The 43,494-nt window shown below is 44.9% G+C and carries 38 protein-coding genes; 31 read left to right on the forward strand and 7 right to left on the reverse strand.

Annotated elements, in window-relative coordinates; all coding sequences use genetic code 11:
- The first annotated feature begins 201 nt into the window (after nucleotides 1-201).
- From QZ918_RS09245 to QZ918_RS09270, 6 genes are all read left to right on the forward strand, one after another.
- The gene (locus tag QZ918_RS09245; protein ID WP_293143851.1) at nucleotides 202-801 is read left to right on the forward strand and encodes an REP-associated tyrosine transposase; all 600 of its coding nucleotides are present in this window, start codon (nucleotides 202-204) and stop codon (nucleotides 799-801) included.
- A gap of 160 nt (nucleotides 802-961) precedes the next feature.
- A complete protein-coding gene (locus QZ918_RS09250) occupies nucleotides 962-1,678 on the forward strand; it encodes an OmpA family protein (RefSeq protein WP_293333829.1) in 717 nt (238 codons plus the stop codon).
- Between the two features lie 125 nt (nucleotides 1,679-1,803).
- Entirely contained in the window at nucleotides 1,804-2,679 is an 876-nt protein-coding gene (locus QZ918_RS09255) for an ABC transporter permease (RefSeq protein WP_293333832.1), read from the forward strand.
- 110 nt (nucleotides 2,680-2,789) lie between these two features.
- Complete coding sequence (locus QZ918_RS09260) at nucleotides 2,790-3,647, forward strand: ABC transporter permease (protein ID WP_293333835.1); 858 nt, start codon at nucleotides 2,790-2,792, stop codon at nucleotides 3,645-3,647.
- 51 nt (nucleotides 3,648-3,698) lie between these two features.
- Nucleotides 3,699-4,757 (forward strand): ABC transporter substrate-binding protein, encoded by a 1,059-nt coding sequence (locus QZ918_RS09265; protein ID WP_293333838.1) that lies wholly within the window; start codon nucleotides 3,699-3,701, stop codon nucleotides 4,755-4,757.
- Between the two features lie 514 nt (nucleotides 4,758-5,271).
- On the forward strand, nucleotides 5,272-6,360 hold the full coding sequence (locus tag QZ918_RS09270; protein WP_293333841.1) for an ABC transporter ATP-binding protein: 1,089 nt from the start codon (nucleotides 5,272-5,274) through the stop codon (nucleotides 6,358-6,360).
- A gap of 273 nt (nucleotides 6,361-6,633) precedes the next feature.
- Here QZ918_RS09270 and QZ918_RS09275 read toward each other — a convergent pair whose 3' ends face one another.
- Nucleotides 6,634-8,790, reverse strand: a complete 2,157-nt coding sequence (locus tag QZ918_RS09275) for a protein phosphatase 2C domain-containing protein (protein ID WP_293333844.1) — start codon at nucleotides 8,788-8,790, stop codon at nucleotides 6,634-6,636.
- A gap of 357 nt (nucleotides 8,791-9,147) precedes the next feature.
- On the opposite strand from QZ918_RS09275, the gene QZ918_RS09280 reads away from it, so the two are divergent.
- The gene (locus QZ918_RS09280) at nucleotides 9,148-9,579 is read left to right on the forward strand and encodes an NfeD family protein (protein ID WP_293333847.1); all 432 of its coding nucleotides are present in this window, start codon (nucleotides 9,148-9,150) and stop codon (nucleotides 9,577-9,579) included.
- Nucleotides 9,580-9,997: 418 nt separating this feature from the next.
- On the forward strand, nucleotides 9,998-10,966 hold the full coding sequence (locus tag QZ918_RS09285) for an SPFH domain-containing protein (protein ID WP_293143875.1): 969 nt from the start codon (nucleotides 9,998-10,000) through the stop codon (nucleotides 10,964-10,966).
- A 286-nt stretch (nucleotides 10,967-11,252) separates the two neighbouring features.
- Here QZ918_RS09285 and QZ918_RS09290 read toward each other — a convergent pair whose 3' ends face one another.
- Nucleotides 11,253-11,645 (reverse strand): Fur family transcriptional regulator, encoded by a 393-nt coding sequence (locus tag QZ918_RS09290; protein WP_293143880.1) that lies wholly within the window; start codon nucleotides 11,643-11,645, stop codon nucleotides 11,253-11,255.
- Between the two features lie 140 nt (nucleotides 11,646-11,785).
- Here QZ918_RS09290 and purS point away from each other — a divergent pair, with 140 nt between their 5' ends.
- The 7 genes from purS to QZ918_RS09325 all read left to right on the forward strand — a co-directional run bounded on the left by purS (nucleotide 11,786) and on the right by QZ918_RS09325 (nucleotide 20,865).
- Entirely contained in the window at nucleotides 11,786-12,067 is a 282-nt protein-coding gene (gene purS, locus QZ918_RS09295; protein ID WP_293143882.1) for a phosphoribosylformylglycinamidine synthase subunit PurS, read from the forward strand.
- A gap of 306 nt (nucleotides 12,068-12,373) precedes the next feature.
- On the forward strand, nucleotides 12,374-13,075 hold the full coding sequence (gene purQ / locus QZ918_RS09300; protein WP_293333850.1) for a phosphoribosylformylglycinamidine synthase subunit PurQ: 702 nt from the start codon (nucleotides 12,374-12,376) through the stop codon (nucleotides 13,073-13,075).
- 383 nt (nucleotides 13,076-13,458) lie between these two features.
- A complete protein-coding gene (locus QZ918_RS09305; protein ID WP_293333853.1) occupies nucleotides 13,459-14,250 on the forward strand; it encodes a DUF4058 family protein in 792 nt (263 codons plus the stop codon).
- A 645-nt stretch (nucleotides 14,251-14,895) separates the two neighbouring features.
- Nucleotides 14,896-16,947 (forward strand): P-loop domain-containing protein, encoded by a 2,052-nt coding sequence (locus tag QZ918_RS09310; RefSeq protein WP_293333856.1) that lies wholly within the window; start codon nucleotides 14,896-14,898, stop codon nucleotides 16,945-16,947.
- Nucleotides 16,944-19,856 (forward strand): tetratricopeptide repeat protein, encoded by a 2,913-nt coding sequence (locus QZ918_RS09315; RefSeq protein ID WP_293333859.1) that lies wholly within the window; start codon nucleotides 16,944-16,946, stop codon nucleotides 19,854-19,856. The genes QZ918_RS09310 and QZ918_RS09315 overlap by 4 nt, the downstream gene beginning before the upstream one ends.
- A 269-nt stretch (nucleotides 19,857-20,125) precedes the next feature.
- Entirely contained in the window at nucleotides 20,126-20,548 is a 423-nt protein-coding gene (locus QZ918_RS09320) for an element excision factor XisH family protein (RefSeq protein WP_293333862.1), read from the forward strand.
- Nucleotides 20,536-20,865, forward strand: a complete 330-nt coding sequence (locus tag QZ918_RS09325; protein WP_293333865.1) for a XisI protein — start codon at nucleotides 20,536-20,538, stop codon at nucleotides 20,863-20,865. Before QZ918_RS09320 ends, QZ918_RS09325 begins: the two co-directional genes overlap by 13 nt.
- 245 nt (nucleotides 20,866-21,110) lie before the next feature.
- Here QZ918_RS09325 and QZ918_RS09330 read toward each other — a convergent pair whose 3' ends face one another.
- Entirely contained in the window at nucleotides 21,111-23,672 is a 2,562-nt protein-coding gene (locus tag QZ918_RS09330) for an alkaline phosphatase D family protein (RefSeq protein ID WP_293333868.1), read from the reverse strand.
- A 251-nt stretch (nucleotides 23,673-23,923) separates the two neighbouring features.
- On the opposite strand from QZ918_RS09330, the gene QZ918_RS09335 reads away from it, so the two are divergent.
- Entirely contained in the window at nucleotides 23,924-26,092 is a 2,169-nt protein-coding gene (locus QZ918_RS09335) for a CBS domain-containing protein (protein ID WP_293333871.1), read from the forward strand.
- Here QZ918_RS09335 and QZ918_RS09340 read toward each other — a convergent pair.
- On the reverse strand, nucleotides 25,979-26,404 hold the full coding sequence (locus QZ918_RS09340; RefSeq protein WP_293333874.1) for a hypothetical protein: 426 nt from the start codon (nucleotides 26,402-26,404) through the stop codon (nucleotides 25,979-25,981). The genes QZ918_RS09335 and QZ918_RS09340 overlap by 114 nt on opposite strands.
- A 790-nt stretch (nucleotides 26,405-27,194) precedes the next feature.
- Here QZ918_RS09340 and bchL point away from each other — a divergent pair.
- The 11 genes from bchL (at nucleotide 27,195) to QZ918_RS09395 (ending at nucleotide 35,412) form a co-directional block, all read left to right on the forward strand.
- Nucleotides 27,195-28,061, forward strand: a complete 867-nt coding sequence (gene bchL / locus QZ918_RS09345; protein ID WP_293249824.1) for a ferredoxin:protochlorophyllide reductase (ATP-dependent) iron-sulfur ATP-binding protein — start codon at nucleotides 27,195-27,197, stop codon at nucleotides 28,059-28,061.
- 34 nt (nucleotides 28,062-28,095) lie between these two features.
- Nucleotides 28,096-29,526 (forward strand): DUF5331 domain-containing protein, encoded by a 1,431-nt coding sequence (locus QZ918_RS09350; protein WP_293333877.1) that lies wholly within the window; start codon nucleotides 28,096-28,098, stop codon nucleotides 29,524-29,526.
- 557 nt (nucleotides 29,527-30,083) lie between these two features.
- Nucleotides 30,084-30,245, forward strand: coding sequence for a hypothetical protein (locus QZ918_RS09355; protein WP_293333880.1), 162 nt, complete (start codon nucleotides 30,084-30,086; stop codon nucleotides 30,243-30,245).
- A gap of 18 nt (nucleotides 30,246-30,263) precedes the next feature.
- A complete protein-coding gene (locus QZ918_RS09360; RefSeq protein ID WP_293333883.1) occupies nucleotides 30,264-31,673 on the forward strand; it encodes a ferredoxin:protochlorophyllide reductase (ATP-dependent) subunit N in 1,410 nt (469 codons plus the stop codon).
- An 84-nt stretch (nucleotides 31,674-31,757) separates the two neighbouring features.
- Nucleotides 31,758-32,090: a DUF6972 family protein gene (locus QZ918_RS09365; RefSeq protein WP_293333887.1), complete on the forward strand. Its 333-nt coding sequence runs from the start codon at nucleotides 31,758-31,760 to the stop codon at nucleotides 32,088-32,090.
- Nucleotides 32,059-32,307, forward strand: coding sequence for a hypothetical protein (locus QZ918_RS09370; RefSeq protein WP_293333890.1), 249 nt, complete (start codon nucleotides 32,059-32,061; stop codon nucleotides 32,305-32,307). The genes QZ918_RS09365 and QZ918_RS09370 overlap by 32 nt, the downstream gene beginning before the upstream one ends.
- A 3-nt stretch (nucleotides 32,308-32,310) precedes the next feature.
- Entirely contained in the window at nucleotides 32,311-32,667 is a 357-nt protein-coding gene (locus QZ918_RS09375; protein WP_293333893.1) for a type II toxin-antitoxin system HicB family antitoxin, read from the forward strand.
- 185 nt (nucleotides 32,668-32,852) lie between these two features.
- On the forward strand, nucleotides 32,853-33,134 hold the full coding sequence (locus tag QZ918_RS09380) for a DUF5678 domain-containing protein (protein ID WP_293333896.1): 282 nt from the start codon (nucleotides 32,853-32,855) through the stop codon (nucleotides 33,132-33,134).
- Between the two features lie 35 nt (nucleotides 33,135-33,169).
- Entirely contained in the window at nucleotides 33,170-33,469 is a 300-nt protein-coding gene (locus QZ918_RS09385; RefSeq protein WP_293333899.1) for a retropepsin-like aspartic protease, read from the forward strand.
- Between the two features lie 166 nt (nucleotides 33,470-33,635).
- Complete coding sequence (locus QZ918_RS09390; protein WP_293333902.1) at nucleotides 33,636-34,694, forward strand: hypothetical protein; 1,059 nt, start codon at nucleotides 33,636-33,638, stop codon at nucleotides 34,692-34,694.
- Nucleotides 34,695-34,749: 55 nt separating this feature from the next.
- Entirely contained in the window at nucleotides 34,750-35,412 is a 663-nt protein-coding gene (locus tag QZ918_RS09395; protein ID WP_293333905.1) for a retropepsin-like domain-containing protein, read from the forward strand.
- 182 nt (nucleotides 35,413-35,594) lie between these two features.
- On the opposite strand, the gene QZ918_RS09400 is transcribed toward QZ918_RS09395, so the two are convergent.
- Nucleotides 35,595-37,082: a DUF5009 domain-containing protein gene (locus QZ918_RS09400; protein ID WP_293333908.1), complete on the reverse strand. Its 1,488-nt coding sequence runs from the start codon at nucleotides 37,080-37,082 to the stop codon at nucleotides 35,595-35,597.
- A gap of 142 nt (nucleotides 37,083-37,224) precedes the next feature.
- Nucleotides 37,225-38,106 (reverse strand): polysaccharide deacetylase family protein, encoded by an 882-nt coding sequence (locus QZ918_RS09405; protein ID WP_293333911.1) that lies wholly within the window; start codon nucleotides 38,104-38,106, stop codon nucleotides 37,225-37,227.
- Nucleotides 38,107-38,595: 489 nt separating this feature from the next.
- Between QZ918_RS09405 and QZ918_RS09410 the strand changes: the two genes are divergently transcribed.
- From QZ918_RS09410 to QZ918_RS09420, 3 genes are read left to right on the forward strand one after another with little or no spacing between them, the layout of a single operon-like run.
- The gene (locus QZ918_RS09410) at nucleotides 38,596-39,324 is read left to right on the forward strand and encodes a glycosyltransferase (protein ID WP_293333914.1); all 729 of its coding nucleotides are present in this window, start codon (nucleotides 38,596-38,598) and stop codon (nucleotides 39,322-39,324) included.
- Nucleotides 39,317-40,114 carry a polysaccharide deacetylase family protein gene (locus QZ918_RS09415; protein WP_293333917.1) on the forward strand — a complete coding sequence of 266 codons (798 nt, stop codon included), beginning with the start codon at nucleotides 39,317-39,319 and terminating at the stop codon, nucleotides 40,112-40,114. Before QZ918_RS09410 ends, QZ918_RS09415 begins: the two co-directional genes overlap by 8 nt.
- Before the next feature lie 5 nt (nucleotides 40,115-40,119).
- The gene (locus QZ918_RS09420) at nucleotides 40,120-41,748 is read left to right on the forward strand and encodes a DUF2079 domain-containing protein (RefSeq protein WP_293333920.1); all 1,629 of its coding nucleotides are present in this window, start codon (nucleotides 40,120-40,122) and stop codon (nucleotides 41,746-41,748) included.
- Here the strand turns inward: QZ918_RS09420 and QZ918_RS09425 are convergent.
- The gene (locus tag QZ918_RS09425; RefSeq protein ID WP_293333922.1) at nucleotides 41,730-41,870 is read right to left on the reverse strand and encodes a hypothetical protein; all 141 of its coding nucleotides are present in this window, start codon (nucleotides 41,868-41,870) and stop codon (nucleotides 41,730-41,732) included. The genes QZ918_RS09420 and QZ918_RS09425 overlap by 19 nt on opposite strands.
- A gap of 62 nt (nucleotides 41,871-41,932) precedes the next feature.
- Between QZ918_RS09425 and QZ918_RS09430 the strand changes: the two genes are divergently transcribed.
- Nucleotides 41,933-42,601 carry a DUF3318 domain-containing protein gene (locus QZ918_RS09430; RefSeq protein ID WP_293143955.1) on the forward strand — a complete coding sequence of 223 codons (669 nt, stop codon included), beginning with the start codon at nucleotides 41,933-41,935 and terminating at the stop codon, nucleotides 42,599-42,601.
- Nucleotides 42,602-43,494: the final 893 nt, after the last annotated feature.

Here is a 43,494-nt window from a genome sequence, read left to right on the forward strand (position 1 = left end):
AACCAGGAAGTGAGGTTTGTAGTGAGGACTTTAGTCCGCAAAAAGAAGGACTGAAGTCCTGACTACGAACCTCAGATTAAGGTTTGTAGTGAGGACTTTAGTCCGCAAGAAGAAGGACTGAAGTCCTCACTACGAACCTGGGAAAGTTATATTTATAATGAGGACTCAAGTCCTTACTACAAAATTTAAAATCAAAATATCATGTACGAGTACCGGACGCTGACACCAGAACAACGTGCTGAATTAGTTCGACAACGCTTAGCCAAAGGCTATCCACCCCACAGACCACCACATTTAATACGCGATCGCACTTTTTACCTGCTGACAGCCACTTGTTACGAACATAAGTATTACATGGTAGATACATCCCGCCGCCAGCAACTCCTAGATCGGCTATTTGAGGCATTTGTAACTAAAGGTATGGAAATACTAGCATGGGTTGTATTACCCAATCACTATCATCTTTTGGTGCAGGTTACGAACTTTAACGACTTAAGTAAATTATTTCATTCGGTTCATGGCGCAACCTCTCGTCAATGGAATCTTGAAGATGGAGCTACAGGTGGTCGAACAGTTTGGTATAGTTACAGTGATAGAGCTATTCGTTCGGAACGCCATTACTATACAACGCTGAATTATATCCACAACAATCCTGTCAAACACCTATGGGTAAAGTCTCCTTATGATTACGAGCAAAGTAGTATTCACTGGTATTTAAAATATTATGGACGGGAATGGCTGCGTCATTTGTGGACTCAATATCCTGTTAGAGACTATGGTCACGCTTGGGATAATATTTAGAAATATATAGGTTGAGGACTTTAGTCCTCACTACAAACGTTCGTAGTAAGGAATGCGAGTCTTTTTAATGCGAGAGGACTCGCATTCCTCACTACAAACTAATTAACTTTAATGCGAGAGGACTCGCATTCCTCACTACAAACTAATTAACAGTGCAAAAATGAGAAATATATCAGATTTAGACAATGTACCCGAAATAGAAGAAGAGGAAGATTCCAGCGTACTGCTGTCGATCGGCGATTTAATGTCCGGCTTGTTGATGTTATTCGCGCTCCTGTTCATCACCGTCCAAATTCAACTCAGCGCCAAGGCGAAAATGCTCGATGATAAAATCCTTCAGGTGGAAAAACTGCGACAGGAATTGCAGCAATATCAAAAGGCTTTTGAAGGACTGCCACAAATTATTGTCAATGCTTTAGAGGGAAAAGTTGGAGGCAAAGATATTTTTACTGTTGACCCCGGAACCGGAGATGTCAGCATTCGCGATCGCATTTTGTTTGATAATAACAGTTCCGTCCTCAAACTCGAAGGAAAAAAGTTTTTGCAAGCCTTCATTCCCATTTACAGCCAAGTGCTTTTTGCTAACAAACAGTTTGAAAAACAAATTGCTCGCGTTGTCATCGAAGGACATACAAGTTCCGCAGGTTCCGATTCAAAAAATCTGGAACTGAGTTTGCGAAGGGCTTTAGCTGTTTCTAATTATATGTTTTCCAATGAGGTTACTTTTCCTAAAAAAGCTCAACTGGAGCAAAAAGTATTAGTTTCGGGACGGGGAGAATTAGACGCGAATCAGACTCAAAATGCCGCGGGCGATCGCAAAGTCGTTTTCCGCTTCCAATTCCGCCGCGAAAACTTAAATGTTGACCTAAACCGCTAATTACCCTCCCCCGAAGGCAAAAGCCCGAATTCTACCCCTAGATAAATGCTGCGGCTTGACCTGCGGATTTGATATAAAATGTGTGGGATTATTAGTCCTATACGCACGGGTAGCCAGACACCCTTATGAAATCGCTCTTTCCCAATCGAACATCGAACATCGAACATAGAAAACTGTATAACCTGTTGCTGCTATTATTTCCCGCAAGTGCATGGCTAATCGTTTTCTTCATTCTGCCGGTGCTAATTGTACTGTTGTACAGTTTCTTAGAGCGCGGTACTTACGGCGGGATTACTTGGGTATTTACTCTCAGTAACTACCAGCGTTTGTTTAGCTGGGTTTTTTTAGGGGTAATTGGGCGATCGCTCTTTTTGGCTTTTTTGACAACCGCGGCTTGTTTGTTAGTCGGCTATCCCCTAGCATTTTTCATCGCCACCCGTCCTCCCCGCTGGCGAAATGCCTTGCTTTTGCTGATAATGATTCCATTTTGGACTAACTTTTTAGTGAGAACCTACGCCTGGATCATTCTGCTGCGGAGCGAAGGAGTAGTCAACACAGCCCTGCAAAACCTGCAAATAATTACCGAACCGTTAAACTTGCTGTTTACGCCTTTCGCTGTGGCGATCGGTCTGATTTACGGCTATTTACCTTTCATGGTTCTGCCTTTATATTCTAGCATAGAACGCTTTAATTTCTCATTGGTTGAAGCAGCTCAAGATTTAGGAGCAAATGATATTCGCACTTTTTGGCGCGTATTTTTGCCATTGACAACTCGCGGCATTGTGGCGGGTTCTATCCTCGTGTTTGTTCCCGCAGTCGGCGCTTTCATTACACCCGATATATTGGGCGGAGCTAAAACAATTATGGTGGGAAATTTGATTCAAAATCAGTTTATGAAATCTCGCGATTGGCCTTTTGGTTCGGCGCTTTCTATGCTATTGACTGTAATAATATTAGTTCCTGTTTTAATTTATTTTCGCGTTTCCGATGAAACCGAATAAGTGGTGTGTACTGCGCGCCTTACATTTAGGTTAAGATGAGCTAATGACCAATGACTATTGACTACTAAGAGGGCGGGCACGCACCATCCACCGCCCCTACCTAATGACTGATGACTAAAATAAAACTAGATTTATTTGTTCGGGCGATCGCCAAAAAGTGGCTTTGGGTACAAGCTTCCCTAGCATTTGCCTTTCTCTACTTGCCAATTCTGATCTTAATTATTTACTCCTTCAACGCTTCCAAATTTAACGCAGTTTGGCGCGGCTTTACCCTCGATTGGTACGGCAGCTTGTTTAGCAGTGCTGGCGCGACTATTGCTACCAGCACCAGTACCGGAATTTTGCCAGCACTGAGCAATAGCTTGCTAATTGCAGCTATTTCGACGGCTTTAGCGACTGTTTTCGGTACCATGCTCGCCCTAGCGCTGGAACGCTTTCATTTTCCGGGACGCAAAGCAGTAGAAGCTTTGCTGTTTTTGCCGATTATTATGCCCGAAATTACGATCGGCATTTCGCTGCTAGTTTTCTTTACCCTAGCATTTCGGATCGTAGAAAATCTCACGGGAATCCGCCTCAATCTCGGCTTACCTACAGTAATTATCGGTCACGTTGTCTTTAATATTTCATTCGTAACGATTACCGTCAGGGCGCGTTTGGCAGAACTCGATCCTCAATTAGAACAAGCCGCCTTTGACTTGGGTGCTAACGAATGGCGGACTTTTTGGCGGATTACTCTCCCTCTAATTTTGCCCGCTATTTTCAGCGCAGCACTGCTGGCTTTTACTTTGTCGCTGGACGATTTTGTCGTGACATTCTTTACCACCGGTGTCGGTTCGATGACCCTGCCGCTATTGGTTTACGGCATGATAAAATTTGCAGTGACGCCAGCAATTAATGCCATCTCAACTTTGATGTTGCTAGCTTCTTTATTGCTGGTTGTATCGTCGCTAAGAGTTAAAAGAAGTTGAAAAACTTGCTTTGTATGTCATAATTAATTTTGCCTACAACTAACAAAGCCTATGAAACGCCTGCTGACTTTCTTACTTTTGTTTGTGATGAGTGCAACTGTTGTTTTCGGATGCAGCCGCACAGGTAGCAACCAGCAAGTCCTCAGCATTTACAATTATGCAACTTATATCGCTCCAGAAGCGATCGCCCAATTCGAGAAAGAGAACAATGTTAAAATTCAATACGACACTTTCGAGAACAGCGACGCACTCTACGCCAAACTCAAACAGGGAAATCCCGGTTACGATGTCATATTTCCCGCCGACTACATGGTCAGAATCATGGCAGCCGAGAATATACTTGAACCCTTAGATGCTGCAAAAATTATTAACAAAAATAATCTCGATTCAAAATGGCTAAACCAAACATTTGACCCTGGCAATAAATATTCATTGCCCTATCAGTGGGGAACCATGGGAATTGGCTACAACATCAAAGCAACCAAGGACGAGATTAATAGTTGGGGGGCGATGTTCGATCCTAAATATACTGGAAAAATAGCATGGCAAGATGATGCCCGATACACTTTTGCAGTGGTTTTAATGTATTTAGGATTTGACCCAAATACAACTAATCCCGAAGAAATTAACAAAGCCCGCGACTTGCTGATTAAAAATAAAAATATGATAGCCGCTTTTGTCCCCGACACGGGTCAAACTCTGCTCGATCAAGGAGAAGTAAACCTGACAATGGAATGGAGCGGCGATATTTTTCAGGTAATGAAAGAGAATCCAAATCTCCGCTACGCTATTCCCAAAGAAGGCACAATTGTCTTTTCTGACAACATGGCAATTCCCAAAGGTGCACCGCACAAAGAGTTAGCTGAGAAATTTATTAACTTTATTTTGCAGCCAGAAGTAGGTGCGACAATTTCTAATTTTACCCACTATGGCTCGCCGAATAAAGCAGCAATAGACAAAGGTTTAATTGACCCGAAAGATTTGAAAAATCCCCAAATTTATCCACCGGCTGAAATTTTTGGTAAGATGAAATTCTTGCAGGATGTCGGGAAAGCAACCGCATTGTACGATCGAGCTTCGACGGAAGTTAAAGCAGGAGCAGGAAAGTAAGCATTCGTCGTGCCAACAACCAGGTCAAACTTAACTGGTTCCAAGGAAGAGCATGGTAACGAGTAGAAAGCGAGTAACTAACGAAATGTAGGGTGCGGAGCGGGGGAAAATTATTGAGTATCTCGTCAAAATATTCAGCGCTGACGCACCCTATAATAACTGGGCCAAGGTACGTAGTTGCGATGAAAGCGCTCTTTCCTGATATAAGCGTATAGCGCTCAAGCGCAACTACATACCTAATTTGTGTGACGACAATAAAACCGCTCTGCCTTGTTAAGGGCGATCGGATTCTATGCAAAATGCAAATTCATATAACATTGGTATCAGGGGGAAAATTATTGAGTATCTCGTCAAAACATTCAGCCCGCTCCGCACCCTACAATAACTAAAAATTAAATTATACACAATAGCGAGTAACTAACTGTAGGGTGCGGAGCGGGGGAAAATTATTGAGTATATCGTCAAAATATTCAGCCCGCTCCGCACCCTACAATAACTACTAGGATAGATCAGAATGCACGCCGTCGAAATTATAGACATTTCCAAAGTATTTAAAAGTGCCCGCAGTCAAGATTTCTTGGCTGTAGACAATATCAACCTGCAAATTAAAGATCGCGAATTCTTTTCTTTGCTCGGCCCTTCCGGCTGCGGCAAAACTACAACTTTGCGAATGATTGCGGGTTTTGAAATGCCCACAGCGGGCGAAATTTACATTCACGGCCAACCGATGCGACATCGCCCGCCATTTCACCGCCCAGTGAATACGGTATTTCAAAATTATGCTTTATTTCCGCACATGACGGTAGCACAAAATGCTGCATTTGGCTTGGAAATGGAGAATTTGCCTCCCCAAACAATTCGCGATCGCGTCGTGGCAGCTTTAGCATTAGTACAGTTAACGGATGTAGAAAAACGCTATCCCCGCCAACTGTCGGGAGGGCAGCAGCAGCGAGTAGCGTTGGCGAGGGCGTTGGTTAAAGAGCCTTCTGTTTTGCTGTTGGATGAACCCTTAGGAGCCCTGGATTTGAAGTTGCGAAAAGAGATGCAATTAGAATTAAAAAAGATGCAGAGACTGTTGGGAATTACGTTTATTTATGTAACTCACGACCAAGAAGAAGCGCTCGCGATGTCGGACAGAATTGCTGTGATGGAGGGAGGAAAACTGCAACAAGTCGGGACGCCTGTTGAGATTTATGAATATCCTAAAACGCGGTTTGTGGCTGATTTTATTGGGGACAGCAATTTTTTGACCGGGCGAGTAGTGGAAAAGCAACATGGTAAAATAACGGCGTTGGTTGACCAGCAGTTGCCCGTGTTAGTTGCGACAGCAGAAGATTTGCCGGCTGGGAAAGTTGTTACTCTGGTGTTGCGGCCGGAAAAAGCCACTATTTATCCGGCTAATTATGATGCTGAGCATAGCTGGCCGGGAGTAGTTGAAGAGGCGATTTATATTGGCACTGACACGCGCTATACGGTGCGCCTGACTGCTAAAAGCTCGATCGCCCTTCGCCGACAAAACTTGCACAGAGATGACTTGCAGCGGCACAAAATTGGCGACAGCGTTCGAGTCTCCGTGCCACCGGAAAGTATCTGTATTTTATAGCGACAGGAAGAAGGAAGACACGACAGTCGATTACCATAATAAAAACCGTTCGTAGTGTGGACTTTAGTCCGCAGAAATTGATGCGGACTAAAGTCCACACTACGAACCTTACTTATTAATGGAACTTCTCTCTATGGGGAAGTTCCGATTAACAAGAGTCAAAAAATCATCCATCGAAGATGTCGATCAAGAGGGCCCAAGCCCAACAACGTCCGCGAATCTTTCTCAGAACCGCTATAGTTGTGCACAAAAAATTCCCAAACTAGCCAACTTTTAAGGTGCGGGAATTTCCGGCGAGGGGGAAGGCGTGGGAATTTCCGGAGGAGTTGTTGATTCTGGCGACGGCGCGGGAATCTCCGCAGGACTCGATTCTGGCGAGGGCGAGGGACTCTCGGCACCGGGCGAGGGACTCTCGGCACCGGGCGAGGGAATATCCGCAGGAGTTGGGGCGGTATTTTCCGGCGGTGGCGGCAGTTGTTCGGGATCCGGGTTCTGGTTTTGGAGGCTCCGCACCCACAAACCTAAACCCGCGAAGACTAGCATCAGCACCAACAGTCCCAGCAGCGGCCCCAAACGCTTCGGCTTCTGTTTTTCAACTGGTTCCGAGGCGGAGGCAGTTTCGGGGTACAGCAACTGTTTCGACGATTCAGAAAGTTGAGATTCTGGCATCCTCCCCGTTTTTTGGAGGGATACCGAGCCTGACACCGAGGGTGACATGGGTAGCGACACGGAGGGTGACATGGGTAGCGATATCGACGGCGACGCCGACGGTGCGGAAGCCGTATCGAACAGTACGACTCTCTCCGGTGACATCCGACAGTAAGTCACCACTACAGAGGTGTTGTCGTAACCATTTTTCTCGTTGGCGAGGCGAACCCAAGACTGAGCAGCGGCTTCCAAGGACATTTTGCTCTCAAGTACCTCTGGGCCGTAATTCTGCCAAGATTGCTCTACCCAGTCGTTATCGCTCAAACCGTCGGAGCACAGCAGCAGCAAGCCTTCCTCTTCGACAATAAATCGTTGAATCGTCGGGCGCAGAAAATCGCCGTCCCGCGTCCCCAAAGCTTGAGTCAGGGCTCCGGCATCCGATCGCAATTGAGTCTCCCAGTATAAACTGTGTCCTAGGTGGACTTCCCTAGACGCTACATCGTCGTCCACAGTTAGCCGCTGACAGTAATTGTTGCCAATCCAATAGGCGCGGCTGTCTCCAACATTGACCAAATAAAGTTCGTGACTGTTATTCGCCGGTACATCCTGGGAAACTTTCACTTTTTGAGGCAACTGGAGGGCCATCACCAAAGTGGTTCCCATGCGCTCCCGCAACTCTTTTCCTTGCTCGTTATTTTGAGCGGAAATCACATTATTCACAACTTTCACTATTTCTTCGAGTTGTTTGATGACCATTGCTGGCGCCATCAACTCTTCTTGTTCGGCGATTTCGGCGAGCAAATTTTGGATTAAAGCTTTCAGCGATTGCACGGCTAACTGACTGGCAACTTCTCCTCCTTCGTGGCCTCCAACCCCGTCGCAAACCATTGTCAAGTAAGGAATTAGTTTGTCATTTCCGGCACTTTTTATCGATTGAAAATCAGCAGCAGTCGGATAGCAACTATCTTCATTTTGGGAGCGCTGCGGCCCGGTATCGGTGATGCCGAATACTTCTAAATGCAGGGGCAATTTAGCAGCTTGTTCTAATAGTAAATCGTTAAGTTCCAGGGCGATCGCATCTAAATTCATGCTGCTGCGGCGCATAAACAGACAAATCTCTCCGAGTTTCGACTGTATCTCAGGTTGTGCCGATTCCACCAAACCAGACCACACATCTCCCAAATCCTTGAGAGTCGGTACAAAATTACCTCGATGCAGTTCCAGCAGACGCACCCGCCAACCTTCCACGCGCAAATTTTCCGGTACCAGCAAACTCGCAGCGACTCCTTGTTCCGACAGTGGCGTCCACAGTTGGAGCATTTGCCACAGCCAGTAAACTTGGCGCGTGGCACTTGTCTGAGCCCAAGCTTGTAGAATAGAAGGATACAGGCTACCGAAATTATTGATCGGCACATTTTCCAACAACAGCACCTCTGTGGCTTCGGCTGCTTCCCCGAGGGAACAAAAGCCGTATACTTCGGGCGAATGGAGCCGCTGGGGATACAAATGCAGGTAAGGCATGATGTGCACCGGCAGTTGTTCGGGGACGCTAGGAGGAATAGACGGACGGCTGTCGAGCCAGATTTGGGGTGCAATGACAAAATATCGATCGGCGATTACCTTACCCGCGGGCACTTCCTCGACTGTGGGGCCCACCGCCCACAAATAGCGATAAATTAAATCGGTTTCGCAAGCTGCACACTTTTGGCTGCCAAAGCTATTGCCGGGATCGGAACAGCTCAGATTCGGGCAATAAATCGGTTCGGAGAAACTACTGATCATATCGAAATAGTTTGTGTAAAAACATTCTGAAGATATATGATTGCCACGCTCAAATTCAGGAACTTGAGAATAAACTGATTTTAGCCCCTATCAATTTTTTAACTGCCTTTGGGGCACGAGAAATTGTAGTTGCTGCCAGTGTCCACCGGCTAAAATTGTAATTTAAGCTACTCAAACTCAGAGTTTGAGTGCGATCGAACTTGCAGCCCGGTGGTTGCAGGCTCAACCTGTTACTGCGACGCGATTTTTCGCTCTCCAAGGGCTAGCAACTCGCAAACCCTTGCAAACTCAGTTGTTCGCAATTGTTACATCTCAAATTTCAAATCTAAGATATTTCATAGTATCACCAATTCTTTTATGTTCTGGACTCCCACGCTCCTTTGGTTGCTCGTTGGGGCTTTGCTCTGTTTGGCAGAGCTATTTCTCCCCACTGCTTTTGTTGCTTTTATCCTGGGACTGAGTGCCTTCGCCGTCGCTGGATGCTCTCTGGTTTTACCTTACGTTAATTTACAAATATTCCTGTGGATGGTATTTTCGACAGTTTTTGTGCTGCTGTCCCGGCGATTGATACCAAAAGGCAAGGCATGGGCGATCGCAGATTCTGACGAAGCTAAAACTTTAACAGAAATTCCCCCAGGAGAATCGGGGCGAGTGATTTATGAGGGGAATTCTTGGCAAGCTCGCTGCGAAGACGCTTCTACCGCCATCCCCCCCAACCAAAACGTGATAGTCGTCGGCAGGAAAGGCACTACTCTGATAGTTTTGCCAGAACATTTGCTGCATTCCTAAAAAAATGCGAAATTAGTAGTTAGTAGTTAGTAGTTAGTAGTTAGTAGTTAGTAGTTAGTAGTTAGTAGTTAGTAGTTAGTAGTCATACCAATTCTGTAGGTCGCTGCACAGAATGGTCAGCCTGAAATCCTTTCCTGTCAAGGATATATTCTATGCAGCTTCACAGAAAAATGGTATCAGTTGTCAGTATTTAGTTGTCAGTTGTCAGTAGTTAGTTGTCAGTTGTCAGTAGTTTTTAGATATAGCGGTTATCAAAAAAGTGAGGTATGCCCCATGCCCCATGCCCCATGCCCTATGCCCCATGCCCCATGCCCCATGCCCCATGCCCCATCCCTCCGCTTCGCTTCGCCCATGAGTACCTCATATGGGAGTTCGAAAGGCTATAACATTTAACAGTCAAGATTTATAGGAGGCTACCGTGGAACAATTTTTTTTACTCGTATTTTTAGCACTGGGCGGATCGGCGATCGCAGGTTCCGTCAAGATTATCAATCAGGGAAATGAAGCCCTGGTAGAAACTTTAGGTAAATATAGCGGCAAGAAACTCGAACCTGGTTTGAATTTTGTAACACCGTTTCTCGATCGCGTTGTTTACGAACAAACCATCCGCGAAAAAGTCTTAGACATTCCCCCCCAAGCTTGTATCACCCGCGACAACGTTTCATTCACCGTTGATGCTGTAGTTTACTGGCGGATTGTGGACTTGGAAAAAGCCTGTTACAAAGTCGAAAATCTTCAGTCAGCAATGGTGAATATGGTGCTGACTCAAATTCGCGCCGAAATGGGTCAACTCGACCTCGAACAAACCTTTACGGCTCGTTCTCAAATTAATGAAATCTTGCTCAGAGATTTAGATATTGTTACCGATCCTTGGGGAGTGAAAGTAACGCGGGTGGAATTGCGCGATATTATCCCTTCTAAAACTGTACAGGAATCGATGGAATTGCAGATGGCAGCCGATCGCCGAAAACGAGCCGCAATTCTGACATCCGAGGGCGAACGCGAGTCGGCAGTTAACAGCGCCAAAGGTAAAGCCGAAGCGCAGGTTTTGGATGCGGAAGCGCGGCAAAAAGCGACAATTTTGGAAGCAGAAGCTCAACAAAAGGCGATCGTGCTGAGAGCGCAAGCAGAACGCCAAAGTCAGGTTTTGAAAGCTCAAGCTACTTCTGAGGCTTTACAAATTATCGGTAAAACTCTACAAAATGACCCCAAGTCCCGCGAAGCTTTGCAGTTTTTGTTAGCTCAGAACTATTTAGATATGGGCTTAAAAATTGGCAGCAGCGATAGCAGCAAGGTGATGTTTATGGATCCGCGTACTATCCCGGCTACGATGGAAGGATTGCGATCGATCGTTGGGGAAGCCAGTAATAATGAGGTGAAAAGCTAGTCTAAAAGATATTGTTGCGAGCGATAGATATCTATTTACACGGTGTTCGTAGATACAAGGGGCGGGTTCCACCAACAATAACTGCCAATAATTAACAATCTCTCAAACCCGCCCCCGCCCCACGGTAAATCCTCGCGTAAATTTTTGGCATTTAATAAAAATAAAGGTTGATGTATATTATCCGTGGTGGGGGGCGGGTTTATTTAGATTGTTGGTAGCTGTTAGATATTGTTGGTGAACCCGCCCTTACGACAATTACAGTCAGACTTTCTTCCTTTTTCCTTCTTTAAGATTCTTGAGCGAGAGTACATCGATCGCACAATCCAAAAAATTCCAAAGTATGATAATAAATTTTGAAAGAATGAGATTGTTGTAATTGGCTTTCTAGGTGATGGACGGGGCATTCGTCGATCGTAATAGACGCACCGCATTCGAGACAAGTAAGGTGATGTTGGTCTTGGTGGGCGGCACCGTAGAGAGATTCGCCACTAGCAAGCGTTCTGACTTGCACGAAGCCCTCCCGCTTTAAACCGTCGAGGGAGCGGTAAACTGTTGCTAAGCCCATGCTGTGGTCGCTGTTACGCAGTTCTAAGTAGATATCTTGCGCTGAGAGCGATCGATTCAAGTGCTTGAGCAAGTGTAAAATACGCTCCTGACTGCGGGTGCGGTTAGTTCTCATAATTTTGTGGTGTAGTCTGCTGGAATCAAATTTGTCCCTGTTTCTAGGCTAGCTTAATTAGGGTCAGCAAAGGGCGATCGGCTTCCCGCCCGCGTTGTAGAATGAGGTGGCCGTAAATTTCGCATCACCTACACATTGCTGTGACTCAAAAATATTTTGCCCAAATCTATGTTACCCTCCGCCCTTCGGTTTTAGACCCGGCCGGCACTGCTGTACAGTCTGGTTTGCAACACATGGGATACGACAATGTCGATCGCGTGCGGATCGGGAAGTACGTTGAATTGACGCTAACTGCTGCTGGTGAGTCCTCCGCGCGCGAACAACTCGATCGCATTTGCGACCAACTTTTGGCCAATCCAGTGATTGAAAACTATCGGGTTGAGTTGACTGAAATTCCTGTTGCTGTCGAGACTGTGGCTTAAGTGCGATCGACCGTAGGGTGTGTTTTTCAACCCGGAGACCCCCCTAACCCCCCTTGGTAAGGGGGGGACAAGAGAGTTCTCAAAGTCTGCCTTAAAAAGCGGAGACAAGAGCATTCAAAGTCTCTGTTAAAAACACGAAAACTCGGAACACTCAAAGTCCCCATTCTGAAGGGGGATGCGAGGGGGATCTAGACTTCGATACAAGCAAGAAACACAGACGATTTCAGTCTGAAGTTGACGCTTCAGGCTTCTGATTTCCATCCGTTACATCCGTTACAAAATCCGTTGCCGAACTTCCTTCTGCTTATGAAATTTGGAGTTATTGTTTTTCCGGGTTCAAATTGCGATCGCGACGTGGTGTGGGTAACTCAAGGGTTGCTGCACCAACCGACGCGGATGATTTGGCACGAAGATACCGATATTTCGGATATCGACATCATTGTAGTTCCCGGCGGTTTCAGTTACGGAGATTATTTGCGGTGCGGTGCGATCGCCCGTTTTTCTCCAGCGATGCAGGCTACGGCGGAACACGCGAAACAAGGAAAGCTTGTACTCGGCATCTGCAACGGTTTTCAGGTGTTGACTGAAGCCGGTTTGCTCCCCGGTGCTCTGGTGCGGAATGCGGGATTGCATTTTATTTGCGATCGCACTTCGTTGAAAGTCGAACGCGGCAACACCCCTTGGACTTCCGCCTATACTTCCGGTGAGATCATCGATTTGCCGATCGCCCACGGAGAAGGCAACTATTATGCCGATGCGGATACTTTGGCAGAGTTGGAAGAACACGATCAAGTGTTATTTCGATACTGTACGGAAGCAGGCGAAATTAACGCTGCTGGCAATCCCAACGGTTCGTTAAATAACATTGCCGGCATCTGCAATCGCGCGGGCAATGTGTTAGGAATGATGCCGCATCCAGAACGAGCATCCGATCCGATGTTGGGCGAAACTGATGGGATGAAATTGTTTCAAGGATTGCTAATGGCAACAGTTGCTGCTGTTTTGTAGCTGATATTTCCCGGTTCGTAGTGAGGACTTTAGTCCTTCTTAACCGGTTCGTAGTGAGGACTTTAGTCCTTCTTAACCGGTTCGTAGTGAGGACTTTAGTCCTTCTTAACCGGTTCGTAGTGAGGACTTTAGTCCTTCTTAAACGGTTCGTAGTGAGGACTTTAGTCCTTCTTAAACGGTTCGTAGTGAGGACTTTAGTCCTTCTTAACGGTTCGTAGTGAGGACTTTAGTCCTTCTTAACTGGGTGAATCTCTATTTAACTGGTTCCCAGGCTACAGCTTGGGAACCCATATCCAGAGGCTCTGCCTCACTTTCAAGCGATGCACCCACAAAATTAAAAATGCTAAAATGACCTCAAAGTCAATACATCGGAAAAAAGTCCTATGCCTTCACCCTTTCCCGGAATGGATCCATACTTAGAACACCCCGATTTCTGGCAGGAAACTCATCATTGGTTAATTATTGCGATCGCTGATACCATCATGCCTCAAATTCGTCCTAAATATGAGGTGGCGATTAAACAAAATATCTATAAAAACGATGCTAATGACTATAACAACAACTCTATTTTATTAAGTATCCCCGATGTGGGTATCGAACATCAATCTAATACCATCAATACTCCTAACCGTTCAGTTGCCATTGCTACTTTAACACTTCCGACTACCGTCAAAGTGCCGATTCCTGCAAAAATAACACAAACTTATCTAGAAGTACGAGAAATGACAACCAAACAAGTTGTCACCGCAATTGAAATTATTTCTCCTGTCAACAAACGTAATGGAGAAGGCAGAATTACTTATCTCAAAAAACGCCAGAGTATTTTAGGCAGCTCAACCAATTTAGTAGAAATTGACTTGCTGCGAAAATGGGAATCTATGCCCATCCTTAACAATTCCATTGAAAGTAATTATCGAATTTTAGTCAGTCCCAGCAAGATCCGTCCGTTTGCCGAACTTTATGCTTTCAATCTCCGCGATTCTTTGCCTATATTTCCGCTTCCCTTGCGCGAGGAAGATGTAGAACCCATTCTTAATTTACCAGAAATATTTGCAGGTATTTACGATCGCGCCGGCTATGACTATCGGATCGATTACGATCGAGAACCCGTACCGACTCTAGCGGAAGAAGAGCAGGTTTGGGCAACCCAACTTTTGCAAGAAAGAGAAGTTTGAGATAAACAGTTGACAGTTGATATTGGATAGTTGACTCTTCGACTAGGCTCAATCAGATTAAATTGATTCTGGGCCCGAAGATCCGCCCAACACAACCAGCAATCCACATTTACATTAATATTTAAACACAAAAGAATCTTGTAGGGGCGGGTTCGCCAACAATAATCGCCGCAAACAAACAATCTCAAAAACCCGCCCAACCCAACCATAGATTCACATTTACATTAATATTTAAAATTTCGGACAATTTTTGGGTTCATTGGGGTTTTCTGTGGGGTGGGGGCGGGTTGATTTAGATTGTTGGTTATCTTTAAATATTATTGGCGAACCCGCCCCTACGAATAACCCGAATTAAAAAAATCTCGGACAATTTTTGGGTTGATTGGGGTTTTCTGTGGGGTGGGGCGGGTTTATTTAGATTGTTGGTTATCTTTAAATATTATTGGCGAACCCGCCCCTACGAATAACCCGAATTAAAAAAATCTCGGACAATTTTTGGGTTGATTGGGGTTTTCTGTGGGGTGGGGGCGGGTTTATTTAGATTGTTGGTTATCGTTAGATATTGTTGGTGAACCCGCCCCTACAATATTTTATGTTATATAATAACAAATCAATGGAATTTGATATTACTCATAAATATTCTCTATGGCAATTAGTATTGCAGACACCAAAACTCGGCTACTCGGCTGTAGTGCCCTATACATCGTCGGCCAGTCTATCTCCAGCGCCCTCACCACCGCCGGCCCCGTAGCAACTGCGGCGACAGGTGTACTCGGCGGCCCAGGAGTGTTCGCAGCTAGTGTTTTAGCAACTATTGCTACTGGCGTTATCGGCAATATGACGGCGGGCGAATGCGGTAACAAGTTGGCGCAGCGAATCGGAAAAAATGCGGATATTCTCAAGAATGGTGATTTGACTGCGGCGGCTGGAGAAGCTATCGGCTGTCTGCTTCACAAGAATATTCCTGAATCTGAGGAATTTAAGGTTATTGTTGAACAAAATAATCTGCGTCATGCTAAAGCTGATTTTCAATATTTAGCTAAGAAAACTGTTGATTACTGGGTAAAAATTGATGCGGAAACTGACACTTCCAAGCCTTTACATTTTACTGACGACCAACTTGCGAAGATTTTTTCGCCAGATCCGAATCAGTTTGTGGAGGTTAAGGGATTGTCGGTGCAGGATTGGCAAGATTTTTTGACTGATTTTGCGGCGAAGGAAAACAAAAGTTTGCATACGGAATTAATTGCTTGTACGGCGGCAAAATTGCACGAATTTTTTCCGAAGGCGTTTCGGGAAGTGCTGAAACAAGATGCGGAAACTGGCGGCCGACAATTTGCGGGTATGCAGTTGATTTTGCATCGGGAAACTTTGGCGGAATTGCAAAGTTTGGGGCTGCAAAATGGGGAGGTTTTGCAAAGGTTGCAGGCTTTGGCTACGCGGGAGCAAATTTGCGAAGTGATGGCGAAGTTGGAAGTTGTTGAAACTCTGCGGGATGATTTGATGCAGATTCGGGAATTACTGGAAAGATATATCGATCCTGCTGCGCCGAGTTTGCCGATTCCGGTTAAGTCAGAAACGATTATTCAGGACAGAATTAAAGACTTTACTGGTCGGAAATTTGTGTTTGAAGCAATTAATGAGTTTCTGAAGACAAAGCAAAAAGGCTATTTTGTTTTGGAGGCGGAACCGGGTGTTGGGAAAAGCGCGATTATGGCTGCTTGTGTGGTGATGTTGAAGCGCCGCTGTATTACTCATTTCAACTCGCAACCGGACGGGATTGTCAGCGCTGAAACTTTTTTGGAAAATGCTTGCACTCAATTGATTGAAGGTTTTGGTCTGAAAAATAAGTATCCGCGACTGCCGACAAATGCTATCAAAAACAACATCTTTCTCTGCGATTTGCTGAAGGAAGTTAGCGATAAGTCGAGCAGGGACAGAAAAATCATTTTTGTGGTGGATGCGCTGGATGAAGTTGATTGGAAGGCTCAAATTAGGAACAGTAATGTTTCATATTTGCCTAATGATTTGCCGGATAACGTTTATTTTATTGTCTCGAAGCGGCCGGAATTTCTGACAATGCCGACGGCTAACAAGACGGTTTTTGATTTGATGAAATACAGTGCTGAAAGTCTGGCAGATGTGAAGGCTTATCTGGCAAAACGCACGGAGAGAAGTGAGTTAATTCAGGATTGGATTAAGAGTCGAAATTTGCAGCGGGAACAGTTTGTGAGGGCGGTAGCTGAAAAAAGTGAAAAGAAATTTATCTACCTCCGCCACGTACTTGATGAGATTGAAGGCGGCACGTACAATGATGTGAATTTAAATGATTTGCCAGCGGGTTTGGAGGAGTATTATCAAAAACACTGGGAACAGATGATGGGGAGGGATGACGATCCGCTGTTGGAGATGAAGGTGAAGATTATTTATGTGCTCTCAAAAGCGCGGGAAGCTGTTTCTCGTGGATGGATTGCGAAATCGGTGGCTGAAACGGATTTTAAGGTGCAGCAGGTACTCAGGAAGTGGGATTCGTTTTTGCGACAGCAGCAAGTGGACGGGGAAATTCGTTACAGCATTTATCACAACAGTTTTCGCGACTTTTTGGCGCAAGATGAAACTGTGCAATCTGCGGGAATTGATGTTGAAAAACTCAATCGCCAAGGTATGAATAACAGGTTAAAAGGAGCGCCGTTATGAGTGATTTAAGTGTGTGGTTGGCGCAGGAAAGTCAATCGGAACGAGAATATTTGTTGAAGCATCAACCGAGAGATTTTGTCGAAATTTCCCCGCCAGAGTTTGATCGTTATTATGCTTGGGTGACGGATTTTGGTTTTATTGAGATGAAACTGGAATTGTCGGGGGTGCAGCCGCTGATTGAGGATTACGATTTGGGGATTAATTTTGATGTGTTGTTGTCGGAGGAGCAAAGGGAAACTCTGAAGTTGATTCAAGGGGCGATTCGGAAGTCGGCGCACGTTTTGGATAAGGATAAAACGCAACTTGTAGAGCATTTGTTGGGGAGGTTGCTACCTGATGAAGTAACTATTATTGTAGATAACTCTAAGTATTTCTGGGAGTATTTACCATTAATTGGTAGATTTACTCCCCGTAAACCAGTAAAAAAAAAGAGGAAAAAAGTATCGTCACCTGATGATATTCAAGCAATTTTGACACAAGCGAAGCAATCAAAAGATAATCCTTGGCTGCGACCTTTGGAGGCTAATTTAGAACGGGCAAATGAAGGGTCATTGCGGACGCTTGTCGGTCATACTGGCGGGGTAACAGCAGTGGCGATCGCACCAGACGGTAAAACCGCGATTTCCGCATCAGGGGATCGAACCCTGAAAATCTGGAACACTGAGACCGGAACCGAACTTAGAACCCTCACCGGTCATACCGAGGGGGTACGTGCAGTGGCGATCGCACCAGACGGCAAAACCGTGATTTCCGCTTCATACGATAACACCCTGAAAATCTGGGACATGGAGACAGGCATCGAACTTAGAACCCTCACTGGTCATACTGACAGGGTATTAGCAGTAGCGATCGCACCAGACGGTAAAACTGCGATTTCCGGTTCAAGTGATAACACCCTGAAAATCTGGGACACCGAGACAGGCACCGAAGTTAGAACCCTCACCGGTCATACTGACTTGGTAAGTGCAGTAGCGATCGCACCAGACAGAAAAACCGCGATTTCGGCTTCATACGATAACACCCTGAAAATTTGGGACACCGAGACAGGCACCGAAGTTAGAACCCTCACCGGTCATAGTAACTCGGTACGTGCAGTGGCGATCGCACCCTCTGGCAAGACAGCGATTTCCGCTTCAAACGATGGAACCTTAAAACTATGGGATATATGGGATATCGATAGCGCCACCGAACTATTTACCCTCACCGGTCATAGCAGCCCCGTATCAGCAGTAGCGATCGCATCCAACAGCCTCATAGCGGTTTCGGCTTCAAGCGATCACACATTAAGAGTCTGGGATTTGCTTAATGGGAAGAATGTGATAACTCTTTTTGGTCATACTAGCCCCGTATCAGCAGTAGCGATCGCACCAGGCAGCCTCAGAGCAGTTTCGGCTTCATGGGATCGCACCTTAAAAGTCTGGGATATCGATAGGGACAACAAACTCGGAATTCTCACCCATCATTTATTATCCGTAACAACAGTGACGATCTCGCTTGACGGCAATCAAGCAGTTTCGACTTCAGAGGATACCACCCAAAAAGTCTGGGACATGAACAGTGGCATCTGTCTCAGAACTCTCACCAATCCTACTAAATCGCTAAGGGAAGTGGCGATCGCACCCTCTAAAAAAATAGCAGTTTCCGCTTTAGGGGATACCCTAAAAGTCTTGGACATGGACAACGAAACCATCCTCAGAACTCTTACTGGTCATTCTGGACGGACAAATGCAGTGGCGATCGCACCCGACGGCTTCATAGTGATTTCGGCTTCACAAGATAAGACTCTAAAAGTCTGGCACATTGACAGTGGCAACGAACTCATAACTCTCACCAATCATACTCAGTCGGTAAATGCAGTGGCGATCGCACCTAATGGTCTCATAGCGGTTTCCGGTTCAGACGATCAAACCCTAAAAGTCTGGGATTTGCTCACTGGCAAGCAGATTGCTAGTTTTAGTGGAGAGCATGGGTTTAATTGCTGTGCAATTTCGCCTGACGGGGTGACAATTGTAGCGGGGGATGTTTGGGGACGAGTGCATTTCCTGCGATTGGAGGGAATGAAACAGGGACATGGTAGAGAAACGACAATGCCGTTTCGTTACAAGCTAAATAATCCCGTTACTTTGTTCTATGAAGGTTTTATGCTGGCGAAACAAGGAGAGTATGAAGCAGCCTTATCGAAATTAACTGAAGTTGCAGAAGTGAGACCAGATGCGACTGTTGTATGGTTTACAATTGGTAAGGTTTTGTACAATTTGGAGCGCTATGAAGAAGCTATCACCTGTTTCGACAAAGCTATCGAAATAGAAGGGGAAAACCGAGAGCTTTGGTTTTACCGAGGCTTGGCATTGATGAAATGTGACAGTCAAGATACTGCGCGCGCAAGCTGGGAGCGAGCGATAAGTATTCAGCCTGATGACTGCGATTTTTGGATTGAAAAAGCCGAAGCGCTATGCGAGTCAGAATACTATGAACCAGCTATTTGCTGTTTTGATTTAGCGCTACAAATAAAACCAAATAATGCCGCTACCTGGGATTGGCACGGCTTTGCGCTGGGAAGGAGTGGGCGTGCTGAAGAGGCAATATCCAGCTATAATAGAGCTTTAGAATTGCAGCCTGACGATCCTGATATCTTGGATCATCGAGCTTACGCTTTACTAACATTAGGTCGTTATGAGGAGGCAATGGCTGATTGGGATAAAGTTTTAGAAATAGATCCACATCATGCTAATACTTATAATAATAAAGCTTGGTATTTTGTCTTGCAGAATCAGGTGGAGTTAGCGCTGGAAAATTTGCGGCGCGCGATTGAATTGGAACCGGAAAAATATCGAGAGTTAGCGAAAACTGATGCGGATTTTGATGGGATTCGGGGTGATGTGCGGTTTCAGGAGTTGTTGTTGGGATGAGGGTTTTTCAGGGCTTAGGGACTCCGACAAAGAAACCGGGTTTTTATCGATTTTCTGGACTACAATCAATTATTTTCGTAAAAAACCCGGTTTCTGGGGCCTCGCCACCCAGCAAAGAAACCGGGTTTTTGCCCGAATCTGTGGGTTGTAACGTAGTATTTCGGAAAAAACCCGGTTTCTGGGGCCTCGCGATCGCATTTTTGGATTAATGGGCGATCGGGTTTTAATAAGTAGTATAAAATAGAGAATGAGAGCAATGGAGTTTGTAAATGCCTGCTAAAGATGTTTTTCACGATGCTGTCAAAGCTGCCTTACAAAAAGACGGATGGATAGTTATCCGTGAAAACTTTCGGGTGCAAGTCGATGACGAAGGTTTAGCCATGTTTATTGACTTGACCGCAGAAAAGTTAATCAGTGCAGAAAAAGCAGGTCGCAAAATAGCTGTAGAAGTCAAAAGCTTTCGAGATCGATCGGATTTCTACCAGTTTCATGCAGCCCTCGGTCAATTTCTCAACTGTCGATCGGCATTGAGAGATATTATGCCAGATTTGATTGTGTACTTGGCAGTTCCTTTAGAAACCTACGATGAATTATTTAGATTAAAATTCATTCAAGGACGTGTGGAAGAATACGATGTCAAGCTAATTATTTTTCGTCCCGATTCGGAGGAGATTGTCTTATGGAGAAATTAAACTATACTGAAGCGATCGAGAAAATTCTGAACAACTTCTCAGACATGGTTGTACGATCGGGAACAGAAGTTAAAATTATTTGCGATCGTGAAAGCGGTAATTACTTGGTGATTTTCGCAGGTTGGAACGACAAATTAAGAGTCTATGGCGTTTCAGTTCACATTGAAATCAAAGATGATAAAATCTGGATTCAACAGGATAGAACAGATACAGGAATAGCTGAAGAGTTAGTGGAACTCGGAGTGCCAAAAACCGATATCGTACTTGCTTTTAGGTCGGCTTTTACTAGGAAGTTTACAGAATATGCTGTTAGTTAAATGAGTCATTCTGCCATTTAAATCCTCGGCGGTTGGAAACCGCATCTACACAAACAATGTCCCCCTCCGCGGACGAAGAAATATGGAATTTGAGATAAATGTGCGATGGCTTACGCCCCGCTACGCTACGAACTCTTCAACCCGCGGAGGCGGGTTTTGTCTGTGTAGCCGCGGTTTCCAACCGCCGGGATCCCAACCGCCGGGATTCTGGGATTGCTTCGTTCCTCGCAATGACAGATAAGAATCTAATCATCCCCATCCAAGCTCAACGGCACAAAATACTGACTGTAAACCACACTATCCGGTGCCCAAAGCGGCCGCCAATAAACACTTTGAATCACCGCTTTTTCCCCATCAGCATCAGCAGGCCACTCAAAACTGACGATCGCCATATTGCCATAACCCACAATCTCATCACCCTCTTGCAGCCACCGATTCCGCCACAACAGCGCTATCAAATCCCACAAACGACGCAACACTAATAACAGTTTATTTTTAGGCAATATACTTGACATATCACCGCCTTCATGATGCAAAAATACCCGGGATCTTTGCCGCTTCATCCAGTCAACTCGATAACCCCAATCAGGCAAAGATTGCCTATCCCTCACAGCAGCAGCCACAGCCTTCTTCCTGCCGCGTCTCGGAATCTTCACCAACTCCAGCGGCTCATTCCATCCCAAACATTCGTGCGATCGCTCTGGAAACAGCGACTTAATCTTAGTATGAATTACATGAGTTGTCCACTCCTCATTAATAAAAGCACTAGCCGTTAACTGCGCTAACACAGACAATCTTTGACTCCCAATTTTCATCTCTCCATTCACCCCAGATACAGGCGACAAACGCTCAATCTCAGGGCGAGAATCGCCAAAATGACAATCCGACCAATAACTCAACCGCACAGCACCAGCATAGTGAATATCCCCCGTCAAAACAATCACCCGATCGCGCTGCTTAAAAAACTCCGACAACAGTTTCACAAAAGCCAACTCATGAAAATTCCAAGCATCCCCCGCATCGGTATTAAAAACCTTCCCCTGTTCCACATCCCGCCTTTGCACCGCATCAATAATCCACAAACCGACCAAATTTGTCGGCACAACAACCAGCGTCGCCTCGATCGCAAATTCCCCACTTTTATTCAGCAACTCAGTCTCCCGCAAAGGCTGCTGAATTTGCTCCTCAAAACCTTTGTGAGTCAAAAGCATCGGCGGATCGATCGCACTTTCCACCGGATAGCCCCGCCAAGTCCGCGTATCTAGCACAATCACCTCATGCTTAAAACTTCTCACGGTAAAATGCCAATTTAAAACCTCATCATCTCGATCCAAAATCAAAACATCATCATCTAACTTAAACTTCGGCAAACCAGTTTCAATATCAACCGCCGGAATTCCCAAATACCTAGCAGCCTCATCCCAAACACCAACATCTGTCCCCGCCGAACCCGACCACTTTTGGGCAGCTTTTAATAACTTATCTCCTACTCTTCCATCCTCGAACTGTGCGGGGGTATTTCCCCAAGCCTGAAACACAGCATAAGCCAGCAAAGCATTCTGCACCACCAGGCGGCCCAGCGGCTTACCCAGCACCCGGTAACACCACTCCCGATTCAAATAGCAATCATCGCTAACATCATGATCGTCGCAAATCATATAAGTCGGAATATTAGCCAGCGCCCGCCTCACTCGCCACAAATTGCGACAAAAACCGTCAAGTTCTACAACTTCTCTATCCCAGATTTTTGCCTGCTTAGAATCTTGACAAATATCCTTACCCTTCGGAAAACTATCGCACCACAGCACAGGAGACCAAACTAACAAATACATCGCGCAATATTCGCCCAAACCAAACAAGTGACTTTTCGCCTTCTCCGGTTTATTCACCAACATCGCCGTAAAACCGCCAAAATCTCTAGCAATATCGCTGCGAGTCCCCGGCTGCAACTCAATTGGTTTTTTGTATTCAGACTCAGCATCAGACGCTTGCTGAATTGGCGATTCTCTGAAAGTTTCCCTCTCTTGACGAATTACATTTTTCTTTGGCGATTTCTTAGGTATACTGGTACACAAATTCTTTTTTATTTGGGCATCATTCATCAGGGGCAGATTCTCTTCCCAGCCCAATAGTGTATCGCCAGCGTCAGTCAAGGCCCACAGCATCGCATCGGCAACGTCATCGCCGTAAATTTGGTCACCGGTTAAAAACAGTTGGTGGGGGCGGAAATTTGCCATACCTGCAAATTGTTCGATCGAATTATCCAAGATTGGCAGCGCATCTCTGCCGTCTCCGTGGGGCTTGCGACAAGAACCGTGCGCTATACGCAAATAGTTTAAATCCCTCGGTGGCAGGGCAAAAGTCGGCAACCCGTGAGCGAAATAACCGATCGTCTGTGGCCCCAAAACTGACAAATCAGCAGCAGTCGGCCACAGACAAGAAAGGAGATTTTCCTGCTCATTTTCTGGGACTCCCACCGACGGCGACTCCTGACTCCCCGCAAACTCAATGTCATAAGCATAAACTTGCCCGGATGTCAAGATATCTCTGTCGATTGGTTTAGCAGTCACGGCCGTTACGTGCAGGTATTTGCCAAGCCGCACAGTAGAGCTAGCACCTTGCAGCAAGGGCGTACCGACAATTTCACCGGTGCCGCCCTCAGTCGCATAAACCTTGAGTTCTACTTGACGGGGTGCTTTCAAAGCCAGCCAAACTGTTACGCCCCCAGTTTCAATTCGGCGCAAAATCGGGCCTGCAAGAATCAGCGGCAAATGATGAATTCGATGATTTAATGGTGTCCACGACATAGGAATTAAACAAATAAAAATTAAATAACGGGTTTTTGGCAAAGTATCTGTCAGCCGATTTGAGATTTTAGATCTACGACCTATATCAATCTGGAAGCTTGAACTAGGATCTCAAATTTGGAGTTCACCACTATAGGACTACGTGGCACGGTATCCGTTTCTCGGTTCCTTGTTCCACTTAATTAATGCTAAGTCTGTCAACTCCTGTCCGCCAAATTGTAACAATTCATTAAGGAAAATTAATAATCACTATGCTACAAGAACAAGATTTACAACATTTCTTAGATTCAGTTCCCCAGCTCGCAATTAAACCAGTAGCATCCCCTGTGGCACCCACCAGCGCACGGATCGATCTATCACCTTTAGATCGATCGATCGATCGCCATCCCCTGACAGTGGCTCCAGAAACACCGATCGCCGAAGTATTGGCTCTCATGAACCCGATGCGCGTCTCCTGTCAGCTTTGTAGCGAAAAACAAAAGAATCTTAAGATCCCGGCAAAGCGCAGTTGTGTCATAGTCGTGGAGGACGATCGCCCGATCGGCATTTTCACAGAACGGGATATCGTCAAGCTAAGCACCATGGAAGCTTGTGCGATCGGACTGACAATTGCTGACGTAATGACTCACTCGCCCATTACCCTCAAACAATCCGAGTCTCAAGATATTTTCACCGCTATATTCACCTTGCGCCAGCACTCGATCCGGCACTTACCCGTAGTCGATGACGACTCGCGACTTGTCGGAATCATCACCCGCGAAGCCATTCACGAAGCCCTACAACCAGTGAACTTGCTAGCAAATTTGCGCTGTGCCGGAGATGTCATGACAAAAGAAGTCATTTGTGCGCCAAAGACTGCCTCAGCCCTCGAATTAGCCCAGCTCATGGTCAAACATCGATCGCACTGCGTCGTCATTGTCGAAGACCAAATTCAGCATCCACAGCGGATCGTACCAATAGAAAAGTATCAAATCCCGATCGGCATTGTCACCGAGCGCGACATCGTGCAGTTTCACGCCCTCGAATTAAACCTCTCGGAAATCTTGGCGGCGGATGCCATGAGTGCGCCTTTATTTTCCATATCTGCCACCGATTCCCTCTTCCGCGCCCACCAGGAAATGCAGCGCCATTGCGTCTGCCGTTTGGTAGTAGTTGGCAGTCACGGAGAGCTTTTGGGTGTTGTTTCTCTGACAAGTTTGCCGCAAGTTTTCAACCAATCTGAAATGTACGGGACGATCGAGCTTTTGCAGCAAGCAGTAGACGATAGAGCAGCCCAATTGCAGAAAACCAACGAACTTTTACAGCAAGAAATTTTAGAGCGCCAGCGCGCCCAAGAAGCCCTGCACCAAGCTCACGACGACTTAAAAAAACAAGTTCAAGAGCGCACCGCCCAACTTTTAGAATCAAATGAATTATTAAGACGGGATATTATCAAGCGCCAGCGAGTAGAAGAAGTGCTGCGTAAAAAGCAAACCTGCTTGAAAAATCAAGCAGAGCAATTAGAGCAAACAGTGCGGAAATTGCAGCAAACTCAAACTCAATTAGTCCACACCGAAAAAATGTCTTCTTTGGGACAAATGATTGCCGGTATCGCCCACGAAATTAACAATCCGGTTAATTTTATCTACGGCAATCTTTCCCACACGAGTCATTACATCAAAGAATTAATTCAACTATTAGAACTTTACCAGCAGCACTATCCCGAACCAGTCTCGGAAATTAGGGAAGCAGCAGCAGATATGGAAATCGATTTTTTGGTGGAAGACTTATCTAAGATCGTGTCTTCGATGCAAGTTGGCACCGATCGCATCCGCCAAATAGTCCTGTCAATGCGAAATTTTTCGCGATCGGATCGAACTAGCGTCAAATTCGTTGACATTCACGAGGGACTCGACAGCACTTTATTGATTTTGCAGCACAGGCTCAAAGCTCAAGGCGGACATCCAGGTATTCAAATTATTAAGGAATACGGCAATTTGCCCAGCGTCGAGTGCTGTGGAGGTCAGATCAATCAAGTGTTTATGAATATTATCGGCAATGCTATTGATGCTTTGGATGAAGCAATCCAGAAGGGCCAATGGGGAAAGGGAAATGGGAAAAATCCACCGCCGTTAATTCCTAGTTCTCCATTGACTCTTCCCGCAATTACAATTCGCACTGAAGTTGTTGGCGATGTTGTAGCGATACGCATTTCCGACAACGGCGGGGGCATACCGGATGAGATTTGCCGGCAACTATTTGACCCGTTTTTTACTACCAAACCAGTCGGTAAGGGTACTGGCTTGGGACTGTCTATTTCCTATCATTTAGTTGTGGAACAGCATGGAGGGAGGCTGGAGTGCGTTTCGGAAGTTGGACTGGGGACTGAGTTTGCGATCGAGATTCCGATCGTCAGAAGGCAGGTGACAGTTGACAGTTGACAGTTGACAGTTGACAGTTGGCAGTTGTAGGGGCAGTGCCCCCGTGAGAGCCCTCTTAGTTGACAGTTGACAGTTGACAGTTGTAGGGGCGGTGGATGGTGCGGGCGGGCCCTCTTTAAAAAGATGTTTTTTTAAAACAGTGCTGTCCTCGATCGCGTGCTTGATATCAAATCCGGCAGCACCGGAATTATGAGCGTGCGAGCGAGACGATCGCACTGACTTCATCCAAACAGATGATTCCGATACAACCGGAAACGATTTTACACAGCATGGGAGCGAGCACAGCACTACAAAAAACTGACCGCTAACCACTGAAAATTGTATTGCGCGATCGCACTTGCGCCAAGAGTGAAACCCGGTTTCTTCGGAGATTTCTCGTCACAAAATCCAAAACTCGCAGAAACCGGATTTCTAGCCGCCGATGCGTCAATTGCCCACTGCCCACTGCCCACTGCCCACTGCCCACTGTCAATTACCAACTGCCCACTGCCCACTATCGCTCAATTACTAAAAATTCACAATTTTTTACACAACACTCAAAACCCAAGCAAAATCACTCTTTCCTAATCTAAAATCTCAAATCTCAAATCCAAAATCGTCTAATTTTGGCATCCCAGGCCCAATTAACCCAACTTACTTTCCGCTTTGCCTCATCCACTAGCGCCTTTGTTCCCCCTCCACTTACCCCACAAGCCATCAACTGCACCCATCCTAGCCCCAAACCCAAAGACTGAGATTATTTGAGAAGTTAATTTTTGTTTTGTTTTTGTACCTCTTTTTATTAAGAAAGTATTCTAAAACTTAAATAAAATCTAAAATATTTATAAAAATAGATTTGTAAATCAAAAAATCAGCTAAGATGCCCAAAGATGCAAAATAAATAGAATTACTAGCATTTTCATTTCGAGGGCCCCTTTCTTTTCCTCGTAACTTAGCTAATAATGCTTTCAACGAGCTTTCCGCACAGCCAACTCCAAACTTGACAAGAATGGGATTGCGGTAAGGGCACTGGAGGAAAGGTTATTGCATTGGGGCGATCGCAACATCAAAGCGTAAAACCCCAGCCCGATCGTTTTGATAGAAACCTATAGGAGAAAAAAGAGTGAAACTCGCAGTTTACGGAAAAGGTGGAATCGGCAAATCGACAACAAGCTGCAACATCTCCGTTGCCCTAGCCAAACGCGGCAAGAAAGTTTTGCAAATTGGTTGCGATCCAAAGCACGACAGCACATTTACCCTCACGGGCTTCTTGATCCCCACAATTATTGACACCCTTCAGGAAAAGGATTATCACTACGAAGACGTTTGGCCAGAAGATGTCATCTACAAAGGCTACGGCGGCGTTGACTGCGTAGAAGCAGGCGGCCCGCCCGCAGGAGCTGGTTGCGGCGGCTACGTAGTCGGAGAGACCGTTAAACTGCTCAAAGAACTCAATGCCTTCGAGGAATACGATGTCATCCTGTTCGACGTACTCGGCGACGTAGTGTGCGGCGGTTTTGCTGCCCCATTGAACTACGCCGACTACTGCATGATTGTGACCGACAACGGATTCGACGCATTATTTGCAGCCAACCGCATCGCTGCCTCAGTTCGCGAAAAAGCCCGCACTCACCCGTTGCGCCTCGCCGGTCTAATTGGCAACCGCACCTCCAAGCGCGATTTGATCGACAAGTACATCGACACCGTACCCATGCCAGTGCTGGAAGTCCTGCCGCTAATTGAAGACATCCGCGTTTCTCGCGTCAAAGGCAAAACTTTGTTTGAGATGGCCGAGTCTGACCCATCCCTCAACTACGTCTGCGATTACTACCTCAACATCGCCGACCAAATTTTGGCAATGCCCGAAGGAGTAGTGCCCAACGACACACCCGATCGCGAATTATTCTCCTTGTTGTCAGATTTTTATCTAAATCCTGTGCAACCGGTGGTCAAGAAGGAGGAAGATGAGCTAGACCTGATGATGGTTTAATAGGTCTAGCGATCAGGATGAGGATAAAGAGGTTATGGCTTTTTTTGATACTTTTTCAGTTGCTCTCAAACAGAAGTGGTTGGACTACTACCAGGCAAATCGGACTTGGCTGCTCCTGCACATGACGGCTGACAACACGGTCGCCACACCCGACGGCGGGAAAAGGCCTGTTTCTTACCTCATCCTGGGAATTGCGGCTGCCCTGGAGCCGGAACTCCAGCAATTAATGCTGCCCTTCTCAAAACTCAAGCCGGATGCAGACAGCCTGATCGAAGTCTTGGGTCTAAATTTTGACCCGGATCTAGCACTGGGTATGCCTTCAAGTACCGTGCCACAGGTGGCCGGTCAACCTCCAACTGCAACTGCTGCACCCGCAGCCGCTCCAACTGCAACTGCTGCACCCGCAGCCGCTCCAACTGCAACTGCTGCACCCGCAGCCGCTCCAACTGCTGCACCCGCAGCCGCTCCAACTGCCGCTCCCACTGCAACTGCTGCACCCGCTGATGCCAAATCTAATAAATTAGGCGGTGCGGCCCTGACAGCAGCCGGAGTAGTCGCCGGAGTCGCCGGAGTCGCAGGTTTGGCTGCTGCTGCTAACGCACTGAGACCGGATGAGGAAGAAGCAGTCTCTGACTTCGACATGGACGAGGACGAGGCAGAAGCAGTCTCTGACTTCGACATGGATGAGGATGAGGAAGAATCTGTCTCCGACTTCGACATGGACGAGGATGAGGAAGAAGAAGCCTCCGACTTCGACATGGATGAGGATGAGGAAGAAGAAGCCTCGGCTTTGGACGGTCTCGCTCTCGGGGACGATGAGGAAGACGCCATATCAGACTTTGATATGAGCGAGGATGAGGAAGACGGCATATCTGGCTTCGATATGGGCGAGGATGAGGAAGACGCCATATCAGACTTCGATATGAGCGATGACGAGGAAGATGAAGCCTCAGCTTTGGGCGGTCTCGACCTCGATGACGAGGAAGATGAAGCCTCTTTGGGCGGTCTCGACCTCGATGACGAGGAAGATGAAGCCTCAGCTTTGGGCGGTCTCGACCTTGATGACGAGGAAGATGAAGCCTCGGCTTTGGGCGGTCTCGACCTCGACGATGAGGAAGAAGAAGCCTCCGAATTTGGGACTTTGACCTCTGGGGATCTCGAAGCGGGGATATCCGATCCGTTTGGGGAAGAAGATGCAGAGTTTGTCGCCGAAGCAATACCCGATCCGTTTGGGGCAACGACCTCAGATGACCTAGATATGGATCTGGGCGACTTGGACGAAGATGGTCTTGACGATTTCTCTGTATCTGATGACGATGACCTCGACGAACTCGGACTAGACGATTTGGGGGAAGCAACTACCGGAGATCCTGATGAAGATGATTTAGATGCTCTAGGTCTCGGTGATTTGGATTCTGATGATGAGGATGAAGAGATTTCGGGCTTTTTGTCGGATTTTAAGTAAGGTTGTTGCGATCGCCAAATTTTATCCCAGTCTGGAGTTTTCCCGCCTATTTGTGAGTTGTGAGTTGCGAGTTGTTAAATTTTAATTAACTCAAACTCACAACCACCAAAATGGTTTTTAGCTTAGCTAGACAGGTGGGAATCCCCAGCCCATAATCTTTGATTTGGGGTGGGATGAAAGACGTGCGAGGATATGAGCGACCCTCCAAGCGATGTTGAGCGTAGCCAACCAATAATGGAGGGTGGCGACGAGACGAGCACTCCTCCGTAATAATTGCGGTAAAATACTCATACCTTAGATCAAAGAATAACAATCTGGGTCTAAGTCAAAAGTTTTGATGTGACAAGTGGGGCTCTACGTGTTCCTCACTATAAAACGCCGTAGAGGGAAACGATGGGAGTACCTTGAAGGAAGATCTTGATATCCTTGACCGGACTCAGATGCCTACAACATACCGCTTGCGGTTGGTGTAGGAGCGTCACCGAGTTGAAAAACACTAAATCCCTGCTGTGAGGGATTACCAGCCCTCGCGCAGAATTTTTGAGCTGGAATTTTAGATGCTGCTGCTGCGAAAATATTCAGTTTGCTGCATCTATTTTTCAAAAGAATTGCGCCAAAACCAGGTATTTCTATTATTGTTCTGCGATCGCGCGATCGCCAAATACAGCTATTTCCTCGCTAACACAGCCTGGGAAAGTTCAAGACGAAAAACAATTTAAATGGAGAACATTTGAAATATGACTGCAATTACGACTACTGAGCCAGAAGCCTTAAACTTTGAATGCGAAACTGGTAATTATCACACATTTTGTCCGATTAGCTGCGTAGCTTGGCTTTATCAAAAAATTGAAGATAGCTTTTTCCTAGTCATCGGTACTAAGACTTGCGGCTATTTCTTGCAAAATGCCATGGGCGTGATGATTTTTGCCGAACCCCGCTATGCGATGGCTGAGTTGGAAGAAGGCGATATTTCCGCTCAATTAAACGATTTTGATGAGTTGAAACGACTGTGCTTGCAAATTAAGCGCGATCGTAACCCCAGTGTAATTGTCTGGATCGGCACCTGCACCACCGAAATCATCAAAATGGACTTGGAAGGCTTGGCGCCGAAGCTGGAAGCCGAAATTGGCATTCCGATCGTCACAGCCCGCGCTAACGGCTTAGACTACGCTTTCACTCAAGGCGAAGATACCGTTTTAGCCGCGATGGCTGCTAAATGCCCTGAGAAAGCGCCAGTGATGGAATCTCAAAAAGTAGAACGCAACGCCATCTCTCAACTGCTGAATTTCGGCAAGAAAAAAGAGGAAGTTGCAGCAGATGAATCGGAATATGTCAAGCACACACCGCTGGTACTTTTCGGTTCCTTACCCGATCCGGTTGTCACTCAGCTCACCTTAGAATTGAAGAAGCAAGGCATCAAAGTTTCCGGTTGGCTGCCTTCCAAGCGCTACACTGAATTGCCAGTTTTGGAAGAAGGCTATTATGTATCTGGCATGAATCCGTTCTTGTCCCGTACCGCTTCTACGTTGATGCGCCGTCGTAAGTGTAAGCTAATTGGTGCTCCATTCCCTATCGGGCCTGACGGAACTCGCGCCTGGATTGAAAAGATTTGCTCTGTACTCAACATTGAACCAAAAGGTTTAGACGAAAGAGAAGCGCAAATCTGGGCTGGTTTGGAAGATTATTTGCAAATCATTCGCGGCAAATCAGTCTTCTTCATGGGCGACAACTTGCTAGAAATTTCCTTAGCACGATTCTTAATTCGTTGCGGCATGACTTGCCCGGAAATCGGCATTCCTTACATGGACAAACGCTATCAAGCCGCTGAATTAGCTTTGTTAGAAAAGACTTGTCACGAGATGGGTGTTCCCACACCTCGGATTGTCGAAAAACCCGACAATTACAATCAGCTACAGCGGATTTACGAGCAAAATATCGACTTGGTAATTACTGGTATGGCTCACGCGAATCCATTGGAAGCGCGGGGAATCAATACTAAATGGTCAGTTGAGTTTACTTTCGCACAGATTCACGGCTTTGGAAACGCGCGAGATATTTTGGAGTTGGTGACTCGTCCCCTGCGCCGGAATAATTCGCTGAAGGATTTGGGTTGGGGTGATTTGGTGAAGAAAGAAGCTAAAGTTTAATTGCTTTTAGCGTTGTATAAAAAACCCCGGTTTATTAAATAAACCGGGGTTTTTATCAAAATATTACTGAGATTTTCAGATTAAATGAGTGGTATTAACCGCGAACTAACTATAGACAATAAACACATTGCCAAGCATCTCCCAGATACACTACAAATGCAAAGGTTATTGCAGCGAGGGGGCTCTGCTCATGTATTTAACAATGAAGCTACAATGATTAGAGTGGCACAAGCCATAATAGAAAGTGGGGAATTCACAGGCATTATTCGCAATCACGAACGATATGGACTCTACTTTGCCAGCCCAATTGGTTATAGAATTGAGAGTGATGGCAGCCGAATTCCTTTACATTACGGTGAAATAAAAGTAACAGGAGATAAATATCATGTCATCCCCCGTACCCAACCTAGCAAATAACTGGCAGTTTACAGAAATATGGGTTGACCCTACCTCTGTCCCTCCTTATGTTTTGATGTTGCTCGGTGATGATAAAAATAATTTTTGCATTTTCGACCCGACTGAAGACTATAAGATTGTTTTTGCTTGTTCTACCTATGAGGAAGCAAGGCTTTGGCTGCTTGAAGATGAATATGAGCGGATTGAAGGACGGCTCAATGTTGAGCAAGTGGCTTAATTGATGATGAAAGTCAAGCTTAAATCTATAGACTATTACTTGAGTCTTAAATATCCTATCAGTTTTTATCCAGAATCCGAAGGCTATACAGCGATAATCAAAGACCTTCCTGGTTGTATGTCTCAGGGTGAAAATTTATCGGAAGCGATGGAGAATATTCAGGAAGCTAGAGAATTGTGGATAGAAACAGCTTATGAGTGTGAAGATGAGATTCCTTTGCCTGCAACGGAAGTTGAATATAGCGGAAATTTATGGTTACAAATTCCTAAATCTCTACATTTGAGTTTAGCAGAAAAAGCCGAAAGGGAAGGAGTTAGTCTTGAACAATATATTTTGGCTGTGTTGAGTAAGACTGGCTAAAATTTAACCTTCGGAGTGACGGGATAGCTTCGTCGGTTATGGCTTTTTCGCCAACTTTTCCAGAATCCCAGCCAGCCTACACGCCCGCAACACGATCGCCCGCAACACGATCGCAAGTACGATCGCCTATAATCGAAATTAGCCAGCAGTTTTTATGACAATATTTTTTATATTCAGCAAAATATATGAGTACAACACCCTCTCCTAGCGAAAGCCGTGAAATGCTGAAATGGCTCACTCGCAACCGCCGGATGTTATTAGATTTATATCGCAATCAATATATTGCTCACAATGGCGATCGATTAATCGCTCACAGTGAAAACTTGCAAGAAGTTTTGGCATTAGCTGAAGCTTCCGAAGAAATTTTTGCAATTTACTTAGTTCCCCGCTACTGTGCTTCTGTTCAGATTTTGCCGATTCGCTTTCGAGCAGTTACTCGCACTGATTGCAGCCAAACTATTATGTAAAACTGAAGCATAGAGATATAGAATTATCCACAGCAATGTTAGTAGACTCCGGTGCTGAACTAAGTTTAATATCGCTCAAAGTTGGTCAAGATTTAGGATACGCTTTGGCTGATTCAGAATCAAGTTTATTAGCAGAAACAATTGGAGGAACAGTTGAGTATGCGATCCGAAATGTAGAAATGACTATTGACGGACATAGTTTTGTTGCTCTTACGGCATGGTTGCAAAAAGATACAGGTGGCGAACAATTGCTTTTAGGAAGAGAAGTTGTGTTTGATGTCTTCAACATTGAATTGAGACAACCTGACGAGCAAATAATTTTTACGCGCCGCTAAAATTTCCAATAGTGAAAAAAACGGGTGATTCCTTTTGGATATATCCATTGCACGCACTTTTGCCCCAACCCTTCCAGAATCCCAGGCTACACCCCCGTAACACAACTCACAAAACGCCGTCTATAATCAAAACTAGCCCGACATTCTCATCAATTGAGGAACCGCCATGAGTCGAGACACCGAAAAAATCAGCTATTCAGAGAAAACAGAACGCCTCAGAGTCATCGCTCAGTTTATCAAAACCGTGACACCGATGATTTGGACAGTTGTAATTCTAGTAGTCATCATTCCCCTACTAGGCAACTTTCTCATATCCCAGTCGCTAACAAATACCGCAACCACAACCGTTGTAGTCTCGCCCCCGCACGACTTCAGCAAAGTCAACCAAGACATTAAAAAAGCCATCCAAACAGCCCATACAACAGCCGAGAGTTTCGCATCAAAAGAATTAGACAAATGGGAAACCGAAGTAATAGCACGAGTAGACAATAGCTTCCTCGATTGGTACTTCGATTACTTCAATCAAAAAAAGATGGAGTTTACAGTTCCTTTCAATTTCGTCAAATCAGCCGTACTCAACCGATTTGACATGAACGCAGCATCTCGTGCGGTTTCCGAAAAATTAACCGAAGACTTCCAAAGAGAATTTGCTAACCGCGTGCTGGTTCCCAAAAACGCTCAACTCAAATTTCAATTAATCACTCAAGATACTGCTAACTTGTACATAGCCGAAGTCAGCAAAAATGTCAAAGTAGTTCAAAACAATTATAACATCCCACAAGTACAGTGGGACAAATATCTGAACGATATTGCCACCACAATTAGCGACAAAGGAAACGTCTCAAATTTATCATTAAAAGTATTAGTTGGTGGCAGCGGTTACTTAATTGCTAAACCATTAATATTGGGAGTAGCAACCAAAGTCGGCAGCAAAGTTACAGCAAAAGTTGCCAGCAAAGCCGCCGCCAAAGTAGCAACAAAAACAGGCGGTACAGTTGCAAGTCAGCTTGGAGTAGGTTTAATCGACCCGATTGTCGGCATCGGGATTATTATCTGGGATTTGTGGGATTACAATCATACAGTCACAGTAGAAAGACCAATTTTGCGCGAACACATTGTAGAATACTTGAAAGATGTAAAAAAATCCCTGCTCACACATCCTGAAACCGGAATCATGGCAGCAATTTATCAGTTAGAAAGCGGCATTCTTAAGTCACTTTCATAAGCGGTAACTCCCTAGGTTTGCCAGCAAATCCCTCTAGCCAATCACAGCATCATTTATGAATACAACTCCTGCTAAAAACGAAAGCCGGGAAATGCTGAAATGGCTAAACCGTAACCGCCAGCACTTGCAACAGTATGCCCATCAATATGTTGCTTACAATGCTAACGGCATTATCGCTAATAGTGAAAACTTGCGCGAAGTTTTACAGTTAGCAGAAGCATCGGGAGAGCTTTTTTCTATTTACTTAGTTCCTGGTTTTACTGGCTCTATTGTGATTTTACCTATTTATTTCCGCACAGTCAGCACTCATGAATGGTCGCCTACCTATCAAGTAAATCTCAAGCATAAAGACTTAGCAATTAATGCTACTATGGTCGTAGATTCAGGAGCAGATTTTAGTATAATTTCCTTGAAAGCAGGTCAAGATTTGGGATATGCTTTAGCCGATGGAGAGCAGATATTAGTAGGTCAAACAATCGGCGGAACAGTTGAGTATGTTTTGCGACAGATTGAAATGACAATTGACGGACAAACTTTGATGGTTCCTACTGCTTGGATACAAAATAACACAGCAGATGTCATGCTTTTAGGACGAGAAGTTGTGTTCGATAAGTTTAATATTGAATTTCGGCAAGCTGATGAGGAAATTATATTTATACCAATTTTAAAAAAGAATACAACAATACTCTTGTCCCCCCCCTTAGCAAGGGGGGGTTAGGGGGGGTCAAAGATTGTTGCACGATTTTAGAGAAATGGTATTACCAAACGTGAAGATGCTCTCGGCCTTTAATTATATAGCCTTTCTCAAAAAGATGAGGTATAAATGATAGCTTATATAAGCACTAAACTAAGAAGGGCTAAAGCCCAACAACGTACCTTATCTTTCTGATGGCCGTTATATCACGTCCTCAAAAATAGTTTTAACCTCGTAAACGCCACCACAATTAACGCTAAAACCGCTGTATATCCAAAGCCCCTCAAAAAACCCATAAACGGATCAGCGGAAGTCATCTCAATAATCATCGGTTCCCATTCATTTAAAACCAGAATCGGCCAGATAATATTGGCAAATCCCGCATACCCAATCATCGGATTCACCCCGTTATCAATAAACAACTGCAAAAACCATCTCTTCTGAAACACATCGATAATTATCGTCAACCCAATTAACAGAAAAATCGCCATTCCAGTCGTTACAAAAAAGTAACTCATCGTCGCCGAATCTTTCTTGATTCCGCCTTCATAGGGTTCAAACAGCAAACCCAGAACCAGCCAATAAAACCCCCATTTGTAAAGGCGGTTCAATACATTTTCCGTGACATTCCGAGGCTTTCTCAACAAAAGCAAACCGCACAAACACAGTATCACCGTCACTAAGGTCGCCTGCCATACCAATCTAGCTTGCAGTCCAACTAACAAAACTAAATTGACAGCAAACATCACAATCATAATGCTAAAATAGCGCCAACTTTTCCAGCTAGCATAACTTGCCTCTTCCGGCGAACGATACTCTATCCACCTTGCAAGCAAATCTCCAACAATCGTACCCGGAATCACTACAAACAAATACTTTAAATAATCAAATTGAAACAGCCAAGGTGCAGGAGAGTACAGCCAAACTAGCTTAATCCAACCATCATCATGAGAAGACAGACGCGCCGCCAACAGCAAACCCAAAAATCCGACTCGCAACCACACATTTGAACGAGTAAAGAGCCAAATTATAGAACCAAAAACTGCTACATTTGCAAGTACCATCAAGATAATATCGTTGCGTTCAAAAGAAATTCCCCTACCATCGGGATATTTGATATGAGAGATGAAGCCAATCCCGGCACTCCAACCAGCAACTGTCATCCCTCGCCACAGCCAAGTTGACCATTTTTTGGGCCAGCGAACGTACATTAAAAATAATAGAAAAAAACCGCACAAAGCCAGCCACCACTTTTGCGGGCTGGGTTCGTCTGGATTAATTGTAGTCGGGCGAATGTGCTGGAGAAATATCGCAAATGACGCTAACAAAAAGCCTCTTTGCAAAATAGAGAAAATCACTTTTTTTGTATCCCCTCCCTTGGCGATGCGGCGCGACAAAGCTAGCGGTATCGCGGCGCCCATTGCAAACAAAAAGAAGGGGAAAACTAAGTCAACCCAGGTTAATCCTGGTAGCTTATTATTAAAAATATGGTCTGGTGGTGGTAATTGGGCGTGATACATCCACGCTGGTAAGGTTTTGCGGGCTATTGTACCTGATAAAACCATTGCTAATACTGCTAGTCCGCGCAGCGCATCAAGGGCGTCGGCGCGTTGGGAAACGGCAGCAATTGCTAAGGTTTTTTGGTTTTCGATGCTATTTTGTGATTCCGATGTTGCGTGTTCCAATGCACTCACCAATTCTTCATTGAATAACTGTAAAAGCTGTATATAGCCTTTCTCACAAAGATGAGGTATGGCTGATAGCTTATATAACGGCTGAAACTAAGAGGGCTGAAGCCCAACAACGTACTTCATCTTTGCTCAGAAAGGCTATAGCTTATTTTTTGCCAATTAGTTTGTGCAGCCAGCTTCCTGAAGCTAGGCTGCTGAGTCTTTCTGCGGAGTGTTTTTTGTTGACTGTTAATCTCGAAATCCGGTATTTATTGGGTGGAAAAAACCGCAATTTTAATTTGAGACTGTCGTACAAGTATCCGGATGAGAAGTATTTGACGAGGTATTGGTCAACTTGTTTGTTGACGGCGCCAAAGGGGTAGGCTATGTGAGACGCAACTATTTGATTTGGGTCTAAGTCTTTGGTGCATTTTCTGAGTATAATTTGGTCTTGAGATAGTTCTCTGTCTAATTCTGTCATAGAAATTTTTGTAAGATTTTCGTGGTTCAGTCCGTGGGATTGAATATCATAAAAACCTTTTTGCATTCCGTCTCTTAAGTCTTGACAAGTTACCTTTTTTATGAGTGAGTCTTGACGACCTAAGAAGCCGGAGTTGACAAATACAACTACTTTAGTTTTTCTGCCATATTTATTTTCGAGTCTTTGTAAAATCGGGAGCAAGTGCGTATAAATGCTTTTGTTGCCATCGTCAAAGGTAATCATAACTTTTTTGCGATCGCCATATTCACTCGGCACCGGCTTTTTGGGATTGGCGATGAAATACTCGTAAAGCTCTTGGGTTGACAAAAACCAATAGTTCTGCCTAACTAAGTCATCTAAAAATGGTTCCAAGTTTTGCTGGCTGTAGTCGCCGGGAAAGTCTCGCCGCTGCGGCGGTATTTCCTGGGGATTCCGCAAATCTACTATATCGTGAAAGCCGAATATCGGAATTTCTACTGTGATAATTTCTAAGATTGCTTGATAGGTGATGAAAGTTAGGAGGAATGCTAGTAAAAATCTAATAATACGTTTTTTTCGGGGCGTCATACCGGGTTTAAAATACTCGGGCCATTTGTTAACTAAATAATTTATCATTGACAATTACAACCTCATAAGGTATATAGTTCAGGCGGTAGTATGACGGTTTTTCCAGTTTAGATGTTGGGAGTGTCTAGATTGTCGATCGCCCGTGTCGCCCCTAAAGATGAGCTAGGCCAAGTCTAGCATGATACAATTTATGGCGATCGTACTTTTCCCGCAGCACCCCCTTAAAACTTGACAAGATTTATTTTTGACTAACTTTTTTACACAGAAAGAATTGGTTGAAAGCCCCAACCCCTTGAGGGAGAAATTAAAATCGGACTATTCATTACTCCATCCCTCTTCCTTTTAGGTAGAGGTCGCTCTCTTGGAGAGACTGTCACTTGTCAACTGTCAACTGTCAACTGTCAACTGTTGAAACGTGATGTCCTGTACTTGTGATTTCTTGCCCGAGGTGGTAGCATACTTCTGCGAAAGCCCGACGATCGAACAACAATGATGAAAATCGAAGTAATTCTGCCTGTTTACAACGAAGCAAATTGCATAGAGCAAACCTTTGACAGAATTTTAGAATTTTCTCAAAAAAATCATGCTTACAATTTTATCATTGTTAATGACGGCTCCACCGACAATACCCTAGAAATTATAGACAATAAACTCAAAGATTTCCCCACATATCACATCAAACTAATTTCTTACAGCAACCGTCAAGGTAAAGGGTATGCCGTCAAAAAAGGATGCGAATATGCAGACGCAGACTGCATTTGCTTCATGGATGGCGACTTAGCATACTCCCTCGAACATCTCGAACCCTTAGTAGAAAAATTAGAAAAATTTGATGTCGTAATTGGTTGCCGCAATCTCGATCGAGAAAACTTCCGAAATCTTACCTTACTTAGAAAAATAGCCGGCAAAATATTTAACTTTATTTCCCGAGTTATCCTCAATTTAAAATATAAAGATATGCAAGCTGGACTCAAAGGCTTCAAGAAAATACCAGCCAAACAAATATTTAAAAGACAAACACTTACCGGGTTTTCCTTTGATGCAGAACTGCTTTTCTTAGCCAAAAAGAAAGGATATACAATTGGTGAGATACCAGCCAGAGTTTCACAAGAACATCTCTACAAACTTTCTCAAGTCAATATATTGAAAGATTCCCTAAAAATGCTGAGCTGCTTGTTTAAGATTAGATCCAACGACCGCGCAGGCTACTATGAATAAATCAATATTGTTGAGTTTTGATCTAGAAGAATTTGACATCCCCGAAGAATACGGTCAACACCTGGAAGAGGAAATAAAATTTGAAATATCTAGCCGAGGATTGTCAAATATTATAGCACTTCTTGACAGATTAGAGATTAAAGCCACATTTTTTGTGACAGCCAACTTTGCACTCCACCACCGAGACACAATCAAGGAACTCTCAAAACATCACGAAATCGCCTCCCACGGCTTTTACCACTCTCAATTTTGCGTCGAAGATTTGCAAAAATCTAAGCTAACCCTAGAACAAATAACCAATACTCAAGTCACCGGATTCAGAATGGCAAGACTTCAGCCAGTTGACGATATAGAAATAGAAAAGGCAGGGTACGAATACAACTCATCCATGAATCCCACTTACATTCCCGGTAGATACAACAATCTCTCTAAACCCAGAACGGCATATTATACGAATCAATTACTGAATCTTCCCATATCAGTGACTCCTCTGATCCGATTTCCGTTATTTTGGCTGAGCTTTAAAAACTTTCCTCTGTCAATGATACAATTAGCCACCAAGCTAACGCTAGAAACAGATTCGTATCTCAATATCTACTTTCACCCGTGGGAATTCACAGATATTTCCGAGTTTAAATTACCCGGTTACGTCAAAAAAGACTCAGGCAACAAAATGGTTGACAAACTTGAAAAATACCTGGAAATTCTGAAAACTCAAGGTAAATTTATTTCTATTTCCGAATTCAAACACAACTTCAGTCAATCTCAGAAAAAATATCGGGTTCAGTAAAAACTATGAAATTTAAACCTATTGATTCCTGGAACAGTCAAACAGGATTGCGTCAAGCTACAATCCTAGCAACTATATTTTTTATAATAGTTTTAACTTTTAGTATCATCCGTTACGAAAGCTTTTTATCCACCTACGATCACGGTCTATTTAACCAAGTATTTTGGAACAGCGTACACGGACGATTTTTTCAAAGTTCAATGTCATCAGCCGCCTCTAGCGCGTCGCTGATAGACCGACAACTGTCATACCCATCTTACATCCATTTAGGCCAACACTTTGTCATCGATTTTCTGATTTGGCTGCCGATTTATGCTTTGTTTCCATCTCCTGTCACCCTGATTGTTCTGCAAGTAGGTTTAATTGCTGCCGCCGGAATAGTGCTGTATTTCTTAGCAAGACACTATCTATCTGTTCCGATGTCAGTAATGATAGTTGCTAGCTATTACGGAGCAAATGGTGTCATCGGCCCGACGCTGGGAAATTTTTACGAACACTGCCAGATTCCTCTATTTATGTTTAGTTTGCTCCTAGCTTTAGAAAAGCAGCGCTGGTGGCTGTTTTGGCTGTTCGCAGTGTTAACATTAGGTACTCGCGAAGATGCTGGAATTAGCTTGTTTGGCATCGGATCGTATTTAATTGTCAGCCGTCGCTACCCTCGTGCTGGCATGGCTTTGTGCGCGCTGAGTTTTAGCTATGTGGTGTTTATAACTAATACAATTATGCCGAGGTTTTCGGTTGACAATTCCCGCTTGTACATAGCAAGTTACTTTAGTAAATTTGTCAAAACAGAGAATCCGTCAACACTAGAACTGTTGTGGGCAATTATCACTCAACCTCAGATAATTATTGAAGTATTTTTCAAGGATGCAAGCAGGCGGATTTTATATATTTTCGGTCATTGGTTGCCGCTAGGATTTGTGCCTGCGATTGCTCCTAGTGCCTGGTTGATGACTATTTTTCCTTTGCTGGTTCTGTTGCTGCAAGTTGTTAATAAGTCGGCTACTTCTATCAACACCCGCTACACATTTGCGATCGTTCCGGGGTTGTTTTATGGTACAATCCTGTGGTGGTCGCAAAATCAAGATAAATTTAAACCAAGGTTCCATCGCTTCTGGATTGCGTGTATTGGTTTGTCGATCGTACTTACCTACACTTCTAATCCGAGTAAAGCTTTGTATTCTATTTCTCCTTATTCTTTCCAACCTTGGGTTTATCAATCTTTGCCTGCTCAACTGGGCCATGCAGCTAATGTCAAAAAAGTCTTGAGTTTGATTCCCCAAGATGCTAGTGTTTCTACTAGCGGTTATATAGTTTCTCACCTTTCTGGTCGCCGAAATCTGATTCGTTTAGAGGTGATGCAGATGAAAGATGAAGAGGGAAAAGTGGTCGATGTCGATTATGCGCTGTTAGATTTGTGGCAGTTGAAGCAAAATAATTTGAAAGCTGAGGTTGACCGAGGTAGAGTTCGGGGGGGAGTGCGTTTTACCGATGCAGCTCTGCGGAATGGCTTGTACGGAATTGCTGAAGTATTGGACGGGGTGGTTTTGGTTCAAAAAGGGATTACTTCTAAGCCGGAAGTTTTGGTGGCTTGGTCGAAATTGCGGCAGGAAATTCAACCGTTGATGAAATAGTCGGAAGAAATCGATCGCCCACAACGCGATCGCCCACAACGCGATCGCCCACAACGACTAAAATCAAATAAAATTGCCAAAAGGTCGATCGACCCCCGCAGCTCGGCTGTATTTGGATTCAAGGTTTGCTATACTCCAGAATATAGACACATATTAACCTTTGGAAAATCAATAGGCCGGAGCTATGACATCCTATGCAACCTCTACAGCAAGAGCCGAGATGAGTGAGATCCGGCGCTTGAAAAATATACTGCCCCCAGAACTCCAAAGTTGGGTAACAGTAGAAAAAACAATAGAAGTTAATCCCACCCTAATCCGTAGCGAAGAGATAGGCAAAGACCAGGTAGAAATACAGATAGACCTGATCCGCTGGGAACAGCTAGCAATGGATCAGCGCAACCTCCTATTTTGGCATGAAGTCGCCCGCATCCAAAACGACACCATCCCCAGAGACGGTTGGGAAATGGCGGCTCTGGCGATCGGTTTAGGCGGCGCCGTCGGCGAACTTTGGGTGCAAGATGGCTTGCTACTGGTATTGGCCCTAGCCCTGTGCGGCGTCTCTGGCTGGAGACTTTACCAAAAAAATAACGGAGATAAAAGCTTAAAAGAAGCAATAGACGCTGACGAAAAAGCTCTCACCCTCGCCACTCGCTTCGGCTACACTCTGCCAAACGCTTATAAAAGCCTCGGTAGCGCCTTAAAAACCTTAATCGAGCAAACCTCCAAAAAAACTCAACGGGCTAAATACGAAGCTCGTCTCCAGGCCCTGAAACGCAACGCAGCCAAAGCCAAAGCCAAAGTCCAACCCATCAGCCGCGAAACCTCCCAGTCAGAAAACGTCTACAATTCTTGAGCTACCAGAAAATTGGGGTTAGAGCCTCCCCCTTAAGCGGGGGACTTTCTCCATATTTTTAGAGGAAGTCAGGCATTCCTACGATCGATGTGTTATGCCGAGGAACAGGAGGAAATTAAGATGCTTGTTCTCGAATTCAAGGCTTACGCAAAACTATGTTAGTTTCAGGCAGTAGATGAAGCAATTAGAATTTGTCAATTCATTCGCAACAAATCGATCCGACTGTGGATGGATGGTGGGGCTAAATCTTGGTTAGATCTTTCTAAGCATTGTGCAATTTGGGCAAAAAAAATTGACCGGAGCAAATAAGTTAGGTGCGATGGCTTTCGCAGGCTAGTGCAGAAAGAGCATGGGCTAGTATTTCCCGCTTTATGATAATGTCAAAAAAGGCATTAAAGGCAAAAGAGTTGGGTTTCCTAAATTCCAGAAAGACTGTCGTTCTGTTGAGTACAAAATTAATTCTTGGAAGCTTTCGTTCGATAGGAAATCAATCACCTCTACCGATAAGTGTGGAATTGGTAGACTGAAGTTAAAAGGTACTCGTGACTTAAATTTTTATCAACTCTTCCCAAATTAAGCGAGTACGGTTGGTTAAACGAGCAGATGGATATTATGTCCAGTTTTGCATCTCTATAGACCGACTAGAAACCGCTCCAATGACAGGTAAAACAATTGGACTAGATGTCGGTTTGAAAGAGTTTTACACTGATTCAAATGGCTTCATGGTTCCCAACCCTAGATTTCTGCTCCGAGCTGAAGCACGATTAAAACTGTAGTTTAGACTAACCAAAGATGAGAACGGTGGCAAAAGAAGAACTAGAGCCACCGCGCTGGGAGAGAATGAGGGTGAAAAAGAAAACCTATCCACTCCTTAAATGAACAGTGAACGATTA

The sequence above is a fragment of the Microcoleus sp. CAWBG58 genome, assembly GCF_020883045.1.
GTDB lineage: Bacteria > Cyanobacteriota > Cyanobacteriia > Cyanobacteriales > Microcoleaceae > Microcoleus.

Coding starts and splice junctions, on each gene's coding strand:
- QZ918_RS09245 (WP_293143851.1), top strand. CDS start 202: ATGTACGAGTACCGGACGCTGACACCAGAACAACGTGCTGAATTAGTT.
- QZ918_RS09250 (WP_293333829.1), top strand. CDS start 962: ATGAGAAATATATCAGATTTAGACAATGTACCCGAAATAGAAGAAGAG.
- QZ918_RS09255 (WP_293333832.1), top strand. CDS start 1,804: ATGAAATCGCTCTTTCCCAATCGAACATCGAACATCGAACATAGAAAA.
- QZ918_RS09260 (WP_293333835.1), top strand. CDS start 2,790: ATGACTAAAATAAAACTAGATTTATTTGTTCGGGCGATCGCCAAAAAG.
- QZ918_RS09265 (WP_293333838.1), top strand. CDS start 3,699: ATGAAACGCCTGCTGACTTTCTTACTTTTGTTTGTGATGAGTGCAACT.
- QZ918_RS09270 (WP_293333841.1), top strand. CDS start 5,272: ATGCACGCCGTCGAAATTATAGACATTTCCAAAGTATTTAAAAGTGCC.
- QZ918_RS09275 (WP_293333844.1), bottom strand. CDS start 8,790: ATGATCAGTAGTTTCTCCGAACCGATTTATTGCCCGAATCTGAGCTGT.
- QZ918_RS09280 (WP_293333847.1), top strand. CDS start 9,148: ATGTTCTGGACTCCCACGCTCCTTTGGTTGCTCGTTGGGGCTTTGCTC.
- QZ918_RS09290 (WP_293143880.1), bottom strand. CDS start 11,645: ATGAGAACTAACCGCACCCGCAGTCAGGAGCGTATTTTACACTTGCTC.
- purQ (WP_293333850.1), top strand. CDS start 12,374: ATGAAATTTGGAGTTATTGTTTTTCCGGGTTCAAATTGCGATCGCGAC.
- QZ918_RS09305 (WP_293333853.1), top strand. CDS start 13,459: ATGCCTTCACCCTTTCCCGGAATGGATCCATACTTAGAACACCCCGAT.
- QZ918_RS09310 (WP_293333856.1), top strand. CDS start 14,896: ATGGCAATTAGTATTGCAGACACCAAAACTCGGCTACTCGGCTGTAGT.
- QZ918_RS09315 (WP_293333859.1), top strand. CDS start 16,944: ATGAGTGATTTAAGTGTGTGGTTGGCGCAGGAAAGTCAATCGGAACGA.
- QZ918_RS09320 (WP_293333862.1), top strand. CDS start 20,126: ATGCCTGCTAAAGATGTTTTTCACGATGCTGTCAAAGCTGCCTTACAA.
- QZ918_RS09325 (WP_293333865.1), top strand. CDS start 20,536: ATGGAGAAATTAAACTATACTGAAGCGATCGAGAAAATTCTGAACAAC.
- QZ918_RS09330 (WP_293333868.1), bottom strand. CDS start 23,672: ATGTCGTGGACACCATTAAATCATCGAATTCATCATTTGCCGCTGATT.
- QZ918_RS09335 (WP_293333871.1), top strand. CDS start 23,924: ATGCTACAAGAACAAGATTTACAACATTTCTTAGATTCAGTTCCCCAG.
- QZ918_RS09350 (WP_293333877.1), top strand. CDS start 28,096: ATGGCTTTTTTTGATACTTTTTCAGTTGCTCTCAAACAGAAGTGGTTG.
- QZ918_RS09355 (WP_293333880.1), top strand. CDS start 30,084: ATGCTGCTGCTGCGAAAATATTCAGTTTGCTGCATCTATTTTTCAAAA.
- QZ918_RS09360 (WP_293333883.1), top strand. CDS start 30,264: ATGACTGCAATTACGACTACTGAGCCAGAAGCCTTAAACTTTGAATGC.
- QZ918_RS09365 (WP_293333887.1), top strand. CDS start 31,758: ATGAGTGGTATTAACCGCGAACTAACTATAGACAATAAACACATTGCC.
- QZ918_RS09370 (WP_293333890.1), top strand. CDS start 32,059: ATGTCATCCCCCGTACCCAACCTAGCAAATAACTGGCAGTTTACAGAA.
- QZ918_RS09375 (WP_293333893.1), top strand. CDS start 32,311: ATGATGAAAGTCAAGCTTAAATCTATAGACTATTACTTGAGTCTTAAA.
- QZ918_RS09380 (WP_293333896.1), top strand. CDS start 32,853: ATGAGTACAACACCCTCTCCTAGCGAAAGCCGTGAAATGCTGAAATGG.
- QZ918_RS09385 (WP_293333899.1), top strand. CDS start 33,170: ATGTTAGTAGACTCCGGTGCTGAACTAAGTTTAATATCGCTCAAAGTT.
- QZ918_RS09390 (WP_293333902.1), top strand. CDS start 33,636: ATGAGTCGAGACACCGAAAAAATCAGCTATTCAGAGAAAACAGAACGC.
- QZ918_RS09395 (WP_293333905.1), top strand. CDS start 34,750: ATGAATACAACTCCTGCTAAAAACGAAAGCCGGGAAATGCTGAAATGG.
- QZ918_RS09405 (WP_293333911.1), bottom strand. CDS start 38,106: ATGACGCCCCGAAAAAAACGTATTATTAGATTTTTACTAGCATTCCTC.
- QZ918_RS09410 (WP_293333914.1), top strand. CDS start 38,596: ATGATGAAAATCGAAGTAATTCTGCCTGTTTACAACGAAGCAAATTGC.
- QZ918_RS09415 (WP_293333917.1), top strand. CDS start 39,317: ATGAATAAATCAATATTGTTGAGTTTTGATCTAGAAGAATTTGACATC.
- QZ918_RS09420 (WP_293333920.1), top strand. CDS start 40,120: ATGAAATTTAAACCTATTGATTCCTGGAACAGTCAAACAGGATTGCGT.
- QZ918_RS09430 (WP_293143955.1), top strand. CDS start 41,933: ATGACATCCTATGCAACCTCTACAGCAAGAGCCGAGATGAGTGAGATC.